58 protein-coding genes, 1 pseudogene and 1 riboswitch (1 of these 60 cut by a window edge) are annotated in these 56,557 nt (G+C 74.8%); of the genes and pseudogenes, 20 read left to right on the forward strand and 39 right to left on the reverse strand.

Annotated features, from left to right (window positions below; translation table 11 throughout):
- A protein-coding gene (locus AB2L28_RS03875) for a DUF2516 family protein (protein ID WP_370717413.1) crosses the window boundary here: on the reverse strand, positions 1–314 show its 5' portion. It extends 25 nt beyond the left edge of the window; only the first 314 of its 339 coding nucleotides appear in the window; its start codon is at positions 312–314; its stop codon lies off the left edge, out of view.
- Positions 315–511: 197 nt separating this feature from the next.
- Complete coding sequence (locus tag AB2L28_RS03880; protein ID WP_370717414.1) at positions 512–2,044, reverse strand: FUSC family protein; 1,533 nt, start codon at positions 2,042–2,044, stop codon at positions 512–514.
- A 54-nt stretch (positions 2,045–2,098) separates the two neighbouring features.
- Between AB2L28_RS03880 and AB2L28_RS03885 the strand changes: the two genes are divergently transcribed.
- The gene (locus AB2L28_RS03885; protein ID WP_370717415.1) at positions 2,099–2,593 is read left to right on the forward strand and encodes a MarR family winged helix-turn-helix transcriptional regulator; all 495 of its coding nucleotides are present in this window, start codon (positions 2,099–2,101) and stop codon (positions 2,591–2,593) included.
- 23 nt (positions 2,594–2,616) lie between these two features.
- Here AB2L28_RS03885 and AB2L28_RS03890 read toward each other — a convergent pair whose 3' ends face one another.
- From AB2L28_RS03890 to AB2L28_RS03910, 5 genes are all read right to left on the reverse strand, one after another.
- Entirely contained in the window at positions 2,617–3,219 is a 603-nt protein-coding gene (locus AB2L28_RS03890; protein WP_370717416.1) for an RsiG family protein, read from the reverse strand.
- 130 nt (positions 3,220–3,349) lie between these two features.
- Positions 3,350–4,477: a CAF17-like 4Fe-4S cluster assembly/insertion protein YgfZ gene (ygfZ, locus tag AB2L28_RS03895; RefSeq protein WP_370717417.1), complete on the reverse strand. Its 1,128-nt coding sequence runs from the start codon at positions 4,475–4,477 to the stop codon at positions 3,350–3,352.
- The gene (locus tag AB2L28_RS03900) at positions 4,474–4,965 is read right to left on the reverse strand and encodes a Fur family transcriptional regulator (RefSeq protein ID WP_370717418.1); all 492 of its coding nucleotides are present in this window, start codon (positions 4,963–4,965) and stop codon (positions 4,474–4,476) included. The genes ygfZ and AB2L28_RS03900 overlap by 4 nt, the downstream gene beginning before the upstream one ends.
- Entirely contained in the window at positions 4,962–5,555 is a 594-nt protein-coding gene (locus tag AB2L28_RS03905; RefSeq protein WP_370717419.1) for a nitrobindin family protein, read from the reverse strand. Before AB2L28_RS03905 ends, AB2L28_RS03900 begins: the two co-directional genes overlap by 4 nt.
- A 173-nt stretch (positions 5,556–5,728) precedes the next feature.
- On the reverse strand, positions 5,729–6,523 hold the full coding sequence (locus tag AB2L28_RS03910; protein WP_370717420.1) for a hypothetical protein: 795 nt from the start codon (positions 6,521–6,523) through the stop codon (positions 5,729–5,731).
- Between the two features lie 239 nt (positions 6,524–6,762).
- Here AB2L28_RS03910 and AB2L28_RS03915 point away from each other — a divergent pair, with 239 nt between their 5' ends.
- The 8 genes from AB2L28_RS03915 to pstB all read left to right on the forward strand — a co-directional run bounded on the left by AB2L28_RS03915 (position 6,763) and on the right by pstB (position 16,027).
- Positions 6,763–7,554, forward strand: coding sequence for a winged helix-turn-helix domain-containing protein (locus AB2L28_RS03915; RefSeq protein WP_370717421.1), 792 nt, complete (start codon positions 6,763–6,765; stop codon positions 7,552–7,554).
- Positions 7,551–8,438, forward strand: a complete 888-nt coding sequence (mshD, locus tag AB2L28_RS03920) for a mycothiol synthase (protein ID WP_370717422.1) — start codon at positions 7,551–7,553, stop codon at positions 8,436–8,438. Before AB2L28_RS03915 ends, mshD begins: the two co-directional genes overlap by 4 nt.
- A gap of 116 nt (positions 8,439–8,554) precedes the next feature.
- On the forward strand, positions 8,555–10,708 hold the full coding sequence (locus AB2L28_RS03925; RefSeq protein WP_370717423.1) for an RNA degradosome polyphosphate kinase: 2,154 nt from the start codon (positions 8,555–8,557) through the stop codon (positions 10,706–10,708).
- Between the two features lie 41 nt (positions 10,709–10,749).
- Complete coding sequence (locus tag AB2L28_RS03930) at positions 10,750–11,703, forward strand: NUDIX hydrolase (RefSeq protein ID WP_370717424.1); 954 nt, start codon at positions 10,750–10,752, stop codon at positions 11,701–11,703.
- Between the two features lie 267 nt (positions 11,704–11,970).
- On the forward strand, positions 11,971–13,077 hold the full coding sequence (gene pstS / locus AB2L28_RS03935) for a phosphate ABC transporter substrate-binding protein PstS (RefSeq protein ID WP_370717425.1): 1,107 nt from the start codon (positions 11,971–11,973) through the stop codon (positions 13,075–13,077).
- Between the two features lie 115 nt (positions 13,078–13,192).
- Positions 13,193–14,140: a phosphate ABC transporter permease subunit PstC gene (gene pstC, locus AB2L28_RS03940; RefSeq protein WP_370717426.1), complete on the forward strand. Its 948-nt coding sequence runs from the start codon at positions 13,193–13,195 to the stop codon at positions 14,138–14,140.
- Positions 14,137–15,216: a phosphate ABC transporter permease PstA gene (gene pstA, locus AB2L28_RS03945; RefSeq protein ID WP_370717427.1), complete on the forward strand. Its 1,080-nt coding sequence runs from the start codon at positions 14,137–14,139 to the stop codon at positions 15,214–15,216. The genes pstC and pstA overlap by 4 nt, the downstream gene beginning before the upstream one ends.
- Before the next feature lie 31 nt (positions 15,217–15,247).
- Entirely contained in the window at positions 15,248–16,027 is a 780-nt protein-coding gene (gene pstB / locus AB2L28_RS03950; protein WP_370717428.1) for a phosphate ABC transporter ATP-binding protein PstB, read from the forward strand.
- Between the two features lie 64 nt (positions 16,028–16,091).
- Here pstB and AB2L28_RS03955 read toward each other — a convergent pair whose 3' ends face one another.
- The 6 genes from AB2L28_RS03955 to AB2L28_RS03980 all read right to left on the reverse strand — a co-directional run bounded on the left by AB2L28_RS03955 (position 16,092) and on the right by AB2L28_RS03980 (position 20,841).
- Entirely contained in the window at positions 16,092–17,084 is a 993-nt protein-coding gene (locus AB2L28_RS03955; RefSeq protein ID WP_370717429.1) for an inorganic phosphate transporter, read from the reverse strand.
- 2 nt (positions 17,085–17,086) lie between these two features.
- Positions 17,087–17,707 carry a DUF47 domain-containing protein gene (locus AB2L28_RS03960; protein WP_370717430.1) on the reverse strand — a complete coding sequence of 207 codons (621 nt, stop codon included), beginning with the start codon at positions 17,705–17,707 and terminating at the stop codon, positions 17,087–17,089.
- Positions 17,708–17,803: 96 nt separating this feature from the next.
- On the reverse strand, positions 17,804–18,016 hold the full coding sequence (locus AB2L28_RS03965) for a hypothetical protein (RefSeq protein ID WP_370717431.1): 213 nt from the start codon (positions 18,014–18,016) through the stop codon (positions 17,804–17,806).
- Positions 18,017–18,068: 52 nt separating this feature from the next.
- The gene (locus tag AB2L28_RS03970) at positions 18,069–19,790 is read right to left on the reverse strand and encodes a metallophosphoesterase (protein WP_370717432.1); all 1,722 of its coding nucleotides are present in this window, start codon (positions 19,788–19,790) and stop codon (positions 18,069–18,071) included.
- Positions 19,791–19,962: 172 nt separating this feature from the next.
- Positions 19,963–20,409, reverse strand: coding sequence for a hypothetical protein (locus AB2L28_RS03975; RefSeq protein WP_370717433.1), 447 nt, complete (start codon positions 20,407–20,409; stop codon positions 19,963–19,965).
- Between the two features lie 45 nt (positions 20,410–20,454).
- On the reverse strand, positions 20,455–20,841 hold the full coding sequence (locus AB2L28_RS03980; RefSeq protein ID WP_370717434.1) for a winged helix-turn-helix transcriptional regulator: 387 nt from the start codon (positions 20,839–20,841) through the stop codon (positions 20,455–20,457).
- 81 nt (positions 20,842–20,922) lie between these two features.
- Here AB2L28_RS03980 and AB2L28_RS03985 point away from each other — a divergent pair, with 81 nt between their 5' ends.
- The 5 genes from AB2L28_RS03985 to AB2L28_RS04005 all read left to right on the forward strand — a co-directional run bounded on the left by AB2L28_RS03985 (position 20,923) and on the right by AB2L28_RS04005 (position 25,059).
- A complete protein-coding gene (locus AB2L28_RS03985; RefSeq protein ID WP_370717435.1) occupies positions 20,923–21,786 on the forward strand; it encodes an NmrA family NAD(P)-binding protein in 864 nt (287 codons plus the stop codon).
- A 135-nt stretch (positions 21,787–21,921) separates the two neighbouring features.
- Positions 21,922–22,776 (forward strand): oxygenase MpaB family protein, encoded by an 855-nt coding sequence (locus AB2L28_RS03990; protein ID WP_370717436.1) that lies wholly within the window; start codon positions 21,922–21,924, stop codon positions 22,774–22,776.
- Positions 22,773–23,684 (forward strand): S66 peptidase family protein, encoded by a 912-nt coding sequence (locus tag AB2L28_RS03995; protein WP_370717437.1) that lies wholly within the window; start codon positions 22,773–22,775, stop codon positions 23,682–23,684. Before AB2L28_RS03990 ends, AB2L28_RS03995 begins: the two co-directional genes overlap by 4 nt.
- A gap of 20 nt (positions 23,685–23,704) precedes the next feature.
- Complete coding sequence (locus AB2L28_RS04000; RefSeq protein WP_370717438.1) at positions 23,705–24,670, forward strand: serine hydrolase domain-containing protein; 966 nt, start codon at positions 23,705–23,707, stop codon at positions 24,668–24,670.
- A complete protein-coding gene (locus AB2L28_RS04005) occupies positions 24,667–25,059 on the forward strand; it encodes a hypothetical protein (RefSeq protein ID WP_370717439.1) in 393 nt (130 codons plus the stop codon). The genes AB2L28_RS04000 and AB2L28_RS04005 overlap by 4 nt, the downstream gene beginning before the upstream one ends.
- Before the next feature lie 3 nt (positions 25,060–25,062).
- On the opposite strand, the gene AB2L28_RS04010 is transcribed toward AB2L28_RS04005, so the two are convergent.
- The 9 genes from AB2L28_RS04010 to thiM form a co-directional block, all read right to left on the reverse strand.
- The gene (locus AB2L28_RS04010; protein ID WP_370717440.1) at positions 25,063–25,503 is read right to left on the reverse strand and encodes an OsmC family peroxiredoxin; all 441 of its coding nucleotides are present in this window, start codon (positions 25,501–25,503) and stop codon (positions 25,063–25,065) included.
- A gap of 129 nt (positions 25,504–25,632) precedes the next feature.
- The gene (locus tag AB2L28_RS04015; RefSeq protein WP_370717441.1) at positions 25,633–27,327 is read right to left on the reverse strand and encodes a DEAD/DEAH box helicase; all 1,695 of its coding nucleotides are present in this window, start codon (positions 27,325–27,327) and stop codon (positions 25,633–25,635) included.
- A gap of 207 nt (positions 27,328–27,534) precedes the next feature.
- Positions 27,535–29,646: a phosphate acetyltransferase gene (gene pta / locus AB2L28_RS04020; protein WP_370717442.1), complete on the reverse strand. Its 2,112-nt coding sequence runs from the start codon at positions 29,644–29,646 to the stop codon at positions 27,535–27,537.
- 42 nt (positions 29,647–29,688) lie between these two features.
- A complete protein-coding gene (locus tag AB2L28_RS04025) occupies positions 29,689–30,918 on the reverse strand; it encodes an acetate/propionate family kinase (protein ID WP_370717443.1) in 1,230 nt (409 codons plus the stop codon).
- A gap of 37 nt (positions 30,919–30,955) precedes the next feature.
- A complete protein-coding gene (locus AB2L28_RS04030) occupies positions 30,956–33,196 on the reverse strand; it encodes a serine hydrolase (protein WP_370717444.1) in 2,241 nt (746 codons plus the stop codon).
- A 32-nt stretch (positions 33,197–33,228) separates the two neighbouring features.
- Positions 33,229–33,909 carry a TenA family protein gene (locus tag AB2L28_RS04035; protein ID WP_370717445.1) on the reverse strand — a complete coding sequence of 227 codons (681 nt, stop codon included), beginning with the start codon at positions 33,907–33,909 and terminating at the stop codon, positions 33,229–33,231.
- Positions 33,906–34,745: a bifunctional hydroxymethylpyrimidine kinase/phosphomethylpyrimidine kinase gene (gene thiD, locus AB2L28_RS04040; protein WP_370717446.1), complete on the reverse strand. Its 840-nt coding sequence runs from the start codon at positions 34,743–34,745 to the stop codon at positions 33,906–33,908. The genes AB2L28_RS04035 and thiD overlap by 4 nt, the downstream gene beginning before the upstream one ends.
- Positions 34,742–35,371 (reverse strand): thiamine phosphate synthase, encoded by a 630-nt coding sequence (gene thiE, locus AB2L28_RS04045; RefSeq protein WP_370717447.1) that lies wholly within the window; start codon positions 35,369–35,371, stop codon positions 34,742–34,744. Before thiE ends, thiD begins: the two co-directional genes overlap by 4 nt.
- On the reverse strand, positions 35,368–36,183 hold the full coding sequence (gene thiM / locus AB2L28_RS04050) for a hydroxyethylthiazole kinase (protein ID WP_370717448.1): 816 nt from the start codon (positions 36,181–36,183) through the stop codon (positions 35,368–35,370). The genes thiE and thiM overlap by 4 nt, the downstream gene beginning before the upstream one ends.
- A riboswitch (TPP riboswitch) is annotated at positions 36,176–36,276 on the reverse strand. (Overlaps the previous gene by 8 nt.)
- Before the next feature lie 62 nt (positions 36,277–36,338).
- On the opposite strand from thiM, the gene AB2L28_RS04055 reads away from it, so the two are divergent.
- On the forward strand, positions 36,339–36,794 hold the full coding sequence (locus AB2L28_RS04055; protein WP_370717449.1) for a DUF4383 domain-containing protein: 456 nt from the start codon (positions 36,339–36,341) through the stop codon (positions 36,792–36,794).
- Positions 36,795–36,827: 33 nt separating this feature from the next.
- On the opposite strand, the gene mgrA is transcribed toward AB2L28_RS04055, so the two are convergent.
- The 3 genes from mgrA to AB2L28_RS04070 are packed head-to-tail and all read right to left on the reverse strand — an operon-like array spanning position 36,828 to position 39,301.
- Complete coding sequence (gene mgrA, locus AB2L28_RS04060; protein WP_370717848.1) at positions 36,828–37,826, reverse strand: L-glyceraldehyde 3-phosphate reductase; 999 nt, start codon at positions 37,824–37,826, stop codon at positions 36,828–36,830.
- Between the two features lie 41 nt (positions 37,827–37,867).
- The gene (gene eda / locus AB2L28_RS04065) at positions 37,868–38,518 is read right to left on the reverse strand and encodes a bifunctional 4-hydroxy-2-oxoglutarate aldolase/2-dehydro-3-deoxy-phosphogluconate aldolase (RefSeq protein ID WP_370717450.1); all 651 of its coding nucleotides are present in this window, start codon (positions 38,516–38,518) and stop codon (positions 37,868–37,870) included.
- Between the two features lie 45 nt (positions 38,519–38,563).
- Positions 38,564–39,301 (reverse strand): LmeA family phospholipid-binding protein, encoded by a 738-nt coding sequence (locus AB2L28_RS04070; RefSeq protein WP_370717451.1) that lies wholly within the window; start codon positions 39,299–39,301, stop codon positions 38,564–38,566.
- Positions 39,302–39,357: 56 nt separating this feature from the next.
- On the opposite strand from AB2L28_RS04070, the gene trxA reads away from it, so the two are divergent.
- Together trxA and AB2L28_RS04080 are read left to right on the forward strand one after the other, a co-directional pair.
- Positions 39,358–39,798 carry a thioredoxin gene (trxA, locus tag AB2L28_RS04075; protein ID WP_370717452.1) on the forward strand — a complete coding sequence of 147 codons (441 nt, stop codon included), beginning with the start codon at positions 39,358–39,360 and terminating at the stop codon, positions 39,796–39,798.
- 67 nt (positions 39,799–39,865) lie between these two features.
- Positions 39,866–40,279 (forward strand): VOC family protein, encoded by a 414-nt coding sequence (locus tag AB2L28_RS04080; RefSeq protein WP_370717453.1) that lies wholly within the window; start codon positions 39,866–39,868, stop codon positions 40,277–40,279.
- 89 nt (positions 40,280–40,368) lie between these two features.
- Here the strand turns inward: AB2L28_RS04080 and AB2L28_RS04085 are convergent.
- Positions 40,369–40,473, reverse strand: a pseudogene (locus tag AB2L28_RS04085) (dihydrofolate reductase family protein); the annotation flags it as partial.
- Positions 40,474–40,610: 137 nt separating this feature from the next.
- Here AB2L28_RS04085 and AB2L28_RS04090 point away from each other — a divergent pair.
- On the forward strand, positions 40,611–41,138 hold the full coding sequence (locus tag AB2L28_RS04090; RefSeq protein WP_370717454.1) for a glyoxalase superfamily protein: 528 nt from the start codon (positions 40,611–40,613) through the stop codon (positions 41,136–41,138).
- A gap of 6 nt (positions 41,139–41,144) precedes the next feature.
- Here AB2L28_RS04090 and AB2L28_RS04095 read toward each other — a convergent pair whose 3' ends face one another.
- Genes AB2L28_RS04095 through AB2L28_RS04105 form a run of 3 tightly spaced genes read right to left on the reverse strand, consistent with a single transcriptional unit; the run spans position 41,145 to position 44,895 of the window.
- On the reverse strand, positions 41,145–42,668 hold the full coding sequence (locus tag AB2L28_RS04095; protein ID WP_370717455.1) for an APC family permease: 1,524 nt from the start codon (positions 42,666–42,668) through the stop codon (positions 41,145–41,147).
- Positions 42,665–43,537, reverse strand: a complete 873-nt coding sequence (locus AB2L28_RS04100) for a universal stress protein (protein WP_370717456.1) — start codon at positions 43,535–43,537, stop codon at positions 42,665–42,667. Before AB2L28_RS04100 ends, AB2L28_RS04095 begins: the two co-directional genes overlap by 4 nt.
- Positions 43,534–44,895 (reverse strand): flavin monoamine oxidase family protein, encoded by a 1,362-nt coding sequence (locus AB2L28_RS04105; protein ID WP_370717457.1) that lies wholly within the window; start codon positions 44,893–44,895, stop codon positions 43,534–43,536. Before AB2L28_RS04105 ends, AB2L28_RS04100 begins: the two co-directional genes overlap by 4 nt.
- Positions 44,896–44,990: 95 nt before the next feature.
- Here AB2L28_RS04105 and AB2L28_RS04110 point away from each other — a divergent pair, with 95 nt between their 5' ends.
- Complete coding sequence (locus AB2L28_RS04110) at positions 44,991–45,662, forward strand: TetR/AcrR family transcriptional regulator (RefSeq protein WP_370717458.1); 672 nt, start codon at positions 44,991–44,993, stop codon at positions 45,660–45,662.
- A gap of 1 nt (position 45,663) precedes the next feature.
- Here the strand turns inward: AB2L28_RS04110 and AB2L28_RS04115 are convergent, their stop codons facing one another.
- The 3 genes from AB2L28_RS04115 to AB2L28_RS04125 are packed head-to-tail and all read right to left on the reverse strand — an operon-like array spanning position 45,664 to position 48,217.
- Entirely contained in the window at positions 45,664–46,335 is a 672-nt protein-coding gene (locus AB2L28_RS04115; protein WP_370717459.1) for a 3-oxoacid CoA-transferase subunit B, read from the reverse strand.
- Entirely contained in the window at positions 46,332–47,006 is a 675-nt protein-coding gene (locus tag AB2L28_RS04120) for a 3-oxoacid CoA-transferase subunit A (RefSeq protein ID WP_370717460.1), read from the reverse strand. Before AB2L28_RS04120 ends, AB2L28_RS04115 begins: the two co-directional genes overlap by 4 nt.
- Positions 47,003–48,217 (reverse strand): thiolase family protein, encoded by a 1,215-nt coding sequence (locus AB2L28_RS04125; RefSeq protein WP_370717461.1) that lies wholly within the window; start codon positions 48,215–48,217, stop codon positions 47,003–47,005. Before AB2L28_RS04125 ends, AB2L28_RS04120 begins: the two co-directional genes overlap by 4 nt.
- Positions 48,218–48,296: 79 nt before the next feature.
- On the opposite strand from AB2L28_RS04125, the gene AB2L28_RS04130 reads away from it, so the two are divergent.
- Positions 48,297–49,178, forward strand: a complete 882-nt coding sequence (locus tag AB2L28_RS04130; RefSeq protein ID WP_370717462.1) for a LysR family transcriptional regulator — start codon at positions 48,297–48,299, stop codon at positions 49,176–49,178.
- Here the strand turns inward: AB2L28_RS04130 and AB2L28_RS04135 are convergent.
- The 7 genes from AB2L28_RS04135 to AB2L28_RS04165 form a co-directional block, all read right to left on the reverse strand.
- Positions 49,175–50,230, reverse strand: a complete 1,056-nt coding sequence (locus AB2L28_RS04135) for an ABC transporter permease subunit (RefSeq protein WP_370717463.1) — start codon at positions 50,228–50,230, stop codon at positions 49,175–49,177. The two genes, AB2L28_RS04130 and AB2L28_RS04135, sit on opposite strands and share 4 nt — an antisense overlap.
- Positions 50,227–51,297: an ABC transporter permease gene (locus AB2L28_RS04140; protein ID WP_370717464.1), complete on the reverse strand. Its 1,071-nt coding sequence runs from the start codon at positions 51,295–51,297 to the stop codon at positions 50,227–50,229. Before AB2L28_RS04140 ends, AB2L28_RS04135 begins: the two co-directional genes overlap by 4 nt.
- Positions 51,294–52,871, reverse strand: coding sequence for a sugar ABC transporter ATP-binding protein (locus AB2L28_RS04145; protein ID WP_370717465.1), 1,578 nt, complete (start codon positions 52,869–52,871; stop codon positions 51,294–51,296). Before AB2L28_RS04145 ends, AB2L28_RS04140 begins: the two co-directional genes overlap by 4 nt.
- A 39-nt stretch (positions 52,872–52,910) precedes the next feature.
- On the reverse strand, positions 52,911–53,888 hold the full coding sequence (locus tag AB2L28_RS04150) for an ABC transporter substrate-binding protein (protein ID WP_370717466.1): 978 nt from the start codon (positions 53,886–53,888) through the stop codon (positions 52,911–52,913).
- 100 nt (positions 53,889–53,988) lie between these two features.
- Positions 53,989–55,041: a LacI family DNA-binding transcriptional regulator gene (locus AB2L28_RS04155; RefSeq protein ID WP_370717467.1), complete on the reverse strand. Its 1,053-nt coding sequence runs from the start codon at positions 55,039–55,041 to the stop codon at positions 53,989–53,991.
- Between the two features lie 61 nt (positions 55,042–55,102).
- Positions 55,103–56,302: a fumarylacetoacetate hydrolase family protein gene (locus tag AB2L28_RS04160; protein WP_370717468.1), complete on the reverse strand. Its 1,200-nt coding sequence runs from the start codon at positions 56,300–56,302 to the stop codon at positions 55,103–55,105.
- A 4-nt stretch (positions 56,303–56,306) separates the two neighbouring features.
- Positions 56,307–56,522 carry a hypothetical protein gene (locus AB2L28_RS04165; RefSeq protein WP_370717469.1) on the reverse strand — a complete coding sequence of 72 codons (216 nt, stop codon included), beginning with the start codon at positions 56,520–56,522 and terminating at the stop codon, positions 56,307–56,309.
- Positions 56,523–56,557: the final 35 nt, after the last annotated feature.

Consider the following 56,557-nt stretch of genomic DNA (forward strand, 5'->3'; position numbering starts at 1 on the left):
TGCCCGCGGTCGTCGCGGCGGGGTCCGCCGCCGTACTGGCGCACCGCCGGCCGCACGTCGACGAGGTACACGGCGGCACCGACGACGCCGATGATGCCGAACAGGCTCAGCGGGGAGAAGACGGACACGAACCCGACGGCGGTGGCGATCGCGACGATCACCGTCCAGAAGGTCTTGGTCCGCTTGCCCGCGGCGGTGAAGGCACCCGCCGGGCGGCGCAGGCAGTCCACGAGCGCCCACACCTCCAGACCGAAGGCCGCGACCCCCAGGAGCAGCACGACACCGGATTGCAGGCTGTTCAGCGCGCTCAACACACCAGAAGACTACGGTCGAGGAGCCCCGCGAGTTCCCCGATCGGCCACGTCGAGGGCCTGTCCGCCCGCGCGGGGTGGTGCGCGAGGTCCCGGCACCTCCCGGTCCGTCGTGGACGTGTCGAACGGCACGCCCCGTCCCCACCGTCGGGCCGAGCCCCACCGGGTCGAGCCCCACCGCCGTTCGCGGTCGTCCCGCGTCACGGGCGACCGGGGTGAGCGGCCCCCAGCAGGTCCCCCAGCCGGCGGTAGGCGTCCTGCTCGTCCTCGACGGCGGTGCGGGGGGCGGGCACCCGCCAGCCGTCGTCGGCCAGCCGGGTGCGGGCCTCGGCGACGGCCAGCAGCCCGCCGCGCAGCGCCGCGGCGTCGCGGGCGGCGCCGAGGTCGGCGAGGGCCCCGTCGAGGGCCCGCGCGGCGGACCGGTTCCGGACGGCGAGGGCGACGACGACCGCGGCCAGTACACCGAGGGCGGTGTCGGCGAGGCGGTCCAGGACGAGCTGCCCCGGGCCCGCCCCGGAGGTGCCCAGGCGGGCCAGCAGCAGCGAGAGGCCGGTGATGGCGACCGTCCCGAGGGCGTGGTTGCGGGGCATGGCGAACTCGACGGCGAACATGCACAGGACGGTCAGCACCCACAGCCGGACGTCGTCGGTGGCCAGGGTGAGGAGCCCGGCGGCCAGGAGGACCCCGACGAGGGTCCCGGCGCCGCGCTGCAGCCCCCGCTGGAGGGTGACGCCGGCCGAGGGCGACTGCAGGACGGCGGCGGCCCCGACGGCGGCCCAGTGCAGGTGCCCGAGGCCCAGCGCGGCCGCCACCGGCACCGCGGCGAGGCAGGCCAGGCCGACGCGCAGGGCGGGCACCCGCAGGTGCCCCGCGCCGCGCAGCGCGCGCAGGACCCGGTGGCGCGGCCACGGCTGGGCCGCCGGGACGGGGCCGGCCGGCGCGAGGGGCAGCACCCGGCGCCCGGGGAGCGCGGTCAGCAGCAGGCGCAGCGGAGGCTCGGGGGCGCCGGCGTGCAGGACGCGGTCGGCGTGGGCGAGCCAGCCGCCCAGCGGGCCGGCCGCGCGCGGTCCCAGGACGTCCCACGCCGCGTGGACGGCGGCGGTGGCCCGGTGCCGGGCCGCCGGGTCGAGGGCTCCCCCGCGCTCGCGCACGTCCAGGACAGCCGTCACGGCGCGGGCGACGGCCCGCCGCTCGGGCCCGTCGGGGCGCCACAGCCCGGCCGCGCCGGACAGGGCGACCCCCAGGGCCGCGGACGCGACGGTGACGGCGACGACGGCGGGCAGGTCGCAGGTCCGCAGGGGTTCGACGCTCAGCGTCCCGGCCGCGAAGACGGGGATGAGCCCGGCGGGCGGGCCCGTCCGGACGACGTCGGTGACGAACTTCGCGACGGCCGCCACCAGCGCGACGACGAGGGCCGGCACGAGCACGTCGGCCCACCCGGCCAGGGGCAGCACCGCGCTGACCGCCCCGGCCAGGACCGCGAGGACGAGCCCGAGCCCGGTCCAGGCCTGCGTCCGCCACCGCCGGGCGTACGCCTCGTGCCGGCCGTAGAGGTTGGCCAGCGCGCCGAAGGTGGCGGGTGCGGCCAGCAGGGGGGTGCCGGCGGCCATCGTCACGGCCAGCGGCAGGCCGAGGGCCGCCGTCGCGGTGCCGGCGGCCCACCAGGGGTGGGCGCCCGGAGCGGTGCGCGTCCACCCGCGGACGGCGCGGCGCAGGTGGGCGGGGAGGATCACCCCGACAAGTTAACAGGTGTTTCACCCGCGAAGCACTTGTGCCAGGATGGCCGTGTGAGTCCCTCCCCCGACCCGGTCGACGCCGCTCGCGCCGGGTGGGCCGCCCTGCGCCCCGACCTCGACACGTCCCCGATGGCCCTCACGGGCCGGCTGCGCCTCGTCGCGGCCGCCCTGACCCGCGTCACCGACCCCGTCGTGCGCGCCGAGGGCCTGACGCGCCCCGAGTTCGACGTCCTCAGCGCGCTCCGGCGGGCCGGGCGCACCCCCCTGACCCCCACCGGCATCGCGGCCGCGACCCTCGCCTCGGGAGCCGCCACGACGAAGCGCCTCGACCACCTCACGAGCGTCGGGCACCTGCAGCGCACCCCCGACGAGCGCGACGGCCGGGTCACCCGGCTGTCGCTGACCCCGGCCGGCACCGCCCTCGTCGACCGCGTCCTGCCGCGGCTGCTGGCGGCCGAGCGCGCCTTCGCCGCCTCGCTGAGCCCCGACCAGCGCACCGCGACGAGCCAGGCGCTGGGGGTGCTCCTCGCCGAGCACGGCGTCTGAGGCGGTGCGGCGAGGACCCCGGATCAGCGCGCGCTGCGCAGCGCGTCCTCCACGGAGACGACGCCGTCGCGGTAGCGGCGGGTGATCTCGTCGGTGCAGGCGTCCATGGCCTCCTGGACGCGGTGCCGGTCGGCGGACAGCTCGTGCTCGAGGGCCACGAGGCGCTCGCGGGCGTTGCCGAGCTGGGTGTCGTCCATGGCCCCCAGGTCGGACAGGTGCGGGTCGGCGACCGCCAGTTCGGCCCGGCGGCGGTGCTCCCCCACCCGCGAGGGCTCGACGGACGTGAACCGGCCCATGCCGTGGTCGGTGCGCCGCGGGTCGGCCAGGACGTCGGTCAGCTTGGCGACGAGCTCGGCGTCGGAGCGGGCGTGCCGCACGTCGGCGGCGCCGTCGGAACCGGCGCGGCGGTCCTCCTCGGCGCCCAGCAGGTCCAGCCGCCCCTGGATCAGCCGGCGCGCGTAGGACAGGTCGGCCTCCTCCTGCTCGGCGACCGTGCGGTGCTCCCGCAGCGCCTGCAGGTCCAGGTCCGGCAGGCCGGCCAGGAACTCCGGCGCCAGGACCTTGTCGAGCGCCCGCCTCCCCCCCGCCTGGTAACCGCTGACCTGACCGTCCCCGTGCTCGTCCACGACGCCTCCCCCGGTGTGGGTGCCACTCACAGCACGCATACGACTACCAAGCGTGCGCTCCGCAGAGTATGACCCACCAGGAGGGCCCGGCGCAGGAGCCCACCGACCTCCAGGACGGCTCAGAGGCGGCTCAGGGAGCGACGACCGTCTCCTGCGCCGCGGCGATGCGGCGCGGGGCCTGGTCGTCCTGCGCCGCCGACCCGGCCAGCGCGACGAGCTGGGCGTCGACCGGCAGGGACCGCTTGACCACGGCCAGCGCCACGGGCCCGAGCTCGTGGTGGCGCGCCGCCGTCGTCACGTGCCCGACGCGCCGGTCGCCCTGCGCGGGGTCGAGGACCGCGTCCCCGGACGAGGGCAGGTCGTGGGAGGACCCGTCGAGGTGCAGCAGCACCAGCCGCCGGGGCGGACGTCCCAGGTTGTGGACCTTGGCGACCGTCTCCTGCCCGCGGTAGCAGCCCTTGTGCAGGTGCACGGCCGTCCGCAGCCAGTCCAGCTCGTGGGGGATGGACCGCTCGTCGGTCTCGCGCCCCAGCCGCGGCCGCCACGCCTCCACGCGCAGCGCCTCGGCGGCCCAGGTGCCGGCCGGGCGCCGGTCCCCGACCGCGGCCGCGAGCTGCCCGCGCGGCACGAGGACCTCGCGCCAGGGCCGATCGGCACCGGGGTGCTCGAGCGTGGAGACGGCCGCGTAGCTCGCGGTGTCGGCGCTGCCGCCCTCGGCCAGCGGCGTCGCGCCGGGCCACGGGTCGACCCACACCGGACCGTGCGCCGACTCCGGGGACCGGTCCGGCTCCCCCAGCACGGCGAAGCGCTCGGAGACGTCCTCGATCTCGACGCGCAGCGTGAAGCGCATGCGCTCCAGCCACGTGCGCAGCCCGTCGACCCGGCCGGGTTCCAGGGTCAGCCACGTCGCCTCGCCGTCGTCGAGGAGGTGCGCGGCGTGCTCGATGCGACCCGTGGGGCTCAGGACGAGCGTCTCGGTGGACACCCCCGCGGGCAGCCCCGTCAGCGCCTGCGTCGTGATGCTGTGCAGCCAGGACAGCCGGTCCGGACCGCTCAGCCGCAGGACCCCGCGGTGCGAGAGGTCCACCACGGCCTCGCCGCGCACGAGGGCGCGCTGCTCGGCGTGCGGGTCCCCGTAGTGCCAGGCCACCCCCGCGTCGAGCCCCTCGGCGGCGACGGCGCCGGCGACGGCGAGCAGCGGCGAGCGGTACGGGGTGGTCTGCGTCGTGGTCTGCGTCGTCTCGGTCGGCGTGCTCACGGGTGCTCCTCGGGGGCCAGCTGGGCGCGGCACGCGGCGCACCGGCCGCGCAGGGCCAGGTGCCCCGTGTCCACGACGAAGTCGTTGCGGGACGAGATGACCGCCGCCAGGTCGCGCGCGGGCCCGGCGTCGGCCTCGGCCACGGCGCCGCACCCGTCGCAGACCAGGTGCAGGTGCCCCCCGTGCTCCACGGGGTGGAACGACGGCACCCGCCGGTCGAGCTGGGTGCGGGCGACGAGCCCGACCTCCTCCAGGACCGCCAGCGCCCGGTAGACGGTCGAGGGGTCCACCGTGGGCCAACCGACGTCCGCACCGCCCTGTTCCGGGGACGGAGCGGACCGGGCGGCCAGGTGCGCGGTCACCTCCTCGGCGCTGGCGTGCCCCAGGGCCCGGACGGCGTCGAGGACGCCGCGGCGCTGCGGGGTCGACCGCAGACCCCGGGAGTGCAGGGCGGGCCCGAGGTCGTCGGGCGCCGGCGTGCCCGTCACGGCGCGGTCGGGGCGCCCGGCTCGTCGGGGCCCTCGTCCACGCCCCCGTCGCCGACCCGCTTGAGCCGCGCCGAGGCGTAGCTGCGCATCGGGTGGCCGGCGAGGGAGACGTCGAGCGCCCACAGCAGGTCGCCCTCGACGAGCCCGTACACCCGCGACCCCGCGGTGTACTCGTGGGCCGTCGTCGTGCGGGCCACGACGTCGGTCGTCAGGTCGATGCGCGGACCGCGGGCCGTGCCGGCGAGGATCTCCACGACGCCCGTGGGGTGGGTCAGCAGCACCTCGAGCTCGACCGGCCGCGGCCCGTCGGCGGGTGCGGGGGTGTCGAGGTCGACCGGCTGCGGCCGCCAGAACCCCGTCTCGACGTCGAGCGGGTCGGTCGTGCGGCCGTCCTCGTCCAGGGCCCACGTCGTCGACGTGTAGCGGAGGAAGTCGCGGCCGTCGTGGGTGAACTCCACGACCTGCCCGAACCGGGTGTCGGTCTCACCGCGGGCGGGGTGGCCGAGGACGCCGGCGCCTTCCCACCGGCCGATCAGCCACGACAGCGGGACGAGGGTGAGCGGGGTGTCGGTGCGCAGGGGGACGACCACGGGTCAGCGCTGGCCCTGGTAGAGGCGGTAGACGACGTAGCCGGCGAACCAGGCGATGACGATCGACACCACGATGAGCAGGACGAGGAAGAAGACTTCGAGCGCGTGCACGTCCCGAGCCTACCGGCGCGGTGGCCCCCGGACCCCCCGACGTGGGGCGGCTCACTCCCGGGTCACAGCAGCAGCAGACGCCCGACGAGGTAGGCGCCGGGACCGGCCAGCGCGACGGGGACCGCTGCGACCGCGAACGCGGCGGGCAGCGTGCGCGCGGCGGGCAGGCGCGTGGACAGGGCCCGCCAGGCCGAGACGAGGACACCGGCCCCCAGACCCGCCACGAGACCGGCGAGGGCCCAGCGGCCCTCGCTGGGCACCGAGGTCTCGCTGGTCAGCACGGCGAGCGCGGTGCTGACCAGCCACCCCACGGCCGCCCCGACGAGCAGGTTGACGGGGCCGGCGACCCGCAGCGGCCACGTCGTGGCGGCCACCGCGCTCGTCGCGGCGACGGCCGCGAGGACGACGGGGGCCAGGGCCGGACCGGCGTACGTCGTCGGGACGGCCACCCACGCGGCCGCCAGCACCACGACGGCCTGCGCGGTGACGACCCCGGTGACGGACTCGACGAGGCGGGGCCGTCCGTCCCGGCGCAGCAGCTGGTGGGCGAAGGCGACCAGCAGCGCGAGCGCGGCGACCTCGGGCAGCTGGCCCAGCACCCCCGAGACCTGGCTGCCCTCGGCGCGGGCGGTGCGCACCGCGAGCGCGGCCACGACGACCGCGCTCACCCCGACGAGGGTGACCACGACCGTCGAGCTGCGCCGGGCCGGCAGGTCCAGCAGCTCGGGCCAGCCGGCCGCGACGAGGACGCCGAGCAGGACGACGGCGACCGCGAGGGCGGGCACCCCGCCGAAGGCGGCCAGCCCGACGAGCGCGGCGAGGGCGAAGGTGGCCGTGGCCGTCGCGGAGGTGCTCACGCGGCCTCCACCCGGGCACCCGGTGCGGTGGTGCCCTCGCGCTCGGTCACGACGTCGTTCACGTCCGCGATCCTCCCAGAGGCGCGCGGACCCGCTCGGGGTGGTCCGTCCACCTCCGCGACACGCGTAGTCTGAGGGCCGTCGGCCCGACGGCGCCCGCCGCGCCCCCGGCACGCCCGTGGGCGCCGGGGACGGCCGGCCCGACCCGGACATCCGCAGCGAACGGAGGGCAGGACAGCGTGGCGCAGCTCCTCGTCCTCACCAACGCCCTCGCCCCCTCCACCGAGGTCCTGCCCGCCCTCGGCCTGCTCCCGCACAGCGTGCGGGTGCTGCCCGCCGAGGCCTCCGTCCTCGTCGACGAGCCCACCGCCGACGCCGTCCTGGTCGACGGCCGCCGCGAGCTGGCCGCCGCGCGCTCGCTGTGCCGCCTGCTGCGCACGACGGGCCTGTCCCAGCCGCTGCTGCTGATCGTCACCGAGGGCGGGATGGCGGTGGTGGCCGCGGACTGGGGCGCCGACGACATCGTCCTGGACACGTGCGGCCCCGCCGAGCTCGACGCGCGGCTGCGCCTGGCCGCCGGGCGCCTGCGCCGTCCCGCCGAGGACGCCGAGGACGGCGCGGCCGCCGAGATCCGCGCCGGGGACGTCGTCATCGACGAGGGCGCCTACTCGGCCCGCGTGCGCGGACGCCAGCTCGACCTCACGTACAAGGAGTTCGAGCTCCTCAAGCACCTCGCCCAGCACCCCGGTCGCGTCTTCACGCGCGCCCAGCTGCTGCAGGAGGTGTGGGGCTACGACTACTTCGGCGGCACCCGGACCGTGGACGTCCACGTCCGGCGGCTGCGCGCCAAGCTCGGCGCCGAGCACGAGAACGCCATCGGCACGGTCCGCAACGTCGGGTACCGCTTCGTCTCCTCCGGCCGCGACCTCGACGACGGCCTCGGCGCCGGCGACGAGGCCGTCCTCGGGGGCGGCGAGGACACCGGGGACACCGCCCCGGTCGCCCCGGCGGACCCGGCCCGGCGCCCGTGAGCGCCCCGACGCGCGAGGACCGCCGCCGGGTCCTGGACCTGGCCGCGGCCGCCTCCCGCACCGACGGCGCGACCTCGCTGTCCGAGGACGCCGTGCTGCGGCTGGGCGAGGGGACCGAGGGGGGTTCCGGCGTCCAGCACCTGCTCCGGACCTCCCCCGAGGGCGAGCTGGCCGGTTACGCCCAGCTCGCGGGCCCGGCCGGCGCCCCCGAGGGCGAGCTGGTCGTGCACCCGGCGCACCGGCGCCGCGGGCACGGCACCGCGCTGCTCGCCGAGGTCGAGCGCCTCGCCGCGGGCGCCCCGGTCCGGCTGTGGTCGCACGGGGACACCCCCGGCGCGGCGGCCCTGGCCGAGCGGCACGGGTGGCGGCGCGCTCGCGAGCTGCTGCGCCTGGAGCGCCCGGCCGCGGGCCTGGCCGACCTGGAGGTCCCGGCGCTGCCCGCGGACGTGCGCGTGCGGCCCTTCGCCCCCGGCGAGGACGAGCAGGCGTGGGTCGCCGTCAACGCGGCCGCCTTCGCGGGGCACCCCGAGCAGGGCCGCTGGACGGTGCGCGACCTGCGCGCGCGGCTCGCCGAGCCGTGGTTCGACGCCTCGCTGCTCCTGCTCGCCGAGGGCCCCGAGGGGGTCGTGGGGTTCTGCTGGATGAAGCTCGAGGACGGGCACGGCGAGCTCTACGTCCTGGGGGTGGCGCCCGGGCACGCCGGCGCGGGTCTGGGCCGCGCCCTGCTGGTGCGCGGGCTGCGCGCCGTCGCGACCGCCCCGGCCCCGCCGGCGCGCGTCGACCTCTACGTCGACGGCGACAACACCCCCGCGCTGCGCCTCTACGCCCGCCTCGGGTTCGACCGGGCGGCGGTCGACGTGCAGTACGCCGCGCCCACCGGCTGAACCACCCGCGCGTTCACCGGCCGTTCCGGGATCGTTCCCGCAGCGTTCCCCCGGACGCCCGCGCCCGGTCGTCGTCCACCGCGGCAGGGCCGGTGCCCGGTGGCAGACTGATCGCCATGACGGCCACGACACCCCTCCCCGCTGTGAGCCCGGTCGAGGAGACCGTGGACCTGCCCGAGGACCGCTTCGCCGACCGCGAGGTGTCCTGGCTGGCCTTCAACGAGCGCGTCCTGCAGCTGGCCGAGGACCCGTCCACCCACCTGCTGGAGCGGGCGCGCTTCCTGTCGATCTTCGCGAACAACCTCGACGAGTTCTTCATGGTCCGCGTCGCCGGGCTCAAGCGCCGCATCGCGACCGGCCTGGCGGTGACGGCCGCGAGCGGCCTGGAACCGCGCGAGGTGCTCGACACCATCGCGGTGCGGGCGCACGAGCTGACCGAGCGGCACGCGGACGTGTTCCTGCGCTCGGTGCGCCCGGCGCTGGCCGAGGCCGGCATCACGATCGTCCGCTGGGACGAGCTGGCGCAGAAGGAGCAGGTCCGCCTGCACGGCTTCTTCCGGGACATGGTGTTCCCCGTCCTGACGCCGCTGGCCGTCGACCCGGCGCACCCCTTCCCCTACATCTCCGGCCTGTCCCTGAACCTGGCCGTCGTGGTGCGCAACCCGACCACGGACAAGGAGCACTTCGCTCGGGTGAAGGTGCCGCCGCTGCTGCCGCGGTTCGTGGCCGTCGAGGCCGCCGACGGGGCCGACCCGCGCTCGGCCCGGTTCGTGCCGCTGGAGGACGTCATCGCCGAGCACCTCGACCAGCTGTTCCCCGGCATGGAGGTCGTGCAGCACCACACCTTCCGCGTCACCCGCAACGAGGACCTCGAGGTCGAGGAGGACGACGCCGAGAACCTGCTGCAGGCGCTGGAGAAGGAACTGCTGCGCCGCCGGTTCGGCCCGGCCGTCCGCCTGGAGGTGGCCTCCGACATCGCCCCCGAGGTGCGCGAGCTGCTGGTGCGCGAGCTGGGCGTGCACGAGCAGGAGGTCTACGAGCTGCCCGAACCCCTCGACCTGCGCGGGCTGGGGGACATCGCCGACCTGGACCGGCCCGAGCTGAAGTTCCCCAAGTTCGTCGCGCGCACCCACCGCGACCTCACCGACGGCGCCGAGACGGCGAAACCGTCCGACCTGTTCGCGGCCATCCGCAACCGCGACGTGCTGCTGCACCACCCCTACGACTCGTTCTCGACGAGCGTGCAGGCGTTCCTGGAGCAGGCCGCCGCGGACCCGAAGGTCCTGGCCATCAAGCAGACCCTCTACCGCACCTCGGGGGACTCCCCCATCGTCGACGCCCTCATCGACGCCGCCGAGGCCGGCAAGCAGGTCCTCGCGCTGGTCGAGATCAAGGCGCGGTTCGACGAGCAGGCCAACATCAGCTGGGCGCGTAAGCTCGAGCAGGCCGGCGTGCACGTCGTCTACGGCCTGGTCGGTCTCAAGACGCACGCCAAGCTCAGCCTCGTCGTGCGGCAGGAGCAGGGCGGGCTGCGGCGCTACTGCCACGTCGGGACGGGCAACTACAACCCCAAGACCGCACGCCTGTACGAGGACATGGGGTTGCTGACCGACGACTCGCAGGTCGGTGAGGACCTCACCCGCCTGTTCAACCAGCTCTCCGGCTACGCCCCGAAGACGGCCTACAAGCGGCTGCTCGTCGCCCCGCGCTCGCTGCGGACCGGTCTCATCGACCGGATCGACCGCGAGATCGACAACGCCCGGCAGGGGTTGCCGGCCGGGGTCCGCATCAAGGTGAACTCGATCGTCGACGAGGGCGTCGTCGACGCGCTCTACCGCGCCTCGGCGGCCGGGGTCCCGGTCGACGTGGTCGTGCGCGGCATCTGCGCCCTCAGACCGGGCGTGCCCGGCCTGTCCGAGACGATCCGCGTCCGCAGCATCCTGGGCCGCTTCCTGGAGCACAGCCGGATCTTCTGGTTCGCCTCCGCGGGCGAGCCGGTCGTCATGATCGGCAGCGCGGACATGATGCACCGCAACCTGGACCGGCGCGTCGAGGCCGTCGTGCGGCTGTCCGACCCCCGCCACGTGCGCGAGGTCTCGCTCCTGCTCGACGAGTGCATGGCCGACACGACCAGCTCGTGGCACCTCGGGGCCGACGGCACGTGGACGCGCCACCACCTCGACGCCGACGGCGAGCCGCTGCGCGACCTGCAGGAGCACATCATCGCCACCCGTCCCGGCCGCCGCCCCACCGTCCGTCGCCGTCGGTGACGTCGTCGGTGACACCGTCGGTGACACCGTCGGGGTCCTCCGTGGACGTGGAGGCCGCCGGTTGCGTCGTCGTCCGCGCCGGGCGCGAGGGTCCCGAGGTCCTGCTGGTCCACCGGCCCGCCACCGCGACGCGGGCGGCGGACTGGTCCTGGCCCAAGGGCAAGCTGGAGGACGGTGAGCACCCCGCCGTCGCCGCGGTGCGCGAGACGGCCGAGGAGACCGGTCTGCGCGTCCACCTCGGGGTGGCGCTGCCCGAGCAGGGGTACCGGGTGCCCGGCGGGGGTCCCGGGGGGCTGCGCAAGCGCGTCCGGTACTGGCTGGCCCGCCCGGCCGGACCGGCCGACGAGGACGCCGTCGAGCCCGCGGACGCCGGTGAGATCAGCGAGGTCGGCTGGTTCGGGTGGCGGGCGGCGCGGGAGCTGCTGACGTACCCGGCCGACGTCGCCGTCCTGGAGGCGGCCCTGCCGGCCGGGGAGCTCCCGCCGGCGACCTGGCCGCTCGTCGTCCTGCGGCACGCCCGGGCCGTCCGGCGCACCGACTGGCCCGGCGGCGCCGAGGGCGAGGCGTCGCGGCCGCTGCTCGACCGCGGGCACGCCCAGGCCCGCGACCTCGCCCCCCTGCTCGGCTGCTTCGACCTGCGGGCCCTGCTCACCTCGCCGTGGGCGCGGTGCGTGCAGACGGTGCTGCCGGCGGCCGAGCTGACGGGGTTGCCGGTGCAGGAGGAGCCCGCGCTGACCGAGCACGCCTTCCGGGCCGACCCGGACGCGGCCAGGGCCGTCGTGGGGCACCTGCTCGACGCCGCGCGGCCCGTCGTCGTCTGCTCGCACGGCCCCGTCCTGCCGGACCTGCAGGCGGTCCTGGCCGACCGCGCCGAGGACCGGCGGGTGCGGACGCAGGTGAGCGGCAAGCTCGACAAGGCGGCCCTCCTCGTCGCGCACGTGACCGGTCGGGGCGCGGCCGCCCGGGTGGTCGCGGCGCAGCGCCACGAGGTGTGACCGGTCGGCGCACGGCCCGACCCGTCGGCCGCGCGGGCCGGGTTGAACCCTGCATCACCGCACGGTGACACTGCGTCCTCCTCGTCACCCGTTCACCCGCCGGACGGCCCCCGTCCCCTCGGCCAGCGCGCGTTCGACCCGCCCAGTTCACCCCTCGTTCACCCGCGGCAGCCGATCGCGTCATGTCACCTGCCTACGGTCTTGCCTCGTCAGACCCGCGCCGGCGCTCTCCCGCGCCCGCCCGTCGAGCGAAAGCGAGCTCTCCCCGTGAACCGCAGCACCTTCCGCCGCGCCGCGCTGCCGGCCGCCCTGGCCCTCACCTTCGGCCTCGCCGCCTGCAGCGGAACGAACGAGGCAGGGACCACTCCGAGCGGGGACCCGTCCTCCTCGTCGCTGACCGGCTCGCTGAACGGCGCGGGCGCCAGCACCCAGACCGTCGCGCAGCAGCAGTGGGCCGCGGACTTCAACGGCACCAACCCCGACGTGACGCTCAACTACGACCCGGTCGGGTCCGGCGGTGGCCGCACCCAGTTCCTCCAGGGCGGTGTCCCCTTCGCCGGCTCCGACGCCTACCTGAAGGACGAGGAGCTGACCCAGGCGCAGCAGCGCTGCAACGGCGGCAACGCCATGGACCTGCCGGTCTACGTCTCCCCGATCGCCATCGCCTTCAACCTGCCCGGCGTCGAGACGCTGAACCTGTCGCCCGCGACCGTCGCGAACATCTTCGCCGGGCAGATCACCACCTGGAACGACCCGGCGATCGCCGCCGAGAACGCCGGTGTCGACCTGCCGGCGACCGCCATCACCCCGGTGCACCGCTCGGACGACTCCGGCACCACGGAGAACTTCACCGACTACCTGCACGCGACCGCCCCCGACGCGTGGACGGCGGAGGCCGACGGCGCCTGGCCGCTGCAGGGCGGGGAGGCCGCGCAGGGCACCGCCGGTGTCGTGCAGGCGCTGCAGGCCGGCGAGGGCGCCATCGGCTACGCCGACGAGTCCCAGATCGCCCCGACCCAGCTCGGGACCGTCTCGGTGAAGGTCGGCGACACCTACGTCGGCCCCACCGCCGAAGCCGCCGCCGCCGCGGTCGACGCCTCCACCCAGGTCGAGGGCCGCCCCGAGGGCGACATCGCGATCGAGCTGGACCGCACCACGACCGCCGACGGCGCCTACCCGGTCGTCCTGGTCTCCTACGACATCGTGTGCTCGTCGTACGAGGACGAGAACCAGGGCGCCCTCGTCAAGGCGTACATGGAGTACGTGATCTCCGAGGACGGCCAGCAGGCGGCGGCGAAGGCGGCCGGTTCCTCGCCGATCTCCGACGACCTGCGCGAGCAGATCACCGACTCGCTGGACCGCATCGGTTCCTGACCAGGACGACACCGACGGCGGTGGCGGGGGGAGCGCGGCTCCACCCGTCACCGCCGCTCCGTTCCCCCCGCCCCGGGACGACCGTCCCGGGCAACCACGACCTCGGAGGACACGGGTGAGCAGCCCCACCCCCACCGCCGGTGACCGCGTCGACATCGAACGCGGCGCCACCCGCCCCGGCGACAAGATCTTCAGCGGTACGGCGACGGGGGCGGGTGTCGTCATCCTGCTCGTCCTCGCCGGGGTCGCCGCCTTCCTCGTCGGGCAGTCCCTGCCGGCCATCACGGCCGACCCCGGCGAGATCCGGGGCGGGAACGGCCTGGTCGCCTACATCTGGCCGTTCCTCTTCGGCACCGTCCTGGCCGCCCTCATCGCCCTGCTGGTCGCCACCCCGATCTCCGTGGGCATCGCGCTGTTCATCTCGCACTTCGCCCCGCGCCGCCTCGCGCAGGGCCTGGGCTACCTCGTCGACCTGCTCGCCGCCGTGCCGAGCATCGTCTACGGCATCTGGGGCGCCGTCGTGCTGTCCCAGGCCGCCGCCCCGATCTACGCCTGGCTCGAGGACAACCTGGGGTTCATCCCGCTGTTCGCCGGGCCCGCCTCCGCCACCGGTCGCACGATCCTCACCGCCGGTCTGGTCCTGGCGGTCATGGTGCTGCCGATCGTCACCGCCATCAGCCGCGACGTCTTCCTGCAGACCCCGCGCCTGCACGAGGAGGCCGCGCTGGCCCTCGGCGCCACCCGCTGGGAGATGATCAAGTACTCGGTCATCCCGTACGGCCGCTCCGGCGTCGTGAGCGCCTCGATGCTGGGCCTGGGCCGCGCCCTCGGCGAGACGATGGCCGTCGCCCTGGTCCTGTCGGTGTCGAACGTCGTCACCTTCAACCTGATCAGCACCACGAACCCGTCGACGATCGCCGCGAACATCGCGCTGAACTTCCCGGAGTCGTACGGCATCGACCTCAACACCCTCATCGCCAGCGGTCTGGCCCTGTTCGCCATCACCTTCCTGGTGAACTTCGCCGCCCGCTGGATCGTCGGACGTTCGGGAGCCAAGGCATGACCACGACCACCCCGGGGTCGCGGGAGATCCCCGCCGCCGCCGACCTCCCGCTCAACCAGGCCCAGCTCCCGCGCTGGTTCCCCTGGGGCTCACTGGCCGCCGCCGTCGTCGTCGCCGGCGCCGTCCTGCTGCCGACGACGGGTTCCATCGCCGCCACGGTGGTGGTCGCCGCCCTGCTGCACCTGCTGATCACCGGGGTGACCTCGGGCGTGCGCGAGGGCAGCCGCAAGGCCAAGGACCGCCTGGTCACCGCCCTCGTGACGATCGCCTTCGGCATCGCCATGGTCCCGCTGGTCTCGGTCGTGTGGACCGTGGTCGACAACGGCCGCCACCGCCTCGACACCGCGTTCTTCACCCAGTCGATGTTCCGCATCGTCGGGGAGGGCGGCGGCGCCCTGCACGCCATCTGGGGCACGATCATCGTGACCCTCATCGCGACCGCCATCTCCGTGCCGATCGGTCTGCTGACCGCGGTCTACCTCGTCGAGTACGGCGCCGGGAGCCGGCTGTCCAAGGCCATCACCTTCCTCGTCGACGTGATGACGGGGATCCCCTCCATCGTGGCCGGGCTCGCGGTGGCGGCGTTCTTCGCGCTGCTGTTCGGCCCGTCCCTGCGCATCGGCATCATGGGGTCGATCGCCCTGGCGATCCTCATGATCCCCACGGTCGTGCGCTCGACCGAGGAGATGCTCAAGCTCGTCCCGACCGACCTGCGCGAGGCGGCGTACGCCCTGGGCGTCCCCAAGTGGCGGACCATCGTCAAGGTCGTGCTGCGCACGAGCGTGTCCGGCATCGCGACCGGGGTCACGCTGGCCGTGGCCCGCGTCGCCGGCGAGACCGCTCCCCTGCTGGTCACCCTGGGGCTGACCGTCGGGACGAACTTCAACCCCTTCGAGGGGCGCATGGCCACGCTGCCGGTGTTCGCGTACTACTCGTACACGCAGCCCGGCGTCCCGGCGGAGGCCGGTGTCGAGCGCGCCTGGACGGCCGCCCTCGTGCTCATCATCCTGGTGATGGCGCTGAACCTGGTCGCGCGGGTCATCTCGCGCGTCTTCTCCCCCAAGACCGGCCGCTGACCGCTCACCGACACCTGCAAGGAGGGGCCACATGGCCAAGCTCATCGACGTGAGCGACCTGAACATCTACTACGGTGACTTCCTCGCCGTGGAAGACGTCAACATGACGATCGAACCGCGGGCCGTCACCGCGCTCATCGGTCCGTCGGGCTGCGGCAAGTCCACGTTCCTGCGGACGCTGAACCGCATGCACGAGGTCGTCCCCGGCGCCCGGGTCGAGGGCAAGGTCGTCATGGACGGGCAGGACCTGTACGACAGGGACGTGGACCCGGTCTCGGTGCGCCAGCACGTCGGCATGGTGTTCCAGCGCCCCAACCCGTTCCCGACGATGTCGATCTACGAGAACGTCGCGGCGGGAGTGCGCCTGAACGCCAAGCGCATGCGCAAGAAGGACCTCGACGAGCTCGTCGAGCGGTCGCTGCGCGGGGCGAACCTGTGGACGGAGGTCAAGGACCGCCTGGACAAGCCCGGCCTGGGCCTGTCCGGCGGGCAGCAGCAGCGGCTGTGCATCGCCCGCGCCATCGCGATCCGCCCGTCGGTGCTCCTCATGGACGAACCGTGCTCCGCGCTCGACCCGATCTCGACGCTGGCCATCGAGGACCTCATCGGGGAGCTCAAGAGCGAGTACACGATCGTCATCGTGACCCACAACATGCAGCAGGCCGCCCGCGTGTCCGACCGCACCGGCTTCTTCAACCTCGCCGGCGTCGGCAAGCCGGGCAAGCTCGTCGAGGTGGACGACACCTCGGTCATCTTCAGCAACCCCTCGCAGAAGGCGACCGAGGACTACATCTCCGGCCGCTTCGGCTGACCGGCGCCGGGGCGGCGGCCGGACCCCACCGGTGGTCCGCCGCCGCCCGGGCCGGGCACCCTCGTCAGAGGAAAGTGCGCAGGACGAAGTAGAAGACCGCGGCGACGAGGCCGGCGGCCGGCAGGGTGAGGACCCACGCCCCCACCATCGAGCGCGCCACGCCCCAGCGGACGGCCGAGAGGCGCTTGGTGGACCCGACACCCATGATCGCCGACGAGATGGTGTGGGTCGTGGAGATGGGGGCGTGGAACCCGAGCGCGGCGACGTACAGGACGACGGCCGAGACCGACTCGGCCGCGAAGCCGCGGGCCGGGTCGAGGTGGATGATCCGCCGGCCCAGGGTGCGCATGATGCGCCAGCCGCCGGAGTACGTCCCGGCGCTGATGGCCAGGGCCGCGGACAGCTTGACCCACCACGGGATGGACTCCCCCGTGTGGAAACCGCCGGCGACGAGGGCCAGGACGATGACCCCCATCGTCTTCTGCGCGTCCTGCAGACCGTGCCCGAGGGCCATGGCCGCGGCCGAGACGGTCTGCATCATCCGGAAGCGGCGGTGCGTCGGGGCGGGGGCCTTCTTCCGGACCACCCACAGGATCGCGACCATGACGAGGTAGCCCAGGACGAACCCGGTGAGCGGGGACACGATCATCGGCACGACGACCTTGTCGAGGATGACCCCCCAGTGCACGCTCGTGCTCGAGGCGATCCCGGCGCCCGCGAGCGCCCCGATGAGGGCGTGGGAGCTGGAGGAGGGCAGCCCGAGCCGCCACGTCAGCAGGTTCCAGCCGATGGCCCCGAAGAGGGCGGCGAGGACGACGACCATCCCGTGCTGCCCGAGCCCGACGTCGACGATGCCCGAGCCGATCGTCTCGGCCACGCCGGTCCCGAGGAAGGCACCGAGCAGGTTGAACAGGGCCGCCATGAGGAGGGCGATCCGCGGGGTGAGGGCCCGGGTGGAGACGGAGGTGGCGATGGCGTTGGCGGCGTCGTGGAAGCCGTTGGTGAAGTCGAAGGAGAGGGCGACGACGACCACGACGACGACGAGGGCGAGCTCCACGCTCAGGACTCCTTGACCGCGATGGTCTCCACCGTGTGGGCCACGTGCTCGAAGGCGTCCGCGGCGTTCTCGAGGGTCTCGACGATCTCCTTGTGCTTCATGATCGCGATGGCGTCGTAGCCGCCGTCGAAGAGCTCGGCCAGGAGCCGCCGGTGGACCTGGTCGGCCTGGTTCTCCAGGCGGTTGATCTCGACCCAGTAGTCGGACAGGTCCGGCAGGGAGCGCAGCCGCGGCATGGCCTCGGCCGTCAGCTCGGCCTGGCGGGACAGGACCTGGACGATCTCACCGACGGCACCGGGCAGCTCGCCGACCTTGTAGAGCACCATGAGGTCGACGGCGGCCTGCATGAGGTCGAGGCAGTCGTCGAGCCGGGAGGTCAGCTGGTAGATGTCCTCGCGGTCGAAGGGGGTCACGAAGGAGGAGTTGACCCGCCGCAGGACGGCGTGCGCGGCCTCGTCGCCGCGGTGCTCGATCTCCTCCATGACGGCGCCGAGCTCGACGCGGCGCGCCTGGTCGCTGCCGATGGCCTCGGTGAGGACCGTCGTGGCCTCGACGAGGATCCGTCCGGTTCCGGCGAACAGCTCGAAGAACGAGTTGTCCTGGGGGGTCAGTCGGAAACGCACGCCAAGCTCCACGGGTGTCGGCCTCGGGCCGCGCACGCGACCCGACCGGCGACTCTAGGCGGTCGCGGGACGCGGTCCCGACACCACCCGCGTCGCTCAGTCCCGGGCGGGGCCGCCCTCGACGCCCAGGACGCGGTCCAGCTCGCCCTCGGGCAGGGGGCCCTCGCTCTCGGACGCGGCGACGACGACGTCGGTGTAGAGCTCGATCTCCTCGGCGAGGACGGTGTCCGCCAGCGGCGCGGCCACGCGCGCCCCGCGCAGGACGTCGCGGTCGTCCTGCGGCGCGGGGACGGGGTGCGGGTTCGTCATGGTGTGGCCACCGTACGCCGCGCCCCCCGGTGCCGGGAGGCTTCCGGCACCCTCACCCGGTCGGCGTCGGCGCCCCCTGGTCCTGCTCCTGCTCCTGCTCCTGATCCGGCTCCGGCGTCGAGGGCGGGATCGTGAGGGGCGACGTCGACGGGGTCGGCAGCGGCGTCGGACCGCCCGACGTGGCGCCCGGGGAGGGGACGGTCAGCGGGGGCCGGTCCTGCGCCGTGAGGACGGTGCGCTGCAGGTTCACCTCGGCCAGCCCCAGACCGCCGACCGTGACCTCGTCGTAGGCCAGCAGCCGGCCGGCGTCCTCACCGGACTTCCCGAAGTAGAGCAGGGTCGCCGACAGCGGCAGCGGAGCCCCGTCGGCGAGCCTGCGCAGGCCGGCGGAGGTGATGCCGGCCCCGCCGGTCGTGCCCTCGACCATGATCCTGGTCCCCGAGGCGTCCAGGGTCACCGACCGCTTGTGCAGGTGGCCCGCCAGCACGAGCGGGACGCGGCCGAGGAGGGGCTGCAGACCGCTGGGGTCGTGCACGAGGGCGGCGTCGACGGGGTCGTCGGGGTGGGCCTCGTCCCAGCGCTCGATGCCCCCGGCGAGGACCTCGTTGGCCTGCTCCTGGATCTGCTCGGCGCTGCCGGTGGCCTGCCGGCCCTCGCCGTCGGGGGTGAAGACGGGGTCGCCCTGGCCGGCGAGGACGAGCCCGGCGACCTCCGTCGTGGAGCCCTGGTCCAGGACGATCGCCCCCTGCGCGGCGACCTGCTCCTGGGTCTGCGTGGAGTCGTGGTTGCCGCGCACCCAGACGTAGGGCACGCCGAGCCCGCCGATCCGGTTGAGGAAGCTGGACTCCGCCTCGGTCCCCCACGTCGTGGTGTCACCGGTGTCGATGACCGCCTGGACCCCGAACTGCTCGACGAGGTCCTCGGTGACGTCGTACCCGAGCGGGTTCAGGTGCAGGTCGGAGATGTGCAGGACGGTGGTGACGTCGGCCCCCAGGCCGGTGGTGCCGGTCTGGGCGTCCCCCAGGACGGGCAGGTTCGCCGCGGCGGCGTAGAGGGTGGAGACGCTGCGGACGATGTCGGACAGGCCGCTGCGGTAGCTCTCCAGCCGGTCCAGGGCGTTCTGCGTGCTGGACACGACGTAGGGCGCCCGGGACAGCAGCCCGGTGAACCGCGGCTGGCGCAGCGCGGAGGGGTCGAAGGTCGCCCACGTGCCCGCCCCGGTGGCGACGACCACGACGAGCAGGGTCGCGCCGGTCTGCAGGGTCCGGCGACGGCCCCGGAAGACGACCACCGCCGCCAGCAGGGCGCCGCCGAACCCGCAGAGCAGGCTGTAGGTCGCCGCGCGGACCGTCGCGGCGCGCACGGTGTCGGCCGCGGTCAGTTCCAGGGCCAGCAGCTGCTGCGGGGAGCGGACGAGGCGGGCGGCCGCGTCGACGTCGACGCTGACGATGTTCGCCGTGACGGCGACGGGGGCGTGGTGGGTGTCGAAGGTGACCTTGCCGACCGGCGGCAGGTCGACCTCGACCCCGGGACTCAGGCTCGGTCGGACCCGCACCTCGGTCTGCAGCGGGCCGACGTAGGTGCTGGACCCGGGGGCGAGGGCGAAACCCGCCGCGGCCCCGGCCGCGGTGACGAGCAGGACGGCGAGCCAGGGCAGGAGGTGGCGGCGCGCGAACCGCGGCACGGGCCGCGCGCCCAGGCGCGCCCAGGCGGCGCGGCGGGCCGGCGAGGGGCGCGGCAGCCGCAGCGCGGGCCGGCGGATCCTGGTGGACATCAGGGCGATCTTCGCGCACCCGGCCCCGCACCGCCCACCACGGGAGGGGGCTGGGTGTCGGCTGGGCCGCGCGTGGGCGCCGGGTGGCCGGGTGGCCGGACGGGCCGCGGGCAGGGCGGGCGACCACGCACCACCGGCCCCTCCCGCGACCTGGGGCACCCGGAGCGCGGCCTCACGCGAGGGCGGCGATGCGCTCCCGGGCGTACGTCCGCTCCACACCCGCGACGAGGGCCGCGTACCCGAGACCGAGCGGCACCCCCAGCAGGAAGTTGGGCCGCCGCACACCCCGCTCCCGCAGCCGGGACGGCACCCGGCGTCCGACGATCCACACCGGCGTCGTGACGGCCGCGACGGCGAGGTGCCCGAGGAGCAGCCTCGTCTCCGGGGCAGCGAGCACCACGTCGTCGGCGGGCGGGACGGTGCGCTCGCCCGTCGCACGGCCCCACAGGGCGTCCGAGGCCACGAGAGCGGCGCTACCGGCGACCACCAGGGCCGACCACCCCAGGAACCGCCGGGACCGGTCGGGGACGTCGAAGACCGCCTGGGCCGTCCCGACCGCTGCTCCGGCGAGAGCGGTGTTGACGACGGAAAGGGTCCGGGCGAGCGTCAGCGGTTCCACGGAGCGCCCAACGAGTCCGTGCAGCCCGCCGTTCCGGGGCGGGGGTCAGCGTCCGGCGTGCTCGGCCCGCGCCGCCTCGACGTCCGCGGCGGAGGCTTCGAGGAGGTCGGCCAGAGCTCGGAGCCGCTCGGCGATCTGCGCACCGAGCGGGGTCAGCTCGTACTCCACCCGCGGCGGGATCGCGGTGACGACCTCCCGGGTCACCATGCCGTCGCGCTCCAGGGTCTGCAGGGTCTGCGCCAGCATCTTCTCGCTGACCCCGTCCACCTTGCGCCGCAACGCGTTGAAGCGGAAGGACCCCTCCCCCAGGGCGAGCAGGACGAGCGAGGCCCACTTGGCGGTGACGGACTCGAACGCGGCGCGGGAGGTGCAGTCGCGGGCGAAGACGTCCGCGACGAGGTCCTGCGCTGGTCCGTCTGGGGCGTCGTCCACCCGACGAGAATACCGCGGGAATCGACAGCGCTGTAGATTGGTTAGTGCTTTCGCCAATACAGCACTCACTCGGGAGACACCGTGACCACGTACGCCGTCACCGCCGCCACCGGCCACCTCGGCCGCCTCGCCGTCCAGGCCCTGCTCGAGCGAGGCGTCGCCCCCGCCGACGTCGTGGCCGTCGTCCGCACCCCCGCCAAGGCCGACGACCTCGCCGCCCGCGGTGTCGTCGTCCGCGCCGGCGACTACGCCGACCGCGCCTCCCTCGACACCGCCCTGGCCGGTGTCGACCGCCTCCTGCTCGTCTCCGGCAGCGAGGTCGGCCAGCGCGTCGCCCAGCACACCAACGTCGTCGAAGCGGCGGGGGCCGCCGGCGTCGGGCGCCTCGTCTACACCTCCCTGCTGCGCGCGGACACCTCCACGAGCCCGCTGGCCCCCGAGCACAAGGCCACCGAGGAGGTCATCGCCGCCTCCGGCCTGCCGCACGTCCTGCTGCGCAACAGCTGGTACTACGAGAACTACACGGCGAACCTCGGCCAGTACCTCGGCACCGGTGAGGTCCTCGGGGCCACCCACGACGGCCGGGTCAGCGCCGCGAGCCGCGCCGACTACGCCGCCGCAGCCGCGGTCGCGCTGCTCGCCGACGACGAGGGCGAGGGCACCTACGAGCTCGCGGGCGAGACGTTCACCTTCACCGACCTCGCCGCGACGATCACCGAGGTCACCGGCACGACCGTCGTCTCCCGCGACGTGTCCGCCGAGGAGTACCGGCGCACGCTGGAGGGGCACGGCCTGGACGCCGGCACCGCCGGGTTCGTCGCCGGGCTCGACACCTCGATCGCGAACGGCGACCTGGAGACCGGCAGCACCGACCTCGCCGACCTCATCGGGCGCCCCGCGTCCTCCCTGCGCGAGGCCGTCGCCGCTGCGCACGCCGCCGCCTGACGGCGAGCCCCCCGCGGACGACGCTCCTCCCGCCCACCCCCGCAGGCGCGCCGGGAGCGGGAGGAGCGTTCTCGGCCCAGGATGGGGCGGGTGCGGACAGCGGGCGAGCAGCGGAACCGGACACCACGGGTGCCGGTGAGCGCCCTCTTCCCGCCCCCGCCGGGCCCGGGCGTCCCCGGCGACCCCGGCGTCTGCCCCGGCGAGCAGTTCCGCCGCGTCACCGGCGAACGCGTCACGGTCCTCGGTGGTCCCGCGGCGATCCTGCTGCAGATCGCCCACCCGCTCGTCGGTGAGGGTGTCGCCGTCCACAGCCGCTACGCCGACGGCCCGGCCCGCCGGCTCGTCGGCACGCTGCAGGCCGCGCTCACCGTGACGTTCGGCGACACCGAGCAGGCGCACGGCGCCGCCCGCCACGTCGGCCGGGCGCACGCCCCCGTCCGCGGCGCGCTGCGCACCGCCGTCCCCGGCACCCCGGCCGGCACGCCCTACCGGGCGAACGACCCCGACCTCGCCCTCTGGGTCCACGCCACCCTCGTCTGGACGGCCCGGCGGGTGACCGAGCGCTACGCCGGCCTGCGCCTCACCCCGGCCGAGCGGGAACGGCACTGGCAGGAGTCCAAACCGTTCGCGCGGATGTTCGCCGTCCCCGACCGCGTGCTCCCGGAGACGGTCGCCGACTTCGACGAGTACGTCCACGCGACGGCCCGGGGACTCGTGGTGACGGACGACGCCCGGCGCATCGGGCGCGACATCCTCACCCAGCGGACCGCCCCACCCCTGCCGGGTGCGGCCGCGACGGCGCGGGCGGTGACCGCCGACCTGCTGCCCCCCGCCCTGGCCCGCGCGTACGGGATCGCGCGCACCCCGGCCCGCCGCGCCACCGCCGCCGCCCTGCGCACCGCGACGACCGCCGCGAGACCCGTGCTGCCGCAGCGTCTCGCGCTCTGGCCGCACGCGCAGGTCGCCCGGCGCCGGGGGGCCTGGCGGTGACCGGTGCGACACCGCCCCTGCCCGCCCGCCTCACCCCCGGGGACCGGGTCGTCGTCCTGTCCCCCAGCAGCTGGCCCGAGGAACGCCGCCACCTCGACGACCTGCTGGCCGCGCTGGCGTCCTGGGGGTTGCGCCCGGAGCTCAGCGCCCACGTGGAGGACCGGCGCGGGTACATGGCCGGCACGGTCGCCGACCGGCTCACGGACCTGCACGAGGCGCTGCGCGACCCCGGGGTCCGGGCCCTCGTCGCCTCGCGCGGGGGCTGCGGGGCCATCCGCCTCGTCCACGGCCTCGACGGGGACCTGCTGCGCCGCGACCCGAAACCCCTCGTCGGGTACAGCGACATCACCGCCCTGCACCAGGTGTGGCGGCGCGCCGGGGTCCCCGTCGTCCACGGCGCGGTGCACGGCGCCCACCAGGACCTCGTGCGCCGCCAGCTCCTGGAGGGCGCGACCACGACGGTCCACCGCGATCCCGGAGCGCTCACCGCCGGGCTCACCACGACCGGGACGGCCGCGGGCGTCCTCGTCGGCGGCAACCTGGAGATGCTCGCCCGCACGGTGGGCGTGGTCGACGTGTCGTGGGAGGGCTGCCTGCTGCTGGTCGAGGCCAACCGCGCCGCCGGCCTCGGCACGGTCGACCGCGCGCTGAGCCAGCTGCGCCTGTCCGGCGCCCTCGACGGCCTCACCGGCGTCGTCGTCGGCAGCTTCGAGGAGTTCGCGGGGTACGCCGACCGCGGCTGGACGGTGCTGGACACCCTCCACGACCTGCTCGACGACCTCGGCGTCCCGGTCCTCGGCGGGATCGGGACCGGCCACCTCGACGACCCGGTGCCGGTGCCGCTGGGGGTGCCCGCCGTCCTGGACGCCGACGCCGGCCGGCTGGACGTGCAGCCCCTCGTGCGGTGAGCGGCGTCTACGGTGGGCCGGTGCCGACTCCCCCGCTCACCGCCGCGACGGTCGCGGCCGCCGCCGACGTCGCCGCCCGCTGGACGGCCTTCCGCCGCGAACGCCTCCAGGTGCCCGGGGTCCAGTTCGCCGTGCGCCTCCACGGGGACCTCGTGCACTCCTCCGCCCACGGCTGGGCCGACGTCGAACGCGGGGTGCCCCTGCGCACCGACCACGTGTTCCGCGTCGCCTCGCACTCCAAGACGTTCACCGCCACGGCGGTCCTCGCCCTGGCCGACGCGGGGCGCCTGCGCCTGGACGACCTCCTCGCCCAGCACGTCCCGTGGGTGGCCGAGGCCGACCCCGAACTGGGCCGGGCGACGCTGCGGGAACTGCTGGGGCACGCGGCCGGGGTCACCCGCGACGGGGTGGAGGGGGACTTCTGGCAGCTCGACGGGGAGTTCCTCGACGCCGACGGGTTGCGGGAAGCGGTCGGGCGGGGCGGTTCGCTCGTGCCGCGGTCCTCACGGTTCAAGTACTCCAACATCGGGTACTCGCTGCTCGGCCTCGTCGTGGAGGCCGTCACCGGCACGTCCTACGGCGCGCACCTGGCGACGGTCACGGCACCGCTCGGCTTGTCCCGCACCACGTCCGACCTGCCCGCCGCCGGGGAACTGGCGACGGGGTACTCCGCCGCCGCGACCGGTCCCCGCCGCCAGTTGCGGCACCCTCGACGGCGGACATGGCCGCGGCGACGGGTTTCTGCTCCACGGCCGAGGACCTCACGGCCTGGTTCAGCGCCCACGTCCCGGGCCGGCCGGGACCGCTGTCGGAGCACTCCCGCCGCCTCGCGCAGCGCGTGGAGTGGACGGCCGAGGACGACACCACCTACGGGCTGGGGTTCATCGGCCAGCTGTGCGGGGACCGGCGGCTCGTGGGGCACTCCGGGGGTTTCCCCGGGTTCATCACCAAGAGCGTCCTCGACCCCGCCGACGGTCTGGCGGTGACGGTCTTGACGAACTGCGTGGACGGCCCGGCCACGGAGTTCGCCCTCGGGGCGGTCCGGCTCGTCGACCTGCTGGCCCGGCACTGGAGCGAGGACGCACCGGCCGCGGACCCGGCCCCGTTCTGCGGGCGGTGGGCGAACCTGTGGGGCGTCGTCGACGTGGTCCGGGCGGGGAACCGCCTGCTGGCCCTGAGCACCGACGCCACCGACCCGGCGGCGCACCCCAAGGTGTTCGACGTCCTCGACGCGCACACCCTGCGCGTGCGCGAGGACGGGGGTTTCGGCTGCTTCGCCGAGACGTGGACCCGCGGGCGGCGCTCCGACGGGACCCCCACGTTGCGGGGGTCCAGCGGCGTGACGATGGTGCCGCTGGACCGCTTCGCCCCGTGAGGCTCAGGCGTCCAGCGACGCCTCGAGCGTGATCTCCACCCCGGTCAGCGCCTTGGAGACGGGGCACGTCTCCTTGGCCGCCTGCGCGGTCTTCGCGAAGGTGTCCGCGTCGATGCCGCTGACCTCACCGGTGACCTTCAGCGCGATGCCCGTGAGCTTGAAGCCGCCCGCGGAGTCCGGCCCGAGGGAGACGTCCGCGACGACCTCCAGGCTCTCCGGGGTGCCGCCGGCCTCGGCGAGCAGCGCGGAGAACTGCATGGCGTAGCAGGAGGAGTGCGCGGCCGCGATGAGCTCCTCGGGGCTCGTCGTGCCCCCGGCGTCGTCGGCGGCGCGCTTGGGGAAGGAGACCTGGTAGGTGCCGACCTTGGAGCTGGACAGCTCGACCTGGCCCGACCCCTCTTCCAGGGTGCCGTTCCAGGCGGTGCGTGCGGTGCGGGTGGGCATGCTTCCTCCGAGGTCTTCAGGTGGTCGGTGCGGACACATCCTCACCAGACCCGGCCCCCACCGCCACCCGACGGGAACGCCGGAGGGGGCGGTGAGCCGAAGCTCACCGCCCCCTCCGGGTCGGGCAGGTCAGTCGCGCGGAGCGCTCTCGCGGCGCCCGCCGTCGCGGAACCCGCCCTCGCGGCGGGGCCCACGGCCACCGTCGCGGCGCGGGCCGCCGCGGAAGCCGTCCCGACGGGGACCACCGCGACGCGGGCCACGGCCCTCGCGGTTCTCCGTCGTGCGCCGCGGCTTGATGACCACGGGCTCACCGGACTCGGCGACCTCGCGGACCGTCTCGTCCCCGGCCAGGACGTTCTCCACCGCGTTGGCGGTCACGTTGGCGTCGCGGTGCAGCCAGCCGTAGCGGCGGACCTGGTCCGGCAGCGCGATCGCCAGGACGGTGCCCTTGGCGCCGGCGCGGGCCGTGCGGCCCGAGCGGTGCAGGTAGTCCTTGTGGTCGTTCGGCGGGTCGACGTGCACGACGAGGTCGACGTCGTCGACGTGGATGCCGCGCGCCGCGACGTCCGTCGCCACCAGGACGCGGGTCTCCCCGGCCGAGAAGGCGTCGATCGCCTTGGAGCGCTGCGACTGGCGCAGGTCGCCGTGGATGGCCTCGGCCGGAGCACCGGCCTCGCGCAGCTGGTCGGCCAGGCGCTGGGCGCCGAGCTTGGTCCGCACGAAGAAGATCGAGCGCGCGGGGCGCTGGCTGATCTCGGTGAGGATCGGCAGCTTGTCGTGCGGGCGCACGGCGAACACGCGGTGCTCCATGTGCCCGACGTCGTCGGGGTCGGCCGGGACGGCGTGGAAGGCCGGGTCCGTGAGGAAGTCCGTCACGAGGGCCTCGACACCGCGGTCCAGCGTCGCGGAGAAGAACATCCGCTGACCGCCGGGCTTGGTGCCCTCGATGATCGAGCGGACGTTGGGCAGGAACCCCAGGTCGGCCATGTGGTCGGCCTCGTCGAGCACGGCCACGTCGACCTCGGCGAGGGAGACGGCGTCGCGCTCGATGAGGTCCACCAGCCGGCCCGGGGTGGCGATGAGGACGTCGATGCCGCGCTGCAGGGCGGCGATCTGCCGGCCGTACGGGACACCGCCGACGACCACGGACAGCCGCAGGTCGAGGGAGTCGCCGAGGGGCCGCAGCGCGTCCGCGACCTGCATGGCCAGCTCGCGGGTCGGCACGAGCACGAGACCGCGCGGGGCGCCGGTGATGCGGGCGCGCTTCTGCTGGGCCAGGCGGGCCAGCATCGGCAGGCCGAAGCCCAGCGTCTTGCCGGAACCGGTGCGGGCCCGGCCGAGGATGTCGCGGCCGGCGATGCCGTCGGGCAGGACGCGCTGCTGGATGGCGAACGGCGCGGTCATCCCGCGGCGCTCGAGCGCGGCGACGAGCTCGTCGGGCAGGCCGAGTTCGGAGAACGTCGCCTCGACGACCTCGATGGACTCGGCCGCGGTGAGGGCCTGCTCGGTCGCCGAGGGGGCGAAGGAGCGCGGGCTGCGCGGGGGCCCGTTGCGGCGGGCGCCGCCGAAGCGGCCGCCACCACCGGAGCCGGAGCGGCCCTGGTAGCCACCGCTGCGCGGGGCGCCGTACCCGCCGGAACGGGGACGGTCGTCGCGGGAGTAGCCGCCACCGCCGCGGGGGCGGTCGTCACGGTCGAAGGAGCGCTCGCCGCGGTCGGACCGCTCGTAGCGGTCGGTGTAGGCGCGCGAGTCGCGGCGCTGGTAGCCGCCCTCGTCGTTGCGGGGGCGGGAGGAACGGTACGAACGGTCGTCGTACTGGGGCATGGGGTACTGAACTCCACGTGGGGCTCGTCGGCCGCACGGCGGTCCGCCCCCAGGACACGCGAAAGCGCACTGATGCTGAGGGATGAGACTCAAGCGACCTCGCGGGCGGCTCGCCCGCTGAGTGGACGGCATCGACACCGTCGCCTCAAGGGTAACAGGCCCCGGACCCGCCTTCTTCCCGTGCGGTCCGGGGCGCTCTCGGCCCGGTCAGCCCCGCGAGGCCTGGATGGCCGTCAGGGCGATCGTGTAGACGATGTCGTCGACGAGCGCACCGCGCGACAGGTCGTTCACCGGCTTGGCCAGGCCCTGCAGCATCGGCCCCACCGAGATGACACCTGCGTTGCGCTGCACCGCCTTGTACGTGGTGTTGCCCGTGTTCAGGTCGGGGAAGACGAACACGGTGGCGCGCCCGGCGACGGGCGAGTCCGGCGCCTTGGACGCCGCGACGGAGGCGACCGCGGCGGCGTCGTACTGCAGCGGGCCGTCGATGACGAGGTCGGGGTCGCGCTCGCGGGCGATGCGGGTCGCCTCGGCCACCTTGTCCACGCTCGACCCCGACCCCGAGGACCCGGTGGAGAAGCTGATCATCGCCACCCGCGGCTCGATCCCGAAGGCGCGCGCCGAGGCCGCCGACTGCAGCGCGATGTCGGCGAGGTCCTCCGGGCCCGGGTCGGGGTTCACGGCGCAGTCGCCGTAGATCACGACGTCGTCGGGCAGGCACATGAAGAACACGCTGGACACCAGCCGGGCCCCCGGCTTGGTCCGGATCACCTGCAGCGCAGGGCGAACGGTCGCCGCGGTCGTGTGGACGGCGCCGGCGACGAGACCGTCGACGTCCCCGGCCTGCAACATCGTCGTGCCCAGCCAGATGGGGTCGGCGAGGGAGTCGCGGGCCACGTCCGGCTGCAGCCCCTTGTGCTTGCGGGCCTCCACCAGCACGTCGACGTACTGCTCGACCAGGTCGGCCGGGTCGAGCACCTCGACCCCCTCGGGAAGAGTCAGCCCCAGCCCGGCGGCGACGGCGGCGACCTCCTCGGGCGCCCCGAGCAGGACGGGCCGGGCGATGCCGCGCTCGGCGCAGACCGCCGCCGCCTGGACGGTGCGGGGTTCGGTGCCCTCGGGCAGGACGATGCGCTGGACCCGCTCGGCGGCCAGGGTCGTCAGCCGGCGGCGGAAGGCGGCCGGGGACAGCCGCGGCCGGTGCGCCGCCGTGGGCAGCCGCGCCAGCCAGCCCGGGTCCAGGGCGTCGGCGACGGTCGCGGCCAGCGAGAGCGCCCGCTCGGCGTCGTCGGCGGGCACCTCGGGGTCGAGGCGGTTCACGGCCGTCGCGGTGGCGTAGGTGCTGCGTCCCGAGCGCAGGATGGGCAGCCCGGTCGCGGCGGCCGCGGCGGTCAGCTCCCCCACCCGCGGGTCCATCCCGACGCCGGCGGTCAGCAGCAACCCGGCCAGGCGGGTCCCGTTGAGCGCGGCCAGGCAGGTCGCCATGACGACGTCGTGCCGGTCGCCGGGGACGAGGATCAACCGGCCCTCGCGCAGCAGCGGCAGCATCCCCGGCACGGCCTGCGCGGCGACGACGACCTCCTTGATGCGCCGGCCCTGGTCGCCGTGGGTCAGCACCTCCACGTCGAGCTCGTGGTCCAGGCCGTGCACGAGGTCGCGCACGCGGGGCCACGTGAGGTCGCCGCGGAACGGGACGACGCCGACGAGCGGGATCCCGTGGTGCCCCAGGGCACCGCGCAGCGCCGCCGCCCGCGCCACGGCGGTCTCGGGGTCCTCGGGCACGGGCCAGCGGGACACGACCCCGCCGACGACGCGCAGCGCCTCACCGGCGCGGTAGGTGCCCGCGGTGACGGCCATGTCCTCGGCGATGCGTTCGGGCGCACCGGGTTCGGCGCCCAGCAGACCCGCCGACCCCACGAGCAGCACGTCCGCGTCCAGGGCGGTGGCCAGCGCCTGGTTGACGCGGCCGGAGAAGACCTGGTCGGCCGAGGGGGCGAGCCCCTCGACGACGACGACGTCGTGGGTCGCCAGGACCCCTTCGGCGGCCGCGACCACCTCCTCCATGAGGTCGTCGACCTCACCGCGCGAGAGCCGCTCGACGACGCGGCTGGAGGCGATCGGCTCGGCCGGGTCCAGCGTCGTCGTCAGGCGCACCAGGGCGACCGACCGGTCCGCCTCCCCCGAGCGCGTGGACTGCGCCAGCGGCTTGTGGAACCCGACGTCCACCCCGCGCGCGTCGAGCGCGCGCACCAGCCCCAGGCAGGTCGAGGTGAGACCGGCGCCGTGACCGGTGGGGACGACGAGCAGCACGCGGGCCATGGCCCCACCTTCCCGCACCGGCCGCCCCGTGGCCCGCGGGGGTCAGCGGTCGCGCACGAGCGCGACGGTGTCGCGGGCGATGAGCAGTTCCTCGTCGGTGGGCACCACCATCGCCAGCGGCCCCGGACCGGGCGCGGTGATGCGCCCGCGGGGCGTGGACGAGCGCCCGTGGTCGGCGTTGGCGGCCGCGTCCTCGACGAGCCCCAGGTGCGCGAGGCGGGCCAGCAGCATCGAGCGCACGTTCACGGCGTTCTCCCCGATGCCGCCGGTGAGCACGAGCGCGTCGAGGCCGCCGAGGGAGACGGTCAGCGCCGCGACGTGCTTGGCGGCCCGGTGGGCGAAGACGTCGAGCGCGAGGCGGGCCCCGGCGTGCCCCGCGGCGGCCTCGCCCGACAGCGTCCGCACGTCGTTCGACAGCCCCGACAGCGCCAGCAGCCCCGAGGCGGAGTTCAGCTGGCGCACGATCTCGGTGACGCTCTCCCCCGTGCGGTCGGCGACGAGCTCGACGACGGCCGGGTCCAGGTCCCCCGAGCGCGTCCCCATGACCAGGCCCTCCAGCGGGGTCAGGCCCATCGTCGTGTCGACCGAGCGGCCCCCGAGGACGGCCGTCGCGCTGCAACCGTTGCCGAGGTGGGCGACGACGGTCTTGAGGGTGGCCGGGTCCCGGCCGTCGGCCTCGGCGAGGATCTGCGCGGCGCGCTGGCTGACGAACCGGTGGCTCGTGCCGTGCATGCCGTAGCGGCGGACGCCGAACTCCTCGTACCAGCGCGCGGGCACCGCGTACCGGTAGTTCACCTCCGGCATCGTCTGGTGGAACGCCGTGTCGAAGACGGCCACGTGTTCGAGGTCGGGCAGGACCGCGCGGGCGGCCTCGATGCCGGAGGCGTTGGCCGGGTTGTGCAGGGGCGCGAGCGCGGACAGCTCGTGGATCTGCCCCAGGACCCGGTCGTCGATGCGCACCGACCCGTGGAACACCTGCCCGCCCTGGACGACGCGGTGACCGACGCCGAGCAGCGGGGGCAGGTCGAGGTCGAGCAGCCGCTGCAGCACGTGGGCCAGGGCCCCGCGGTGCGTGGTCGCGGCCGGGTTGATCGTGCGCGTCGTCGACCCACCGCCCGGCGTCGTCGTCGTCATGTGGACGACGGCGTCCGGGCTGCCGATCCGCTCACCCAGGCAGCTCAGGGCCCGCTCCCCCGTCTCCGGGTCCACGAGCGCGAGCTTGACCGACGAGCTCCCGCAGTTCACCACGACGACCGACCCGTTGCCGGACACGCGACCACTCCCCTCGACGTCCTGTCCGAGCAGGCTCTCACGCGCCCCCGGCACGGCCCGGCAGCACCGTCGCCAGGGTCGTCGCCAGGTCCGCGGCGACCTCCAGGGCACGGTCGCCCTCCGGCTGCAGGTAGCCCATGACGGCGACGTGCTCGGCGGGGAAGGCGAAGGCGCCGCCGGCGTTGACGGACTGCCCCCACCCGGCGGCCCACCGCTGCCCGGTGGGGTCGGTGCCGCAGGGGCAGGACGGCCACACGCCCAGACCGTTGCCCAGGGGCTGTAGGTCGACCAGGTCCGCCCGGGCCCGCGGGGTCAGGACGAGGTCGGAGGAGAGCAGCGCCCCCTGCCAGCGGGCCAGGTCGCCCGGTGAGGCGACGATCCCGCCGGAGGAGAAGCCCGTCCAGCCGGGGACCTCGCGCTGCTCGACGCTCATCGAGGTCAGGCCGAGGGGTCCGGCGACGCGCTCGGCGACGAGGTCGGCGTAGGACTGGCCGGTGACGTGCTCCAGGAGCAGCCCGAGCCAGAGGAACCCGCTGTTGGAGTAGGCGACCTGCGTCCCCGGCGCGAACAGCGGCGGGGCCTGGAGGGCCAGGGTGACCAGCTCGGCCGGGGTCCAGGCGCGATCGGGCTCGAAACCGGGCGCCTGCGTGTACTGCGGCAGACCGCCGGCGTGGTGCAGCAGCTGGCGCGGGGTGACCGTCGCACCCGCGGGGACCCCGTCGAGGTCGGGGACGGGGGCGTCGAGGTCGAGCGTGCCGCGCGTGGCCTCCTGCAGCACCAGGGCCGCCGTGACCCCCTTGGTCAGCGACGCCGCCGGGACCGGCTCACCGGCGGGCAGGCCGGCCCCCAGCGCGACCGAGCTCGTGCCCTCCCAGACGACGTCCCACAGCGCGGCCCCCGAGGCCACGCCGACGCTGGCCGCCTCGATGCCCTCGGTGCGGGCCACCCACTCGTCCAGCGCGCGCTGCAGGTCCTCGGCGGGCAGCTCGGCCAGGGGCGCCGCCCGGCTCGGCAGCACCGCCCCGGGGTCGGCCACCACGTCGAAGGCGGACTGCGCCAGCGCGCTGCGGTCGGACGGGCCGGGGATGGCGAGCAGGGACCGGCTGGGCCCACCGGTGAAGGCGACGGCCAGCGCCAGGCAGCCCGCGCCGACCGCGACGAACCCCACCGGCAGGAGCGCTGCGCGGCGGGCCGGCCGGGCCGCGCGCACGGGCCACCACCGGGCCGGCCGGCCGCCGGCGAGGTCCTCCACCCAGCCCACGGCGAGGACCGCCACGAGCGTCAGCGCCAGGGAGCCGCCCACCACGAGGGGGACGACCGTCCACCCCGACGCCTGCGGCAGCACCTCGTCCACGGCCGTGCGGACCAGGACGATCGCGGCCGGGTGCCACAGGTAGACCGTCACGGCGCGCGCCGTGACCCCCCGCAGGAACGGCGCCACCCGGGCCGAGCACCGCCGCAGCGGCCCCTGCACGAGCCCCAGGGCCGCGAGCCAGCCGAGGGCCGTGAGCGCCAGCAGCAGCCAGGAGGAGTTCAGCGACCTCCGCTCCAGCGGCACGACCGCCGACAGGGCGAGCGCCCCGCCCACCCCGGTCACCGCGAGGACGAGCAGGACCGGGCGGGCCGGCAGGGCCGGGCTGCGCGCCCACGCCGCCCCCAGGACGGCGAACAGCCCGTAGCAGAGGGCGTCACCGACCCCCGTGCGCGGCATCCCGGTCAGGGTGGGCAGGCCCACCCACGGCCCCAGCTCGAGCGCGGCGAGCCCGGCGAGGGCGAGCAGCGCCGTGGTGGCGGGCCGGCGGGCGCACCGCAGGACGAGGGGTCCCAGCACGACGAGCCACAGGTAGTCGCTCACGTACCACAGGTGCGACGTGAGCCAGCCCTGCTGGCCCTCCGAACCCACCGGGGGCAGCAGGGGCAGCACCCAGCGCCACCCACCGGTGAGCACGACGTCCGCACCGCTGCGCTGCGCCGTCAGGACCGTCGTGACCAGCACGGCGGCCCCGAAGACCCAGAAGGGCACGAGCAGCCGGCGGGCCCGGCGCAGCGTCGTCCGCCACCACGCCCCCCGACCGCCCCGCCCCAGGCTCGTCGCCAGCAGCGACCCGGCGAGGAAGAACATGAGCGGCATGGCGGGGAAGACCCAGGACAGCCAGGCCCAGGCCAGGGCGTGCCACAGCAGCACCCGCGCCAGGGCGACGGTCCGCACCCCGTCCAGCAGCGGGTCCCGGGCCGTGGTGGCGCGGTGCGGGGCGAGACCCGGGGGCGCAGTGGTCATCGGGACCGAGTCTCTCATCAGCCCCGGTGGCCTCAGCCCTCGATCGGGGGCCACCCCTCACGGCGGTGCGCCGCCTCCCAGAACAGCCACTCGTACCGGGTCGCGACCGCGAAGGCCTCGTGCATGGCCTCCTCCACCTCCGGCCGGGCCGCCGCGTCGACGAGGTCGCGGGCCGTCGCGGTGGCGGCCTGGAAGGCGGGGTCGTCGTAGGCGGCGACCCACCGCGCGAACGGGTGGCCCTCGACGAGCCGGGCGCGGACGGCCAGGCGCCGGCCCGCGTCGGCGTAGACCCAGAAGCACGGCAGGACGGCGGCCGCCCCGACCGCGTAGGGCGCCGTCGCGGCCGTCGCGACGAGGTGGGAGACGTACCCCAGCGTCGTCGGGGAGGCCAGGGCAGCGGTCCCCTCGCCCGGCGGCAACAGACCGGAGTCCAGCAGGTCGCCGTGCAGCGAGGACTCCACGACGGCCGCGCCGTGCGCCGAGGAGGCCCAGAAACCGGCCGCACCGGCGTCCGGCGCCCGCGCGGCCAGCAGCGACAGGGCGCGGGCGTAGCCCTGCAGGTAGAGGGCGTCCTGCTCCAGGTAGTGCCGGAAGGCGACCGGGTCGAGGGTGCCCTCGGCGAGCTCGGCGAGGAACGCGCAGCGCTCGACGGCGCCGCGCACGTCGGCGGTCCGCTCCCAGGCGGCGGCGGTGAACGAGGGGCTGGGGGTCATCCGGGCTCCCGCAGGGCGAAGGCGTGGTCGAGGGGGCCGTGCGAACCGTCGTGGCCGGACCCGACGTGCAGGTCCCGGCCGGCGAGCAGGGCCGACTGCAGGTAGTCGCGGGCCGGTCCGGCCAGCTCCTCCCAGCCGGCCCCGGGGCGCAGCGCGGCCTGGGCGGCCAGGGCCGCGGACAGCGTGCACCCCGTGCCGTGGGTGGCGGTGGTGCCCACGCGGGGGCGGCGCAGCAGCGTCTCCCCCGACGGGCCGACGAGGACGTCGACGCTCTCGGGACCGGTGAGGTGCCCGCCCTTGACCAGGACGGCGGTCCCCGTGCGGGAGAACAGCTCCCGGGCCTGCGCCCGCACGCCGTCGAGGTCGGTCGCGGGCGCCGCGTCGAGCAGGACGGCCGCCTCGGGCACGTTCGGGGTGACGAGGTCGACGATCGGCAGCAGGTCCTCGCGGACGGCCGCGACGGCGGCCGGGTCCAGCAGCCGGTCCCCGCTCGTGGCGACCATCACCGGGTCCAGGACCACGGGTCCCCCCGCCCCGCCGGCCACGGCGTCCGCGACGGCGGCCACGACCCGCGCGTCGGCCAGCATCCCGATCTTCGTGGCGTGCACGGCGATGTCGGACAGGACGGCGTCGAGCTGCTCGGTGACGAACGCGGCGGGCACGACGTGCACCCCGTGGACGCCGCGGGTGTTCTGCGCCGTCAGCGCCGTCAGCACGCTCGCCCCGAAGACGCCGTGCGCCGCGAACGTCTTGAGGTCGGCCTGGACGCCGGCCCCGCCCCCGGAGTCGCTGCCGGCGATCGTCAAGGCCACCGGGACGTCGACGCGCGCGCTCACGACCGGCCCCACTGGGCCCGCAGCTCCCGCGCCGCCCGTTCCGGGTCGGCCGCCCCGCAGATCTCCGAGACCACGCAGAACCCGGTGATCCCCGTGGCGCGCAACGAGTCCAGGTTGTCCGGGTGGATGCCGCCGATCGCCACGCACGGCACGGGCGCCGCCGCGACGACCGCCGCCACCCCGTCGGCGCCGAGGGCGGCGGCCGCGTCCGGTTTCGTCGCGGTCTCCCGCACGGGCCCGACCCCGAGGTGGTCGACGACCGCGGGGTCCACCGCGGCGGCCTGTTCCGGGGTGGACACCGACAACCCCAGGAGCAGGTCCGGTGCGATCCGCCGCACCTCCGCGGCCGGCAGGTCGCTCTGCCCCAGGTGCACCCCGTCGGCCCCGGCGACGAGCGCGACGTCCACGGCGTCGTTCACGAGCAGCGGGACCCCGGTGCCCCGCAACGCCTCCCGCACGGCGAGGACCAGCGCGAGGCGCTCGCGGTCCGAGCCCTCCTTCGCCCGCACCTGGACGGCGTCGACCCCGCCGGCGACGGCCGCGCGGACGACGGCCGGGACGCCGCGGTCACCGCACCGGGCGGTGTCGGTGACGAGGTAGAGGGTGGGCCGGAACGGGGCCCTCACGCGAGGCGCCCGGCGCCGTCGCGCAGCTCACGGGGGCCGACGGCGTCGAGCTCGTCGATCCACGCGGTCGCGAACGCGCCGGGCCGGTCCGCCCGCGCCGCGGCGCGTTCGGCGGCGACGGCGACGTGCAGGTGGGCGGCGGCCGCCGCGACGAGGGGGTCGGGTTCGGCCGCTGCGTAGGCGGCGACGAGCGCCCCGAGGGAGCACCCCGCCCCCGTCGTGCGGGTCAGCAGGGCGTGCCCGCCGAGGACGCGGACCACCCGCTCGCCGTGGATGAGGACGTCGACCGGGCCGGAGACGGCCACGACCCCACCGGTGCGACCGCTGAGCCCGCGGGCCGCCTCGACGGCGTCCTCGGTCCCGTGGGTGGCGTCGACCCCCCGTCCACCGGCACCCGCCCCGGCCAGGCCGAGCACCTCGGAGGCGTTGGCCCGCACCACGGTCGGGGCGTGCGCCAGCAGGTCCCGCGCGATCCTCGTCCGGAACTCCAGCCCGCCCACGGCGACCGGGTCCAGGACCCACGGCCGGCCGTGCTCGCGGGCAGAACCCGCCGCCAGCGCCATCGCCTGCGCCTTCGTCTCGTCGAGCGTCCCGACGTTGACGAGGACGGCGGAGGCGACGGTGGCGAACGCAGCCGCCTCCTGGACGTTGTCGACCATCGCGGGGGCGGCGCCGACGGCGAGGAGGGCGTTCGCGGTGATCGTCTGGACCACCGAGTTGGTGAGGCACTGGACCAGGGGCGCGCCCTGGACCACGGCTTCGCGGGCCCGGGCGACGTCCTGGGCGGACACCAGCGTGGAAACGGCTGCCATGCCGCGACATCCCTTCGTCAGCATTACCTGAATCAGGTGCGACGGGTGTGATCTCAGCTGCGCGATCCGCACGCAGCACCCCGTGTCGCGGGGAACGCTACACCCCGCCGGCACGTCATCCGTTTGCCCCCGGCCCCGCGGGGTAGCCCCACCGCATGAGCCTGAACCTGTCGGGATCGGACCTGTCGGTGCAGCCGCGCACGACCGCCGGCCAGCACCTCTCGCTCGTCGTGGGCGTCCTGCTCGTGGTCCTGGGGGTGGCCGGTTTCGCGGTGTCCGGGTTCTCGGACTGGACGGGCGGGACGCAGGAGCAGCAGGTCATCGGGTTCTCGGTGAACCCGCTCTCCAGCACCGTCCACCTCGTGCTGGGGGCCCTGGGGATCCTCGCCCGCACGGGACGACGCCGGGCGCGCGGCTACGGGATCGTGCTCTTCCTCGCCGGCGCCGGCCTCTTCGCCTGGGGCGCCTCCAGCGACGGGTCCGGCGACACGGCCCTGAACCTGGCCTGGCCGGTCACGACCCTGCACGGCGTCCTCGCCGCGGTCGGGATCGTCATCGCGCTCGTGCCGGTGACGGCGGGGCGGCGCAGGAGCACCGCGGAACTGCGCTGACCCCGGCCCGCCCGGGCCGGGGTCAGCGGTCCGTCAGGCCTCGCCGCCCTCGCGGACGCCGGCCCACAGGTCGACGCCGGAGTCGACGGCGAACTCCTCGATGGCCGTCAGCTCGTCGTCGCTGAACTCGAGGTTCTGCACGGCGGCGACGTTGTCCTCGACCTGCTGCACCGAGCTGGCGCCGATGAGCGTGGTCGTCACGCGACGGTCGCGCAGCGTCCAGGCCAGGGCGAGCTGCGCGAGCGTCTGCCCCCGCCCGGAGGCGATCTCCTGCAACCCGCGGATGCGCCGCAGCGTCTCCTCGCCCAGGATCGACGGGTCGAGCGACTTGCCCTGCGCCGCACGGGAGTCCTCGGGGATCCCGTCGAGGTAGCGGTTGGTCAGCAACCCCTGCGCGAGCGCGGTGAACGGGATGCAGCCGACGCCCTCGGACTCCAGGACGTCCAGCAGCCCGGACTCGATCCACCGGTTGAACATCGAGTAGGACGGCTGGTGGATGAGCAGCGGGGTGCCGAGTTCGCGCAGGACGCGCGAGGCCTGCAGCGTGCGTTCGGGCCCGTAGGAGGAGATCCCGACGTGGAGCGCCTTGCCCGAGCGGACGATGGCGTCGAGCGCACCCATCGTCTCCTCCAGCGGGGTGTCCGGGTCCGGGCGGTGGTGGTAGAAGATGTCGACGTGGTCCAGGCCCGTGCGCTGCAGCGACTGGTCCAGGGAGGCGGTCAGGTACTTGCGCGACCCGCGGTCCCCGTACGGCCCGGGCCACATGTCCCAGCCGGCCTTGGAGGAGACGACGAGTTCGTCGCGGTAGGGCTTGAAGTCCTCGCGGAACAACCGTCCGAAGTTCGTCTCGGCAGCGCCGTAGGGCGGTCCGTAGTTGTTCGCGAGGTCGAAGTGGGTGATGCCCAGGTCGAACGCGCGGCGCGCGATGTCGCGCTGGGTCTGGAACGGCTTGTCGTCGCCGAAGTTGTGCCAGAACCCGAGCGAGAGCGCCGGGAGTTCCAGGCCGCTGCGTCCGCAGCGGCGGTAGGGCATCGACTCGTACCGTGCAGCGTCTGCGGTGTACGTGGTGGGGCTCACGTCGGCGATCCTGCCACGCGCAGCGCCACCGCGGCGCGGGCCAGTTCCTCGACGCGCGCGAAGTCCCCGGCGGCCAGGGCGTCGGCCGGGGTGAGCCAGCTGCCGCCGACGCAGCCGACGTTCGACAGGGCCAGGTACTCCCCCGCGTTCGCCGGCGAGACGCCCCCGGTCGGGCAGAACCGCACCTGCGGCAGGACCGTGCGCAGCGCCGCCAGGAAGGGAGCTCCTCCGGACTGCTGGGCGGGGAAGAACTTCAGGTCGTGGACCCCGAGCTCCAGCGCCGCGAGGGCCTCCGAGACGGTCGCCACACCGGGCAGCAGCGGGACGTCGCGGTCGCGGGCGGCCTGGACGATCGAGCGGGTCGTGCCGGGGCTGACGAGGAACTGCGCCCCGGCGTCGACGGCGCGGGCGACGTCGTCGGCCGAGGTGCAGGTCCCGACCCCGAGCACGATCTCGGGCACCTCGACGGCGACGGCCCGCACGGCGTCGAGCGCGGCGGGGGTGCGCAGGGTCAGCTCGACGACGCCGACGCCGCCGGCGAGCAGCGCCCGGGCCAGCGGGACGGCCGTGGTGACGTCCTCGACGACGACGACGGGCAGGACCGGGGAGAGGTCGAGCACGCTGACGGGTGGGCTGGCGGCAGGCACGGAGGCTCCTCCTCGAGGTCCGGGTGGACCTCGACTGTCCCAGCTTCAGCCCACGCGCACCGCGCTGGGGGTGACGGTCCCGTCGACGACGAGCCCCTCGTCGGCGACCTGCAGGTCCTCCAGCCGCACCTGCGGGGGGATCCCCTCCAGGGGGAAGGAGAACCCGTCGAAGCCGGCCGCCCGGAGCAGCTGGTCGGCCCGGCCCAGGGGCACCGAGGCCCCGGCCACCTCGGCGCGCACGGGTTGCAGCTGCACGTCGGACCCGTCCAGGACGGGCCGCCCCGACACCGACAGGTCGACGCCGAGCCCGAAGACGCGGACGGTGGTGCCCGCCCGGACGGCGTCGCCGTCCCGGGTGAGGGTCACGTCGAGCCCGCCGACGGAGGCCTGCTGCGCGAGGTCGGCGTAGGCCACCTCGGCCCGGACGGTGCCGCCGGCGACGTCGACCGTCCCCGCACCCCCGGTGAGCACGCTCGTCGGGACGTGGACCTCGGGCAGCCGGACGCGCAGGTCGCGGACGACGAGGTCGTCCTCGGTCGTCAACCGGGGCACCGTCACCGTCACGTCCTCGAAGCTCCCGCGGGCGACCTGCCACAGGAAGGAGCCACCGGCGACACCGACCTGCGGGTCCTGCGTCAGCCCGTACTCGGTGCGCAGCTGCGCGGCGACCCGGTCGGTCGCCCAGGCGCGGGCGGCCAGGTCGGCCGCGACCGCGATGACGGCGAGGGCGAGCACGGTGACGAGGACCCGGACGAGGCGGCTGGAGGCGGGACGGCGGGGCACGGATCCACTGTCGCAGGCCGGGAAGGTCTGGCGACCCCGCGTGGTTGAGGAGGGGCATGAGCACTCAGGCACTGACCCTGGAGACGCACGACGAGGCCGTGAAGGACGGGATCGTCCTCATCGACTTCTGGGCCGACTGGTGCGGGCCGTGCAAGCAGTTCGCACCCGTGTTCGAGCAGGCCTCCGAGCAGCACGGGGACATCACCTTCACCAAGGTGGACACCGAGGACCAGCAGCAGCTCGCCGCCCGCTACGGCATCACGTCGATCCCGACGCTGGTCGCCTACCGCGACGGCATCCCGGTCTTCGGTCAGCCCGGCGCCCTGCCGGCCCCGGCGCTGGAGCAGCTGATCGAGCAGGTCCGCGCGCTGGACATGGACCAGGTGAAGCAGCAGTACGCCCAGGCCGTGGAGGCCCAGCAGCAGCAGCAGGCGCAGGAGCAGTCCGCGCCGCAGCGCCAGGGCGTGCGCGCCGGGACGGACCCCGCCGCCTTCTGACGTCCCACCGCGAGAGCCCCCGTCCGCACCGGACGGGGGCTCTCGCGCGTTCGGGCAGGATCGCGACGTGGACCGAGGACACCTGCACCACCTCGAGCTGTGGCGCGACGACGCCACGGCGGCCGACGGCCCGTGGCCCTGGCTGCTCACCCGCCTCGGCTGGACCCGCACCGACGACTGGGCCACCGGGTGCACCTGGTCCCTCGGCACGGCGTACGTCGTGCTGGAGTCCGGTGCCGACCACGTCCGCGGCCGCACCGACCGCTGCCGCAGCGGGATGAACCACCTCGCCCTGTGGGCCGGCACCCCCGACGAGGTCGACGCCCTGGCGGCCGAGGCGCCGCGGCACGGGTGGCGGCTGCTGTTCCCCGACCGCCACCCCCACGCGGGCGGTCCGGACCACCACGCGGCCTACCTGGAGGACGACGCGGGGTTCGAGGTCGAGCTGGTGGCCGCCGACGGCGCCCCTCCCCGCGGATGAGCCCCCGTCCCAGGGTCGGGCACGAGGTCACCCCGTCCCCGGTCGTCGAGCACGAGGTCACCCCGCACCTGCCGCGCGGTGGACGCTCCGCCGGCGATGTCCACGCCGCGACCCAGCGGGTCCGCCAGGCTCTGGTCCGGCCCGGCCACGTAGCCGTCGAGGGAGAGGGACAGGTGGCAGGTGGTGTCCGTCATCGCGCCAGCCTCGACCCCCGGACGGGCCCGGCGCCAACCTGTTCACGGCCCGACGTGGCCTGCCGCCCGCACTCCGGTGAACACGTCGCTCCCCCGGCGGCGCGGGCACCCGGGGCACCAGGCTGGAACGGATCGCGATGGACCAGAACTTCACGGTCTCGGCCAAGACCGCCGTCCGCACCCTGCGCCGCGACCTCGCCGCGCTCGGGCTGGACGTGAACCACTCGGCGGCGTTGGAACTCCTCGCCCACCAGGCGGGGTTCCGCGACTGGAACACCGCGACCGCCTCCGCCACCGGACCGGCGGGTCAGCTCGGTGCCCCCGTCCCCGTGCTGCGCGTCCAGGACGGCGCCGCGGCGCTCGAGTTCTACACCGCGGTGCTGGGGTTCACGTGCCTGTGGGAACACCGGTTCGAACCCGACCTGCCGCTGTACGCCCGAGTCCGCCGCGACGACGCGGAGCTCGACCTGTCCGAGCACTGCGGCGACGGCACCCCGGGGACGGCCGTGTGGGTGCCCGTCCGGGACGTCCGCGAACTGCGCCGCGAACTCTCGCCGCGGTTGGACCCCCGGCAGTTCCCGGGGGTCGAGGACGACGCGCCGGGTGGCCCGACGACGACCGTCCTCGACCCCTTCGGGAACTCCCTGCGGTCCTGCGAACGCTGACCCGGCTCAGGCGTCGGTCGTGCTGCGTCCCACGGTGATGGACTCCCCGCGGAAGAACCCGGGCCTGCGTGCGTACTGCACCGCCATGACGACCAGGCCGAGACCCAGGACACCGACCCCGAGGATGAAGACGAGCCCGACGCCGCCGATCTCCGACCCGGACCCGTAGGAGGGGTCCATCGAGTCCACGGCCGTCTGCACGAAGAAGACGAGGAGCAGCAACCCGCCGACCAGGGGTGCGAGGAACGTCGTGAGGAACGCCTTGGCGTTCCCGCCCCAACTGCCCCGGAAGTACCAGACGCAGGCCAGGGCGGTGACCCCGTAGTAGAAGCAGACCATCATCCCGAGGGCGGTGATGGTGTCGGACAGGACGTTCACCGACACCACGCGCATCACGGCGTAGAAGGCCGAGGCGACGACGGCGGCCACGACGGTCGCGTGACCGGGTGACTGGAACCGCCGGCTCACCCGGGCGTACTGCGGGGGCAGCGCGCCGTAGTGCCCCATGGCCAGCATGGTCCGGGCCGGGGAGATGAAGGTGGACTGCAGGGAGGCCGCGGAGGAGGCCAGGACGCACAGCGACATGAGGACCGCGAAGGGCCCCATGACCGGACCGGCGAGCGCCGCGAAGATGTTCTCCTGGATGTCGGCGTTGCCCATGCCCAGCTCGCCGTCGCCGGTGCCGGAGAACGACAGGACGGCGAGGGCGATGGTGAGGTAGAGGACGACGATGACGGCGATGGTCGACAGCGCGGCCCGGCCGGGGGTGGTCCGTTCGCCCTGCGTCTCCTCGTTCATCGTCAGGACGACGTCCCACCCCCAGTAGATGAACACGGACAGGGAGATCCCCGCGGCGAACGCGGAGAACGACTCGACGCCGAGCGGGTTGAACCAGCCGGGATCGATGTTGAGACCGGCGGGGGCCGACCCGCCCGCGACCCGGGAGAACGCGGCGACCGCGAACCACCCGAGGATGAGGAACTGGAAACCCACGAGCACGTACTGGACGACCTTGGTCGCCTCGAGACCGCGGTAGGACACCCAGCAGGCCAGTGCCATGAACACCAGGCAGGTGGCGACGTTGACGGGGACGTTCGCCGCGAGGTCGGCGATACCGTCGTTCCCGGTGAGCTGGGAGAGCATGAGGTAGAAGAAGTCGACGGCGATGCCGGCGAGGTTGGACAGGACGAGGATGGTCGCGGCGAGCAGGCCCCACCCGCCCATCCAGCCGATCCAGGGGCCGAACGCCCGTGACCCCCAGGTGAACGTCGTGCCGGCGTCGGGCATGGCCGAGTTCAGCGCCCGGTACCCCAGGGCGACGAGGAGCATGGGGACGAAACCCACGATGAAGATCGCGGGCAGGTGGTCGCCGACGGCCGAGGCCGTCGGTCCCAGGGCCCCGGTGAGGGTGTACGCGGGGGCGATCGTCGAGACGCCGATGACGACGGCGCCGAGCAGGCCGACCTGACCACCGCCGAGGCCCTTGGCCTCGCGGGTCTCCCGGGTCCCGCCCTCGGCCGCCGCGGTCACGACCGGCTCCCCGGCGCCTCGCGCGGCACGACCACGACGGGGACGGGGACGTGGCGCAGGATGCGCGCGGCCGTCGGCCCGAGGAACGTCTGCCGGCCCGCCGCCAACCGGGAGGACCCGAGGACCAGCAGACCGCCTGCCGCCCAGTCGATGGAACCCACTGCTTCTGCCACGGTGCGTCCTCGCCCCATCTCCACGCTCACCTGCGCGGCCGCCGAGCGCGTCCGCACGTCCTGGACCAGCGCCTGCACCCTGGCCGTCGCGTCCTGGTCCGCCCCGGAGCTCTCGTCCACGTCGACGAGGTTCACGACGTGCAGGGGAAGGCCGGTCCTGGACGCAGCCTGCCACGCCTCGGTCAGGACCGCGGCCGCTCCGGGGCGGGTGCCCACCGCGACGTAGAGGTGGTCCACCCGTTCGGGGGTCTCGCGCCGGGGCACGAGGACGACGGGCACGGGCGAGGCGTGCAGCAGCGCCCGGGCGATCGATCCGACGCCGAGCGGGTTGACTCCCCCGTCGGCGCCGACGACGACGGCGGCCGCACCCGTCTGCGTGGCCGCGTCGAGCAGTCCTTCCGCGACGGACCCGGCGGTGCGGACGTCGGCGCGCACGTCGACGCCGGGACCGATGGCCGCGAGCGCCTCGTCGGCCCAGCCGCGGGCCTGCTCGGCGATGACGCCGGTGACGTCCCCGACGGGCGGGTAGGCGCCGCTGAACGGGTCGTCGCTGCGGACGACGACCACGACGTCGAGGCCGACGTCGAGCGAGCGGGCCAGGACGGCCGACCAGCGCAGGGCGTCGCGGCCGCGGTCGCCGCCGTCGTAGGCGACGACGTACCGGGGCCGGTCCCCGTCGCTCCCGTCGGTGCTCACGCGAGGGCCGCGGTGATGTCGGCGGCGGCGGCCCGGCCGGAGCGCAGGGCGCCGTCGACGTGCTGGTACCCCTCGGCGGCCAGGTCCGAGCACGCCCAGTGGATGCGGCCGACGGGCGTGCGCTGGTCGGCGCCGTAGCGGGCGAGGCCGCCGAGGTCGAAGCTGGCGGCGTAGGCGCCGCGCGTCCACTCCTCGCTGGCCCAGTCGGACTCGTAGTAGGCGATCGGCTCCAGGGCCTGCTCGCCGAGGAACTGCGCGATCGAGGCGAGGATCTCCGCCCGGCGCTCGGCCTCGGGCAGCGCGAACACCGCGTCGGCCTTCTCGTCGGCCACGAACGCGACGAGGGTTCCGCGGTCGTCGCCGTGGATCGTGTTGTCGTACACCTCCTGCACGAGCGTGGAGGTGCCGAACCCGGTGCCGGACAGGCCGTCGTGCCGCCAGAACGGCCTCGCGTACGTGGCGTGCACCTTGATGACCAGGCCCATCGACAGGTGCTGGTGCATCTGGTGCTGACGTCGCGGCAGCGGCGGGTCGTAGCTGATGCGGGAGAACAGCGGCGGCGGGACGGCCACCACGACGCGCTGGGCGCGGACGGTGACGCGGTCGGACTCCACGACGACACCCCCGTCCCCGTGCCGGACCGTGCGGACCGGGGTGGCGAGGTGGACCCGGTCGCCGAGCTCGGCGGCCAGTCGTTCGGACACCGACTGCATCCCGCCGACGACGCGGCGGTCGAGGATGAAGCACTCGTCGGTGAGGTTCGTGAAGGACCCGGCCGAGGCGGCCATGAGGACGGCCTGCAGCGTCGAGAACGCGTGCGCGGGCTTGGTGAGCATGGCGCCGGCGATGAACAGCGCGATCGTCGTGCACGCCTCCTCGTCGTCGGACTGCCGGCGCAACCAGTCCCCGAAGGAGATCGTGTCGAGCTCGCGGGCCCGCGGGTGCGCCCAGGGCTCAGTGGCCCCGACGGCGGCCACGAGGTCGTCCACGAGCTCGGTGAGCCGGGCGATCTCCTTGGCGGTGGAGTCCGGGACGGGGAACGTGTCGCCGCGGTAGCGGCGGCGGACCCCGTCGGCGCCGACGTGGACGTTCTCCCCGTCGCGGTAGCGGGGGTACGTCTCCATGCCCAGCTCGTCGAGCAGGCCGAGCAGCTCGGTCTGGTCCGGGGAGACCCACTGGCCGCCGATCTCCAGGGTCACCCCGCCGCGCTCGTCGGTCCAGGTGCGACCGCCCACGCGGTCGCGCGCCTCCAGGACGACGACGTCGTGCCCGGCGGCGGCGAGGTGGCGGGCGGCGTTCAGCCCGGCCGGTCCGGCGCCGACGACCACCACGTCCGCGGTCAGCTCTCGGGGATTCACGGGACCTCCCGGGTCCGGATCGACGGTGACTGCCTGGAAGTGAACAGGCTTCATTAAGAGGTCGCACCGGGCCCGTGTCAAGGGCGTGGTTCAAGATGGGCCCCGTGCCCGCCGCCGCCTCCCCCGCCCCGCGCCGGGGTCGTGGACGCCCCAGCAGCCCGGTCCTCACCACGGACGGCATCACCGCGGCGGCCGTCGCCCTCCTGGAGGAGCGGGGCCAGGACGGCCTGACGATGGCGGCGCTCGCCCGCCGTCTCGGGGTGGCCCCCAGCGCCCTCTACAACCACGTCGCCACCAAGCAGGACGTGCTGCGCGCGGTCCAGGACGCCGTCAACCGGGGCATCGACTGCTCGGGGTTCGGCCGGCTGCCGTGGGAGGAGGCCCTGGCGGCGTGGGCCCGGTCCTACCGCGACGCCTACGAGCGCCACCCCGCGCTCGTCCCGGTGATGGCGGTGACACCGGTGCGCAGCGCCCCCCACACCGTCGCGATGTACGAACGGGTGAGTTCCGGGTTGCTGTCGGCGGGCTGGCCCGCGCACCTCGTGACGAACGTCGTCGTGGCCGTGGAGTCGTTCGCGCTCGGCTCGGCCCTGGACACCCAGGCCCCCGCGGACATCTTCGACCCGGGCGACCTCGCCCCCAGCGCCCCGGGGTTCACGACGGCCAACGCCGCCCGGCCGGCGGGGGACACGGCACGGGCGGCGTTCGAGCTGGGCCTGGCGGCGTTGCTGGCGGGGTTGCGCGACCTGCTCCGCTCGCCGAGCTGATTCAGCGCTCCCGCAGCACCAGGCCGGGCAGCCGCTCGCGCAGCTCGGCGACGGTCGTCCCCCACGTCTCCTCCACGACGGCCTCACCGCCGGCCAGGGACACGACGGCGTCCTCGCTGTAGATCCGTGACACGCACCGCACCCCGGTGAGGGGGTAGGTGCAGGTCGGGACGAGCTTGGGGGAGCTGTCGCGCCCGAGCAGCGGCATGACGACGAACACGGCCTTCGCCCCCGTCGCCAGGTCCATCGCCCCGCCGACCGCCGGGATCGCGTCGGGGGCGCCGGTGTGCCAGTTGGCGAGGTCGCCGTTGACGGCGACCTGGTAGGCGCCGAGGACGCAGACGTCGAGGTGACCGCCGCGCATCATGGCGAAGCTGTCGGCGTGGTGGAAGTACGAGGCCCCCGGGGTCTCGACCACGGGGATCTTCCCGGCGTTGACGAGGTCGGGGTCGATCTCGTCCCCGACGGCCGCCCGGCCCATGCCGAGCATCCCGTTCTCGGTGTGCAGGACGACCCCGGACTCCGGGGTCAGGTGGTCGGCGACGAGGGTCGGCCGGCCGATGCCGAGGTTCACGTACGCGCCGTCGGGGATGTCCCGGGCCACGCGCGCGGCGAGCTCGTCCTTCGACAGCGGCCCGCGGTCGGTGTGCTCGACGGTGCGTTCGAGGTTCACGCCGCCACCCCCACGCGCACGACGCGGTCGACGTGGATCGCCGGTGTCACGACGACCTCCGGGTCCAGCCCACCGGTCGGCACGACGTCGGAGACCTGCACGACGCTCGTGCGCGCGGCCGCCGCCATGACCGGGCCGAAGTTCCGGGCCGTCTTGCGGTACACGAGGTTCCCGAACTCGTCGGCGAGGTGCGCCTTGACGAGCGCCACGTCCCCGTGGATCGGGAACTCCAGCAGGTGCTCGCGCCCGTCGATCACGCGGGTCTCCTTCCCCTCGGCCAGCGGCGTGCCGGCGCCGGTCGGGCAGTAGAACGCCCCGATGCCGGCCCCGGCGGCCCGCAGCCGTTCGGCCAGCGTGCCCTGCGGCACCAGTTCCAGTTCGATCCGGCCGGCCCGGTACAGCTCGTCGAAGACCCACGAGTCGCTCTGCCGCGGGAACGAGCAGACGATCTTGCGCACGCGCCCGGCCGCCAGCAGGGCGGCGAGGCCGACGTCCCCGTTCCCGGCGTTGTTGTTGACGACCGTGAGGTCCCTCGCGCCCTGCCGCAGCAGGGCGTCGATGAGTTCGACGGGTTGCCCGGCCGCACCGAACCCCCCGATGAGGACGGTGGACCCGTCGACCACACCGGCGACCGCCGCGTCGGCGTCGTCGAGGAACCGGGTGCGGCTCAACGGACTCCCGCCTCCTGCGCGTCGGTGTTCTCCAGGACGACGGCGAGCCCCTGCCCGACGCCGATGCAGATGGCGGCCACGCCCCAGCGCACCCGCTCGGCCCGCAGCCGCGCCGCGAGGGTCCCCACGACCCGTCCCCCCGAGGCCCCCAGCGGGTGCCCCAGGGCGATCGCCCCGCCGCGGGTGTTGACGATCCCGGGGTCGACGCCCCAGGCGTCGACGCAGGCGAGCGACTGCACCGCGAACGCCTCGTTGAGCTCCACGGCCCCCACGGCGTCCCAGCCGATCCCGGCCCGGGCCAGCGCGCGGTCGCCCGCCTGGACGGGGGCGAACCCGAAGTCCTGCGGGTCCAGGGCGAACGTCCCGCGGCCGGCGACGCGGGCCAGCGGGTCGTGCCCGATCGTGGCCGCCGCCTCCGCGGTCCCGAGCAGCACGGCGGAGGCCCCGTCGGACAACGGCGAGGCGTTCCCGGCCGTGATGGTCCCCTGGGGGTCGAACGCGGGCTGCAGCCCGGCGAGGCGTTCGACCGTCGTCCCGGGACGGATCCCCTCGTCCCCGGTCACCTCGCCGTCGCGGCCCCCGACCGGGACGACGAGGTCGTCGTAGAACCCGTCGGCCCACGCCGCTGCGGCCCGTTCGTGCGAGCGGACCGCGAACTCGTCCTGACGCGTGCGGGAGATGCCGAACTTCCGTTGCAGCAGCTCGTTGGCGGCGCCGAGGCTGACCGTCCACTCCGTCGGCATCCGCGGGTTCACCAGCCGCCAGCCGAGCGTGGTGGACACCGCGGTGACGTCACCGGCGGGGAAGGCGCGGGAGGGTTTGGGCAGCACCCACGGGGCCCGCGACATCGACTCCACGCCGCCGGTCAGCACGACCTGCGCGTCCCCGGTCTCCAGGGCGCGGGAGCCGGTGAACAGCGCGTCGAGGCCGGACCCGCAGAGCCGGTTGACGGTGCTGCCGGGCACCGAGGTCGGCATCCCGGCGAGCAGGACGGCCATGCGGGCGACGTTGCGGTTGTCCTCCCCGGCGCCGTTGGCCAGGCCCAGGACCACCTCGTCGACGGCCTCGGCGGCCAGCTGCGGGGAACGGTCGAGGGTGGCGCGGACGACGGCGGCGGCCAGGTCGTCGGGGCGGGTCTGCGCGAGCGCACCCCCGAACTTGCCGAAGGGGGTGCGGACGGCGTCGTAGACGAACGCCTCGGGGTGAGCCACGGCCCCAGCCTGACCCTCCCCCCACCCATACGTCCAACATCCGTTGCAGAGCGGTCCGGTACTCCGGGAGTATGGGGCCGTGACCCTGCGCCGGCTCGAGTACTTCGTCGCGGTCGCCGAGCAGCAGTCGTTCACGGCCGCCGCCCGCGCGCTGCACATGGCCCAGCCACCGCTGTCGAGCCAGGTCCGCGCCCTCGAACGCGAACTCGGAGCGGAACTGTTCGACCGCGCGGGCCGCACCCCGGTCCTCACCGCCGCCGGGCGGGCGCTCCTGCCGGAGGTCCGGCGCCTGCTCGCCGCCTACGACCGGCTGCCCGTCACGGCCCGGCAGGCGCGCGACGGCAGCACCGGACGGCTGCGGGTGGGGCTGGTGCCCTCGGCCGTCGCGGGCGGCCTGCCGGACGTGCTGCGCCGCGTGCGCAGCGAGCTGCCCGGCCTGGACGTGGCCCTCGTCGAGGGACGACCCGGCGAGCTGCTGCGCCGACTCGACCTCGACGACCTCGACGTCGTCCTCCTCTACGCCCTCGCGGACGGCCCGGCGCTGGCCTCGCAGGTGCTCGGGCGCGAACCCCTCGTGCTGGCCGTCCCCCGCGGCCACCGGCTGGCCGGCGTCCCCGCGGTCGCGGTGGGCGAGCTGGAGCACGAACCGCTCCTGCTGCCGGCCCGGCACGGCGACGACGGTCTGCGCGAGCGGACGTCGGCGCTGCTCGCGGGCGTCCCCGTCCGGGTCGTCCAGGACGACCTGTGGATGGTGCAGACGATGGTCGCGCTCGTGGCCGCCGGCCTCGGCTGCGCGGTCGTCCCGGCATCCACGACGGGGTTGCGCCCGGACGCCGTCGAGTACCGCCCGTTCACCGGTCCCGCCCCCGGCCTGGAGCTCGTCGCCTCGTGGCGCGAGGACCGGGACCACCCGCCGGTCGCCCGGTTCCTCGCCCTCTGGCACGACGACCGGCCCAGCTAGCGCCGTCGACCGGCGATGACCTTCTGCAGGACGACGAACGCCAGCAGCACGGCCCCGATGAACACCCGGGTCCACCACGAGTCCAGGCCCTCGCGCACGATGAGCACCTGGATGAGGCCGTAGACGAGCACCCCGGCGCCGGTCCCCAGGACGAAGCCGACGCCCCCGGACAGCAGGGTCCCACCGATGACGACGGCGGCGATGGCGTCCAGCTCCATCCCGATCCCGGTCAGGTTGAAACCCGACTTGGTGTAGAGGGCGAAGAGGATGCCGGCGACGCCCGCGCAGGTGCCGGAGACGACGTACACGCCGATGCGGGTCCGCGCGGGCCGCAGCCCCATGAGTTCCACGGCCACGCCGCGGTCCCCCGCGCCCAGCCCGTAGACCGTCCGACCGAAGCGCGTGTAGTGCAGGACGTAGACGGCCAGGAGCAGGACGCCGACCGCCACGAGCATGCTGGCGTTGACGCGCCAGCTCTCCCGGCCCTCCCCGAACTTCAGGCTCCAGGAGGCCAGCGCCGAGAACCCCGGGTCGTCGATCTTCAGGGAGTTCGTGCTGACGACGTTCGCCAGACCGCGGGCGAGGAACATGACGGCGAGCGAGGCGATGAACGGCTGGATGTCGAACACCTGCACCATGACGCCGATGATCAGGCCGCAGCACGTCCCGATGAGGACGCCGAGGACGAGCACCACCGGCAGCGGTGCTCCCGCCGTGAACAACTTCGCCGTCACCAGCCCCACGAGGGCCACGACGGCCCCGACCGACAGGTCGATGCCCCCGGCCAGGACGACGAAGGTCATGCCCACGGCCAGGACGAGCAGGTAGGAGTTGTCCAGCAGCAGGTTCGACAGGAGCCGCATGCTGAGGAAGTCGCTGCGAGCGGTGCTGTAGCGCTGCTGCCCGACGCCCAGCATGACCACGAGGGTGACGAGGGTGCCGACGACCGGCAGGAAGCGGCGGTCGACGCGGTCCACGAGGGCGCGGACGCGACGGGGACCCGGCCGCGGCGGTGCGCCCGTCGGCACCTGCGGGGACAGTCCGGTGCTCATGCCGCCACCTCCACCGGCACGGGCCGGCGCGCGCGCGGCGGCCGGGCGCGCACCAGCGAGCGCAGCGCCGGGGAGGCCGCGACGCACACCGCGATGAGGACCAGCGCCTTGAACAGCGGGGTGGTCTGGCTGGGCAGTTCGAACACGATGACCGCACGTTCCAGCGTCGACAGCAGCAGCGCCCCCACGACGAGCCCACCGAGGTGGAACCGTCCGCCGTCCAGGCGGGTACCGCCGAGGACGACGACCATGATGGCGTCCAGTTCCTTCAGCAGGCCGATGTTGTTGGCGTCGGCCGCCATCGTCGGTGCGCCGTAGACGATGCCGGCCAGGGCGGCGAGCAGGCCGGCGAGGACGTAGACGACCCACGTCGTGGACCGGGCCCCCACGCCCGCCAGTCGGCTGGCCTCGCGGTTGGTGCCGACCGCCTCCAGGAACATGCCGAGGGCGGTGCGCCGCACGGCGAGCGCCAGGAGGACGAACACGGCCCCGGCGACGACGACGGGCACCGGCACCCCGAGGACGAAACCGGAACCGATGGCCTTGAACGGCGGGCTGGTGACGGTGGTGATCTGCCCCTTGGTGATGAGCATGGCGATCCCGCGCCCGGCCACCATGAGGATCATCGTCGCGATGAACGGCTGGATCCCCAGCGCCGTCACCATGAACCCGTTGAACGCCCCGATGAGGACCCCGAGCGCCAGACCCGTCACCACGGCGGTCGCGACCGCGCCGGGGGCCGACGGGTCCGCGACGCCGTCGAGGTGGGTGAGGGAGACGGCCAGGGAGATCGCCATGACCGCACCGACGGACAGGTCGATCCCGCCCGTGGCGATGACCAGGCACATGCCCAGGGCCAGCAGCAGCGGGGTCGCGCTGTTGCGCAGCAGGTCGACGAGCTGGCCGTAGAGGTTCCCGTCGCGGGTGGCGACGTCGAGGAACCCCGGGCTCTTCAGCCCGCAGGCCAGCAGCAGGACGACGAGCGCGAGCACCGGCCACAGCAGGCCGTGCTGGGAGACGCGCTGGAACAGCGTCACCGGGTTCGTGCCGCGGGCGGACGCGTTCACGACGCCCTCACCTCCGAGTTCGCGATGGCTTCGAGGACGGTGTCGGTGGTGACCGACGCGTCGTTGGTGATCTCGGCGACCTTGTGCCGGTCGCGCATGACGACGATGCGCTGGCTCAGCCGCAGCACCTCCTCCAGCTCGGAGGAGACGAAGACGATGGACATGCCGTCGGCGGCGAGGTCGGCGACGAGGCGCTGGATCTCGGTCTTGGCACCGATGTCGATGCCGCGCGTCGGCTCGTCGAGGACGAGCAACCGCGGCGCCGTCGCCAGCCACCGCGCCAGCAGGACCTTCTGCTGGTTGCCGCCGGAGAGGTTGCGGATGAGCGCGTTGGGGTTCGGCGGGTTGATGTTCAGCACGACGACGTACTTCTGCACGATCTCGTCGAGCTCACGGCGCGGGATGCGCCGCCACGGCCCCCGGCCGGCCTGCAGGGCCAGGGCGATGTTCTCGCGGACCGTGAGGTCGCCGATGATGCCCTCCCTCTTGCGGTCCTCGCTCGACATCGCCAGGTGCCTGCGCAGCGCGGCCAGCGGGGTCGCCAGCTTGACCGGGCGCTCGTCGAGGGACAGCTCGCCGCGGTCGGGGCGGTCGGCCCCCACCAGCAGGCGCGCCAGCTCCGAACGGCCCGATCCCAGCAGTCCGGCGAGCCCGACGATCTCGCCGGGGTACAGCGAGAGGTCGAAGGGTTCCACGGCACCGTCGCGGCCGAGCCCGAGGGCCGTCAGCAGCGGGGTCTCGCGCGAGGAGTGCGGGGTGATGGCCCGACGGGTCTGCTCCTCGATCCCGGCCAGGGCCGCCCCGGAGCGGCCGATCATGTGCGCCACGAGTTCACGGCGCGGGAGGTCGGCCGTCACGAACTCCCCGACGAAGCGTCCGTTGCGCAGGACCGTCATGCGGTCGGACAGGTCGTAGACCTGCTCGAGGAAGTGCGAGACGAAGAGGATGGCCACCCCCTCGTCGCGCAACCGGCGCACGACGCGGAACAGTTCGGCCACCTCGGCCCGGTCCAGGCTCGACGTGGGTTCGTCCAGCACCAGGACCTTGGCGTCCACGACCAGTGCGCGGGCGATGGCGCACAACTGCTGGACGGCGATGCTGTGGGAGGACAGTTGCGAGCGGACGTCGACGTCGAGGCTGAGCCGCTGCAGGAAACCCCGGGCTGCGCGGCGCGTCGCGGGCCAGTCGATGAACGGCCCGCGGCGCAGCTCGTGGCCCAGCATGACGTTCTCGGCGACGGTGAGGTTCGGGCAGAGGTTGACCTCCTGGTACACGGTGCTGATCCCCGCGGCCTGGGCCTGGCTCGGGCTGGTGAACCCGACCTCGCGACCCTCGACCGAGATGCCCCCGTGGTCGATGCGGTGGACGCCGGTGAGCGCCTTGATGAGGGTGGACTTGCCAGCCCCGTTCTCGCCCATCAGCGCGTGGACCTCCCCGCGCCGCAGGACGAGGTCCACGCCGTCGAGGGCCTTGACCCCGGGGAACGTGATGGTGATGCCGGTCATGCGGACGACCGCGTCCGGCGGGGCTGTGGCCGGGTCACCCGGCCGTCGGGTGTTCGTCGTGTCGGACATCGCTGCAGCACAGCCCTTCCGGTGACGTCAGGTCGGTGGTCAGTACTTCCGGGCGTCCACGTCGGCCTGGGTCGTCGTCTGGTCGAAGGACGCGTCCTGGACGATGGTCTCCGTGGGCACGTCCTCGCCCGCGGCGACGTCCGCGACGAGCGTCGCGAGCTGGTCGCCGAACACGGGGTTGCACTCCACGACGTAGTTGAACTTGCCGTCGACGAGGGCCTGCAACCCGTCGCGCACGCCGTCGACCGAGACGATCTTGACGTCCTTGCCCGGCACCTTGCCGGCGGCCTCGATGGCCTCGACGGCCCCCAGACCCATGTCGTCGTTGTGGGTGAAGATGAGGTTGGTCTCGGGGTAGGTCTGCAGGGCGGCCTCGACGGCCGTCTTGCCCTCCGCGCGGGTGAAGTTCCCGCTGGCCTTGCCGACGACCTGCTTACCGACGACGCCGTCGAACCCCTTCTCGCGGTCGACCTGCGCACCGGAGCCGAGGGTGCCCTGGAGCTCGAACACCTTGGCGTCGGGTGCGTTCTTCGCGACCCACTCCCCGGCCGTCTTCCCTTCCTGCTCGAAGTCCGCCCCGATCCACGTCGCGTACGGGTCCTCGACCGACGTGTCGACCGTCCGGTCGACGAGGACGACCGGGATGCCGGAGTCCTTGATCTCTTGCAGCACCTCGTCCCAGCCGGTCTCGATGACCGGGGAGAACGCGATGACGTCGACGTCCTGGGCGACGAAGTCGCGCAGCGCCTTGATCTGGTTCTCCTGCTTCTGCTGGGCGTCGACGAACTTCAGGTCGAATCCGTTCGCCGCGGTGAGCGAGGACTTCACCGACTCGGTGTTGGCGGTGCGCCACCCGCTCTCGGCCCCCAGCTGGGAGAAGCCGACGGTGACGGTGTCCCCGCCGGCGGCGGTCTCGCTGCCGGCGGCGTCCCCACCACCGCACGCGGTGAGACCCCAGAGGGTGGCGACACCGAGAGCGGCGACGACTGAGCGGCGGGTGGTCCTGGGAGACGTCATGAGCTCCTCCTCGAGCGTGAGTACCGACTGCGGTGTCGGGGTGCTCAGATTGTGAGCGCTCACAACATCGGGGGTCAAGGGGTCGGCGGAAACGACCGCCTCACGGTCGCGGCGCGGCGCTGCTGGAGCGCACGACGAGGCGCGCCCCGACGAGGGCGCCCTCGGCCGGCCGGCGCTCGATCGCAGCGGCCATGCGCTCCAGGCAGCGCGTGCCCAGGGCCGCCCAGTCCGGCCGCACCGTCGTCAGCGGCGGGAAGAAGTGCTCCGAGCCCTCGACGTCGTCGAACCCCACGACCGACACCTCCCGCGGCACGCTCACCCCGGCGTCGGCGAAGGCGTGCAGCAGACCGAGGGCGAGCTGGTCGTTGGCGGTGAACACGGCCGTCGGCAGGGGGACGTCCTCACGCCGGCCGAGCAGGGAACGTCCGATGGTGAACCCCGCCGAGGCCGTCCAGTCGCCCTGCACCGGGTCCCCCGGTCGCAGTCCCGCCTGCAGCACCGCGTCCAGCCACCCCCGTTCCCGGGCCCGGGCGTCCAGCCACACCGACGGGCCGCGCACGTGCAGGACGTCGCGGTGCCCGAGGTCCAGGAGGTGGTTGACGGCGAGACCCGCACCGGCGTACTGGTCGACGGCCACGGTGTGGATGTGGCCGCTCACCCGACCCGGGCCGACCATGACGACGGGGAGCCTGCGGCTGTAGTCCTTCACGGCGCGCACCGCCTCGTCGTGCGAGGCGATGACGACCACCCCGTCCACCCCCTGGTCCAGGAAGTGCTCCAGCGTGGCCCGCACCGAGTCGACCTCCCACCGGGTGACGGTGGCGACCGACACGTAGGTGCCCTGGCTGCGGGCGGCGTTCTCCACCGCGATGAGGGTCATGGTGGGCCCGAAGAGGGGCGAGTCCTCCGTGATGACGCCGATCGCACCCGTCCGCCGGGTCACGAGCGCGCGGGCGGCCTCGTTGCGGCGGTAGCCGAGTTCGGCGATCGCCGCCTGGACGCGTTCGCGCGTGGTGGCCTTGACGTTGGGGTGGTCGTTGAGGACCCGTGAGACCGTCTGGTGGGACACCCCGGCGAGCTTGGCCACGTCGCTCATGGCCGGCGGGCGCGGCACGCCGGCGGCCGGCCGCTCCCCGGTCTCCGCGTCAGCCACGGCGGGCACCACCGCTGGCGCTGGGCATCGGATCCTCCGTCGGATTGAGAGCGTTCACATCCTAAGACGGCGTGACCGTCCTGGGAAGACCGAGGCGACGCAGCAGCTCCCCCAGCCCGAACGTCCACGGCGGCAGGTCCTCCGTCGCGAGGACGACGTTCTCCAGCGTCCCCAGCGCCGGGCAGGAGATCCGCACGACGTCACCGACGTGGTGGGTGAAGCCCTGCCCCGGTTCGTCCCGGTCGGCCGTCGGCGCGAAGAGGGTGCCCGTGTAGAGGACGAACCCGTCGGGGTACTGGTGGTGCGACCCGAGCGTGGCCGCGACGAGTTCCTCGAACGGGCGGCTGATGCGCGCCAGGGAGTTCCGGCCGCGCAGGACGAACCCGTCCGCGCCGCGCACCTCGAGGTCGATCTCGATGGTGCGCAAGGCGTCGAGGGACAGGGAGTCGTCGAGGAGGCGCACGAACGGACCCAGGGCGCTGGAGGCGTTCGCGTCCTTGGCCCGGCCGAGCAGGAGCGCCGACCGGCCCTCCACGTCGCGCAGGTTGACGTCGTTGCCGAGGGTGGCGCCCACGACCTGCCCGCGGGAGGTGACGACGAGCACGAGTTCGGGTTCGGGGTTGTTCCAGCGCGACCAGGACGGGACGCCGACCGCCGCGCCGTGGCCCACGGACGCCAGGACGGGAGCCTTCGTGAACACCTCCGGGTCGGGCCCGAGCCCCACCTCCAGGTACTGCGACCACCAGCCCCGGGCTCGCAGCACCTCCCGCAGGCGCGCCGCCTCCGCCGACCCCGGCCGGACCGAGGACAGCGTCCCGCCCAGCACCTCGGCGACCTCGGCGCGCACGGCACCGGCGCGAGCCGGGTCCCCGCCCGAGCGCTCCTCGATGACGCGCTCGGCGAGGCTGTCGGCGAACGTCACCCCGCACGCCTTGACGACCTGCAGGTCCACGGGGGCCAGCAGGTGCGCGTCCGCCGGGGAACCCGGGGACGCCCGCAGCAGGTCGTCCGTCCACCACCGCGGCTCCCCGCGCACCACGTCCCGCACGAGGGCGAGGTGGTCGTCCCGGTCGAGAAGGCCGGAGACGGTGGGTTCGCGGTCGGTCAGCTCGTGCACGCCCCACCCGGACCCGCCCGGTGGTGCGGCCGTGTCGACGGCCACCACGCGCGGTCCCCCGGCCGCCGGGTCCCACACCCGGCCCACGAGGAGGGCCCCCGCCGGCAGCACCCCGTCCAGCACCCCGTCCGCCCCGCCGACCACGAGGTCAGTCGGTCTCGGGGCCGCAGCAGTAGAAGCAGTCCCCCTCGCACCGTCGCGCGCCCCCGTCCAGGACCGCGAGGTCCTCAGCCCGTCCCACCACGACCGTCATGCCGTCCTCCGTCGCCACCCGCACCGGCGACCTGCCGGTGCACCCCTCCACCGTGCCCCCGGGGACCCGCCGGCGGCGGCGGACGCGCCGGACCTCCTCGACTCCTCCCACCGATCCCCGCGGCACGACGTGCGTCGCAGGGCCCG

Source organism: Kineococcus mangrovi, assembly GCF_041320705.1.
In the GTDB taxonomy this organism is placed as follows: Bacteria; Actinomycetota; Actinomycetes; order Actinomycetales; family Kineococcaceae; genus Kineococcus; species Kineococcus mangrovi.

What these genes read in the sequence shown, in the direction of transcription:
- AB2L28_RS03965 (WP_370717431.1), bottom strand. Translation starts at nt 18,016, where the DNA reads ATGACGAACCCGCACCCCGTCCCCGCGCCGCAGGACGACCGCGACGTC.
- thiM (WP_370717448.1), bottom strand. Translation starts at nt 36,183, where the DNA reads ATGGCAGCCGTTTCCACGCTGGTGTCCGCCCAGGACGTCGCCCGGGCC.
- pta (WP_370717442.1), bottom strand. Translation starts at nt 29,646, where the DNA reads ATGGCCCGCGTGCTGCTCGTCGTCCCCACCGGTCACGGCGCCGGTCTC.
- AB2L28_RS04090 (WP_370717454.1), top strand. Translation starts at nt 40,611, where the DNA reads ATGGACCAGAACTTCACGGTCTCGGCCAAGACCGCCGTCCGCACCCTG.
- AB2L28_RS04145 (WP_370717465.1), bottom strand. Translation starts at nt 52,871, where the DNA reads ATGTCCGACACGACGAACACCCGACGGCCGGGTGACCCGGCCACAGCC.
- AB2L28_RS03925 (WP_370717423.1), top strand. Translation starts at nt 8,555, where the DNA reads ATGACGGCCACGACACCCCTCCCCGCTGTGAGCCCGGTCGAGGAGACC.
- AB2L28_RS04015 (WP_370717441.1), bottom strand. Translation starts at nt 27,327, where the DNA reads ATGCCCCAGTACGACGACCGTTCGTACCGTTCCTCCCGCCCCCGCAAC.
- AB2L28_RS04135 (WP_370717463.1), bottom strand. Translation starts at nt 50,230, where the DNA reads ATGAGCACCGGACTGTCCCCGCAGGTGCCGACGGGCGCACCGCCGCGG.
- AB2L28_RS03970 (WP_370717432.1), bottom strand. Translation starts at nt 19,790, where the DNA reads ATGTCCACCAGGATCCGCCGGCCCGCGCTGCGGCTGCCGCGCCCCTCG.
- AB2L28_RS04055 (WP_370717449.1), top strand. Translation starts at nt 36,339, where the DNA reads ATGAGCCTGAACCTGTCGGGATCGGACCTGTCGGTGCAGCCGCGCACG.
- trxA (WP_370717452.1), top strand. Translation starts at nt 39,358, where the DNA reads ATGAGCACTCAGGCACTGACCCTGGAGACGCACGACGAGGCCGTGAAG.
- mgrA (WP_370717848.1), bottom strand. Translation starts at nt 37,826, where the DNA reads ATGCCCTACCGCCGCTGCGGACGCAGCGGCCTGGAACTCCCGGCGCTC.
- pstA (WP_370717427.1), top strand. Translation starts at nt 14,137, where the DNA reads ATGACCACGACCACCCCGGGGTCGCGGGAGATCCCCGCCGCCGCCGAC.
- AB2L28_RS04010 (WP_370717440.1), bottom strand. Translation starts at nt 25,503, where the DNA reads ATGCCCACCCGCACCGCACGCACCGCCTGGAACGGCACCCTGGAAGAG.
- AB2L28_RS04150 (WP_370717466.1), bottom strand. Translation starts at nt 53,888, where the DNA reads ATGACGTCTCCCAGGACCACCCGCCGCTCAGTCGTCGCCGCTCTCGGT.
- AB2L28_RS04030 (WP_370717444.1), bottom strand. Translation starts at nt 33,196, where the DNA reads ATGACCACTGCGCCCCCGGGTCTCGCCCCGCACCGCGCCACCACGGCC.
- AB2L28_RS04035 (WP_370717445.1), bottom strand. Translation starts at nt 33,909, where the DNA reads ATGACCCCCAGCCCCTCGTTCACCGCCGCCGCCTGGGAGCGGACCGCC.
- AB2L28_RS04110 (WP_370717458.1), top strand. Translation starts at nt 44,991, where the DNA reads ATGGGCCCCGTGCCCGCCGCCGCCTCCCCCGCCCCGCGCCGGGGTCGT.
- pstB (WP_370717428.1), top strand. Translation starts at nt 15,248, where the DNA reads ATGGCCAAGCTCATCGACGTGAGCGACCTGAACATCTACTACGGTGAC.